51 protein-coding genes and 1 tRNA gene (2 of these 52 running past the window's edge) are annotated in these 57,671 nt (G+C 49.3%); 26 read left to right on the forward strand and 26 right to left on the reverse strand.

Annotation, left to right across the window (positions count from 1 at the left end; all coding sequences use genetic code 11):
• The 10 genes from U9S71_RS02765 to U9S71_RS02810 all read left to right on the forward strand — a co-directional run.
• A protein-coding gene (locus U9S71_RS02765; RefSeq protein ID WP_326325063.1) for a hypothetical protein crosses the window boundary here: on the forward strand, window positions 1–1,374 show its 3' portion. 75 nt of this gene lie to the left of the window's left edge; only the last 1,374 of its 1,449 coding nucleotides appear in the window; its start codon lies beyond the left edge, outside the window; its stop codon occupies window positions 1,372–1,374.
• 38 nt (window positions 1,375–1,412) lie between these two features.
• Entirely contained in the window at window positions 1,413–4,355 is a 2,943-nt protein-coding gene (locus U9S71_RS02770; protein ID WP_326325064.1) for a PVC-type heme-binding CxxCH protein, read from the forward strand.
• Window positions 4,345–5,181, forward strand: coding sequence for a 3-keto-disaccharide hydrolase (locus U9S71_RS02775; protein ID WP_326325065.1), 837 nt, complete (start codon window positions 4,345–4,347; stop codon window positions 5,179–5,181). The genes U9S71_RS02770 and U9S71_RS02775 overlap by 11 nt, the downstream gene beginning before the upstream one ends.
• An 86-nt stretch (window positions 5,182–5,267) precedes the next feature.
• Complete coding sequence (locus U9S71_RS02780) at window positions 5,268–6,350, forward strand: Gfo/Idh/MocA family protein (RefSeq protein WP_326325066.1); 1,083 nt, start codon at window positions 5,268–5,270, stop codon at window positions 6,348–6,350.
• A gap of 30 nt (window positions 6,351–6,380) precedes the next feature.
• Window positions 6,381–7,313, forward strand: coding sequence for a sugar phosphate isomerase family (locus U9S71_RS02785; RefSeq protein ID WP_326325067.1), 933 nt, complete (start codon window positions 6,381–6,383; stop codon window positions 7,311–7,313).
• A gap of 17 nt (window positions 7,314–7,330) precedes the next feature.
• A complete protein-coding gene (locus U9S71_RS02790) occupies window positions 7,331–8,104 on the forward strand; it encodes a PIG-L deacetylase family protein (RefSeq protein WP_326325069.1) in 774 nt (257 codons plus the stop codon).
• Window positions 8,101–8,940, forward strand: coding sequence for a class I fructose-bisphosphate aldolase (locus U9S71_RS02795; RefSeq protein ID WP_326325070.1), 840 nt, complete (start codon window positions 8,101–8,103; stop codon window positions 8,938–8,940). Before U9S71_RS02790 ends, U9S71_RS02795 begins: the two co-directional genes overlap by 4 nt.
• On the forward strand, window positions 8,937–10,058 hold the full coding sequence (locus tag U9S71_RS02800; RefSeq protein WP_326325072.1) for a Gfo/Idh/MocA family protein: 1,122 nt from the start codon (window positions 8,937–8,939) through the stop codon (window positions 10,056–10,058). Before U9S71_RS02795 ends, U9S71_RS02800 begins: the two co-directional genes overlap by 4 nt.
• 11 nt (window positions 10,059–10,069) lie before the next feature.
• A complete protein-coding gene (locus tag U9S71_RS02805; protein ID WP_326325074.1) occupies window positions 10,070–11,083 on the forward strand; it encodes a carbohydrate kinase family protein in 1,014 nt (337 codons plus the stop codon).
• 109 nt (window positions 11,084–11,192) lie between these two features.
• Window positions 11,193–14,171, forward strand: coding sequence for an FAD-binding and (Fe-S)-binding domain-containing protein (locus U9S71_RS02810; protein WP_326325076.1), 2,979 nt, complete (start codon window positions 11,193–11,195; stop codon window positions 14,169–14,171).
• Here U9S71_RS02810 and U9S71_RS02815 read toward each other — a convergent pair.
• From U9S71_RS02815 to U9S71_RS02845, 7 genes are all read right to left on the reverse strand, one after another.
• The gene (locus tag U9S71_RS02815; protein WP_326325077.1) at window positions 14,134–14,535 is read right to left on the reverse strand and encodes a response regulator; all 402 of its coding nucleotides are present in this window, start codon (window positions 14,533–14,535) and stop codon (window positions 14,134–14,136) included. The genes U9S71_RS02810 and U9S71_RS02815 overlap by 38 nt on opposite strands.
• 8 nt (window positions 14,536–14,543) lie before the next feature.
• Window positions 14,544–16,838 carry a PAS domain S-box protein gene (locus U9S71_RS02820; RefSeq protein ID WP_326325079.1) on the reverse strand — a complete coding sequence of 765 codons (2,295 nt, stop codon included), beginning with the start codon at window positions 16,836–16,838 and terminating at the stop codon, window positions 14,544–14,546.
• A 167-nt stretch (window positions 16,839–17,005) separates the two neighbouring features.
• Window positions 17,006–18,442, reverse strand: a complete 1,437-nt coding sequence (locus tag U9S71_RS02825) for a Glu/Leu/Phe/Val family dehydrogenase (RefSeq protein WP_326325080.1) — start codon at window positions 18,440–18,442, stop codon at window positions 17,006–17,008.
• 145 nt (window positions 18,443–18,587) lie between these two features.
• Window positions 18,588–18,806 carry a CcmD family protein gene (locus U9S71_RS02830; RefSeq protein ID WP_326325081.1) on the reverse strand — a complete coding sequence of 73 codons (219 nt, stop codon included), beginning with the start codon at window positions 18,804–18,806 and terminating at the stop codon, window positions 18,588–18,590.
• Window positions 18,807–18,874: 68 nt separating this feature from the next.
• Window positions 18,875–19,543 (reverse strand): cytochrome c biogenesis protein, encoded by a 669-nt coding sequence (locus tag U9S71_RS02835; protein WP_326325083.1) that lies wholly within the window; start codon window positions 19,541–19,543, stop codon window positions 18,875–18,877.
• An 11-nt stretch (window positions 19,544–19,554) separates the two neighbouring features.
• Complete coding sequence (locus tag U9S71_RS02840) at window positions 19,555–20,214, reverse strand: heme exporter protein CcmB (RefSeq protein ID WP_326325085.1); 660 nt, start codon at window positions 20,212–20,214, stop codon at window positions 19,555–19,557.
• A gap of 52 nt (window positions 20,215–20,266) precedes the next feature.
• Window positions 20,267–20,668: a YtxH domain-containing protein gene (locus U9S71_RS02845; protein WP_326325086.1), complete on the reverse strand. Its 402-nt coding sequence runs from the start codon at window positions 20,666–20,668 to the stop codon at window positions 20,267–20,269.
• A gap of 64 nt (window positions 20,669–20,732) precedes the next feature.
• Between U9S71_RS02845 and gnd the strand changes: the two genes are divergently transcribed.
• Window positions 20,733–22,187, forward strand: coding sequence for a decarboxylating NADP(+)-dependent phosphogluconate dehydrogenase (gene gnd, locus U9S71_RS02850; RefSeq protein WP_326325087.1), 1,455 nt, complete (start codon window positions 20,733–20,735; stop codon window positions 22,185–22,187).
• Window positions 22,188–22,240: 53 nt separating this feature from the next.
• Here gnd and U9S71_RS02855 read toward each other — a convergent pair whose 3' ends face one another.
• The 4 genes from U9S71_RS02855 to U9S71_RS02870 all read right to left on the reverse strand — a co-directional run bounded on the left by U9S71_RS02855 (window position 22,241) and on the right by U9S71_RS02870 (window position 27,467).
• Complete coding sequence (locus U9S71_RS02855) at window positions 22,241–22,891, reverse strand: lipoprotein signal peptidase (protein WP_326325088.1); 651 nt, start codon at window positions 22,889–22,891, stop codon at window positions 22,241–22,243.
• Between the two features lie 22 nt (window positions 22,892–22,913).
• Window positions 22,914–23,300 carry a TraR/DksA family transcriptional regulator gene (locus tag U9S71_RS02860; protein ID WP_326325089.1) on the reverse strand — a complete coding sequence of 129 codons (387 nt, stop codon included), beginning with the start codon at window positions 23,298–23,300 and terminating at the stop codon, window positions 22,914–22,916.
• A gap of 4 nt (window positions 23,301–23,304) precedes the next feature.
• Complete coding sequence (gene ileS / locus U9S71_RS02865; protein ID WP_326325090.1) at window positions 23,305–26,718, reverse strand: isoleucine--tRNA ligase; 3,414 nt, start codon at window positions 26,716–26,718, stop codon at window positions 23,305–23,307.
• 395 nt (window positions 26,719–27,113) lie between these two features.
• Window positions 27,114–27,467 (reverse strand): HesB/IscA family protein, encoded by a 354-nt coding sequence (locus tag U9S71_RS02870; RefSeq protein WP_326325091.1) that lies wholly within the window; start codon window positions 27,465–27,467, stop codon window positions 27,114–27,116.
• A gap of 102 nt (window positions 27,468–27,569) precedes the next feature.
• Between U9S71_RS02870 and U9S71_RS02875 the strand changes: the two genes are divergently transcribed.
• The 3 genes from U9S71_RS02875 (at window position 27,570) to U9S71_RS02885 (ending at window position 30,264) form a co-directional block, all read left to right on the forward strand.
• Complete coding sequence (locus U9S71_RS02875; RefSeq protein ID WP_326325093.1) at window positions 27,570–28,097, forward strand: DUF7935 family protein; 528 nt, start codon at window positions 27,570–27,572, stop codon at window positions 28,095–28,097.
• Between the two features lie 60 nt (window positions 28,098–28,157).
• Window positions 28,158–29,429, forward strand: coding sequence for a serine hydroxymethyltransferase (gene glyA / locus U9S71_RS02880; protein ID WP_326325095.1), 1,272 nt, complete (start codon window positions 28,158–28,160; stop codon window positions 29,427–29,429).
• Between the two features lie 247 nt (window positions 29,430–29,676).
• On the forward strand, window positions 29,677–30,264 hold the full coding sequence (locus tag U9S71_RS02885; protein WP_326325096.1) for an RNA polymerase sigma factor: 588 nt from the start codon (window positions 29,677–29,679) through the stop codon (window positions 30,262–30,264).
• 17 nt (window positions 30,265–30,281) lie between these two features.
• On the opposite strand, the gene U9S71_RS02890 is transcribed toward U9S71_RS02885, so the two are convergent.
• The 5 genes from U9S71_RS02890 to U9S71_RS02910 form a co-directional block, all read right to left on the reverse strand.
• Complete coding sequence (locus U9S71_RS02890) at window positions 30,282–30,893, reverse strand: 2'-5' RNA ligase family protein (protein ID WP_326325098.1); 612 nt, start codon at window positions 30,891–30,893, stop codon at window positions 30,282–30,284.
• A gap of 306 nt (window positions 30,894–31,199) precedes the next feature.
• A tRNA-Asp gene (locus U9S71_RS02895) sits at window positions 31,200–31,276 on the reverse strand.
• A 66-nt stretch (window positions 31,277–31,342) separates the two neighbouring features.
• Window positions 31,343–32,416, reverse strand: a complete 1,074-nt coding sequence (prfA, locus tag U9S71_RS02900) for a peptide chain release factor 1 (RefSeq protein ID WP_326325099.1) — start codon at window positions 32,414–32,416, stop codon at window positions 31,343–31,345.
• 159 nt (window positions 32,417–32,575) lie between these two features.
• Complete coding sequence (locus U9S71_RS02905) at window positions 32,576–32,905, reverse strand: DMT family transporter (protein ID WP_326325100.1); 330 nt, start codon at window positions 32,903–32,905, stop codon at window positions 32,576–32,578.
• A 14-nt stretch (window positions 32,906–32,919) separates the two neighbouring features.
• On the reverse strand, window positions 32,920–33,669 hold the full coding sequence (locus U9S71_RS02910) for a UDP-2,3-diacylglucosamine diphosphatase (protein ID WP_326325102.1): 750 nt from the start codon (window positions 33,667–33,669) through the stop codon (window positions 32,920–32,922).
• A gap of 75 nt (window positions 33,670–33,744) precedes the next feature.
• Between U9S71_RS02910 and U9S71_RS02915 the strand changes: the two genes are divergently transcribed.
• Together U9S71_RS02915 and U9S71_RS02920 are read left to right on the forward strand one after the other, a co-directional pair.
• Complete coding sequence (locus tag U9S71_RS02915; protein WP_326325103.1) at window positions 33,745–35,886, forward strand: prolyl oligopeptidase family serine peptidase; 2,142 nt, start codon at window positions 33,745–33,747, stop codon at window positions 35,884–35,886.
• Window positions 35,887–35,914: 28 nt separating this feature from the next.
• Window positions 35,915–36,196 carry a GNAT family N-acetyltransferase gene (locus tag U9S71_RS02920; protein ID WP_326325105.1) on the forward strand — a complete coding sequence of 94 codons (282 nt, stop codon included), beginning with the start codon at window positions 35,915–35,917 and terminating at the stop codon, window positions 36,194–36,196.
• 8 nt (window positions 36,197–36,204) lie between these two features.
• Here U9S71_RS02920 and U9S71_RS02925 read toward each other — a convergent pair whose 3' ends face one another.
• From U9S71_RS02925 to U9S71_RS02970, 10 genes are all read right to left on the reverse strand, one after another.
• Window positions 36,205–37,260: a TerC family protein gene (locus tag U9S71_RS02925; RefSeq protein ID WP_326325106.1), complete on the reverse strand. Its 1,056-nt coding sequence runs from the start codon at window positions 37,258–37,260 to the stop codon at window positions 36,205–36,207.
• A 1-nt stretch (window position 37,261) separates the two neighbouring features.
• On the reverse strand, window positions 37,262–38,233 hold the full coding sequence (locus U9S71_RS02930; protein ID WP_326325108.1) for a polyprenyl synthetase family protein: 972 nt from the start codon (window positions 38,231–38,233) through the stop codon (window positions 37,262–37,264).
• A gap of 75 nt (window positions 38,234–38,308) precedes the next feature.
• On the reverse strand, window positions 38,309–38,872 hold the full coding sequence (locus U9S71_RS02935) for a DUF3109 family protein (RefSeq protein ID WP_326325291.1): 564 nt from the start codon (window positions 38,870–38,872) through the stop codon (window positions 38,309–38,311).
• A 20-nt stretch (window positions 38,873–38,892) separates the two neighbouring features.
• Window positions 38,893–39,678, reverse strand: coding sequence for a DUF3108 domain-containing protein (locus U9S71_RS02940; protein WP_326325110.1), 786 nt, complete (start codon window positions 39,676–39,678; stop codon window positions 38,893–38,895).
• A 30-nt stretch (window positions 39,679–39,708) separates the two neighbouring features.
• Window positions 39,709–40,239, reverse strand: coding sequence for a DUF2480 family protein (locus U9S71_RS02945; protein WP_326325112.1), 531 nt, complete (start codon window positions 40,237–40,239; stop codon window positions 39,709–39,711).
• A gap of 82 nt (window positions 40,240–40,321) precedes the next feature.
• Window positions 40,322–42,433 carry a peptidylprolyl isomerase gene (locus U9S71_RS02950; RefSeq protein ID WP_326325114.1) on the reverse strand — a complete coding sequence of 704 codons (2,112 nt, stop codon included), beginning with the start codon at window positions 42,431–42,433 and terminating at the stop codon, window positions 40,322–40,324.
• 145 nt (window positions 42,434–42,578) lie between these two features.
• Entirely contained in the window at window positions 42,579–43,169 is a 591-nt protein-coding gene (gene lptC / locus U9S71_RS02955) for an LPS export ABC transporter periplasmic protein LptC (RefSeq protein ID WP_326325116.1), read from the reverse strand.
• Between the two features lie 14 nt (window positions 43,170–43,183).
• The gene (bamG, locus tag U9S71_RS02960) at window positions 43,184–44,515 is read right to left on the reverse strand and encodes a BamG family beta-barrel-assembly machinery protein (protein ID WP_326325118.1); all 1,332 of its coding nucleotides are present in this window, start codon (window positions 44,513–44,515) and stop codon (window positions 43,184–43,186) included.
• 158 nt (window positions 44,516–44,673) lie between these two features.
• Complete coding sequence (locus tag U9S71_RS02965; protein WP_326325120.1) at window positions 44,674–45,669, reverse strand: DUF6427 family protein; 996 nt, start codon at window positions 45,667–45,669, stop codon at window positions 44,674–44,676.
• Between the two features lie 110 nt (window positions 45,670–45,779).
• Entirely contained in the window at window positions 45,780–46,631 is an 852-nt protein-coding gene (locus tag U9S71_RS02970) for a UDP-2,3-diacylglucosamine diphosphatase (protein ID WP_326325122.1), read from the reverse strand.
• Between the two features lie 221 nt (window positions 46,632–46,852).
• Between U9S71_RS02970 and U9S71_RS02975 the strand changes: the two genes are divergently transcribed.
• The 10 genes from U9S71_RS02975 to U9S71_RS03020 form a co-directional block, all read left to right on the forward strand.
• The gene (locus U9S71_RS02975) at window positions 46,853–47,239 is read left to right on the forward strand and encodes a RidA family protein (RefSeq protein ID WP_326325124.1); all 387 of its coding nucleotides are present in this window, start codon (window positions 46,853–46,855) and stop codon (window positions 47,237–47,239) included.
• Window positions 47,240–47,245: 6 nt separating this feature from the next.
• On the forward strand, window positions 47,246–48,244 hold the full coding sequence (locus U9S71_RS02980) for a 3-hydroxyacyl-CoA dehydrogenase family protein (RefSeq protein WP_326325125.1): 999 nt from the start codon (window positions 47,246–47,248) through the stop codon (window positions 48,242–48,244).
• Window positions 48,241–49,551: an aspartate aminotransferase family protein gene (locus U9S71_RS02985; RefSeq protein WP_326325126.1), complete on the forward strand. Its 1,311-nt coding sequence runs from the start codon at window positions 48,241–48,243 to the stop codon at window positions 49,549–49,551. Before U9S71_RS02980 ends, U9S71_RS02985 begins: the two co-directional genes overlap by 4 nt.
• 22 nt (window positions 49,552–49,573) lie before the next feature.
• The gene (locus tag U9S71_RS02990; RefSeq protein WP_326325127.1) at window positions 49,574–50,452 is read left to right on the forward strand and encodes a 3-hydroxyacyl-CoA dehydrogenase NAD-binding domain-containing protein; all 879 of its coding nucleotides are present in this window, start codon (window positions 49,574–49,576) and stop codon (window positions 50,450–50,452) included.
• Complete coding sequence (locus tag U9S71_RS02995; RefSeq protein ID WP_326325128.1) at window positions 50,433–51,515, forward strand: dipeptidase; 1,083 nt, start codon at window positions 50,433–50,435, stop codon at window positions 51,513–51,515. Before U9S71_RS02990 ends, U9S71_RS02995 begins: the two co-directional genes overlap by 20 nt.
• Window positions 51,516–51,522: 7 nt before the next feature.
• Window positions 51,523–52,623, forward strand: a complete 1,101-nt coding sequence (locus U9S71_RS03000) for a D-TA family PLP-dependent enzyme (protein WP_326325129.1) — start codon at window positions 51,523–51,525, stop codon at window positions 52,621–52,623.
• Window positions 52,624–52,834: 211 nt separating this feature from the next.
• Complete coding sequence (locus U9S71_RS03005) at window positions 52,835–52,999, forward strand: hypothetical protein (RefSeq protein ID WP_326325130.1); 165 nt, start codon at window positions 52,835–52,837, stop codon at window positions 52,997–52,999.
• A gap of 5 nt (window positions 53,000–53,004) precedes the next feature.
• Window positions 53,005–53,427, forward strand: a complete 423-nt coding sequence (locus U9S71_RS03010; protein ID WP_326325132.1) for a type II toxin-antitoxin system VapC family toxin — start codon at window positions 53,005–53,007, stop codon at window positions 53,425–53,427.
• 96 nt (window positions 53,428–53,523) lie between these two features.
• The gene (locus U9S71_RS03015) at window positions 53,524–54,885 is read left to right on the forward strand and encodes a hypothetical protein (RefSeq protein WP_326325134.1); all 1,362 of its coding nucleotides are present in this window, start codon (window positions 53,524–53,526) and stop codon (window positions 54,883–54,885) included.
• Window positions 54,886–55,590: 705 nt separating this feature from the next.
• On the forward strand, window positions 55,591–57,671 hold the 5' portion of the coding sequence (locus U9S71_RS03020) for a SusC/RagA family TonB-linked outer membrane protein (protein ID WP_326325135.1). It continues 1,048 nt past the right edge of the window; the window shows 2,081 of its 3,129 coding nt (coding positions 1–2,081); it begins with the start codon at window positions 55,591–55,593; its stop codon lies beyond the right edge, outside the window.

Raw genomic sequence — 57,671 nt, forward strand, 5'->3', positions numbered from 1 at the left:
GCGCTTCAAGTAGCTGGCAACGTATTTAAGGCCGGAGCAGCTACGAGCACAATTACGCCCCCCATCGGCACATCCATCAACGGTAATATGAAGGATGTACTTATTAAGCATATCCACGATGATACCCACGCTCGTGCATTGGTATTGGATGATGGCCAGACGCTATTGGCATTCGTTGTGCTCGATCTTTGTATGGTGTCTCGGGAGGTGCTCGACAAGGCGAAGCAACGCGCACATGAATTTACGGGTATTCCGGTTGATCATATGATGATGTCTGCTACACATACGCACTCGGCGGGTACAGTCTGTGGTGTTTTTCAGAGTGAACCCGACTCGGCCTACTTGGAGTTCGTGGCAAGTAGAGCGGCAGATGCTATCGTACGGGCTTATCAGAACAGGGAGCCGGCCCGTATAGCTTGGGCAGTCGGTTCTGAGCCAACCGAAGTATATAACCGGCGCTGGCATATGAAACCCGGCACGCCATTGCCTGATCCATTTGGTGGAACCGACCAGGTGAAAATGAATCCCGGTGTCGGTAATCCCGCGCTGCTGAAACCTGCGGGTCCGGTTGATCCGGAAGTTCCGACGCTTTCCCTTCAGGCACTCGACGGCCGACCGATTGCTGTACTTGCAAATTATTCACTTCATTACGTTGGTGGTGTCGAGGCGGGTACCGTATCTGCCGATTATTATGGGATGTTTGCATCACGCATCGGGGAGCTGGTGGGCGCGGAGAGCAGCCCATTCCACCCACCCTTTGTTGGCATGATGACCAATGGTACCAGTGGTGATATCAATAATATCCATTGGTCGGGAGAGAAAAGGGAGGCGCTTTTGCCCTATCGGAAGATGCACTCGGTGGCCGACAAGGTCGCTGCGGCGTCTCACCTGGCGATACGCGATGCGCCGTATCATAGTTGGGTACCCCTAAGGGCTGCACAAACGGAAATATCCCTCGGCGTCCGTTTACCAGCTTCGAGCGATATCGTGCGAGCCGAAAAGGTGATGCGAAATGCGGATGGCCCGATCATGAATTCACTTGAAGAAATATATGCGCGCGAAACATTACTGCTAAAGGATTATCCCCCTCAGGTGGATATTATTTTGCAAGCATTCCGTATAGGCGACTTTGCTATTACGGCTATCCCCGCCGAAGTGTTTGTTGAGGTTGGGTTGGAACTCAAGGAGAGGAGCCCTTTTAAGCCAACGTTCAACATTGGGCTTGCCAATGGATACAATGGGTATTTACCAACACCTGCACAGCACCAATTGGGGGGGTATGAAACATGGCGGGCCCGTTCAAGTTACTTGGAGGTAGACGCTTCGGAGAAAATCTTGGATACACTGTTCCAACTATTGGATACCTTAAGATAGTATACTTGCACTATGAGTATATGGAGTGAACGTAATCGATGAAAAATCTAATTATACTTTTTGTTGCATCGTCATTTGTTTATGCGTGTGGGGGCCGAAATGAGAATAAGCAGATTCGTAAAGCACTCGATAGTTTTCAACTTGAGGACGGACTGCGTATTGAGCTCGTCGCATCTGAGCCATTGGTAATCGACCCTGTGGCGTTTGCGTTTGACGAAGACAAGCGGATGTATGTGGTGGAGGATCGTGGATACCCAGACCCAGCTGAAGGTGGTAACGCCTCAACGGAAGGGGTCATTGCCCTGCTGGAGGATACCGATGGCGATGGGGTTTATGATCAACGGCATGATTTTGTAACGGGCCTTACTTATCCGAATGGTGTGCTACCTTGGCAAGGAGGGGTATTTGTAACCTGTGCCCCTCACATTTACTATTTCAAAGATACCGACGGGGATGGGATTGCCGATGTGAAAAAGATTATCCTAACGGGTTTCAATGATACCAAGACGGCGCAAATCCGTATGAGCCACCCCACACTGGGGCCTGACGGATGGGTTTACGTAACCGGTGGCTTGAATGGGGGGACCGTCACGTCTCCGGAATATCCCGAACGGGAACCGGTGGTTTATACGGCGGCCGATGGTCGTTTTCATCCTGAAACGTTTGAATTTCAGGTGACGGGTGGGAAAAGCCAGTTCGGTCTGACCATCGACCCGTACGGGAGGCGTTTCGGTTCTTCGAACCGGCATCCGGTCATGCAGATCGTCATGGAGCCTGGGTATCTGGGTCGAAATCCTAGTTTAGCGTTTAGCGAGACCATCCAAAATGTATCTGCCGTGGAGGCCGATGCCGTGGTATATCCCATAAGCAGTGCGGTCACAACGGCCGATTACATCCCTAATCTTATTGGTCGGTCCCATGCGGGAACGTTTACAGCAGCCAGCGGATTGGTGGTTTTCCATGGAACCGGATTGACCCCCGACCACCAAGGCAATATTTTCATCTGTGAATCGGCCCAGAACCTGGTTCAGCGCCAAGTTGTTTCGGAAGATGGGGCGAGTTTCCGCTCAGAAATAGCCGAGCACGGAAAGGAGTTCCTTGCATCGACCGACGAATGGTTTAGGCCGGTATTTGCACAGCACGGGCCCGATGGTAGCCTGTATATCGCCGATATGCATCGCAAGGTGATTGATCACCCATCGTATGTTCCGAAGGAAATGCGTGACAAACTGGATTTTGAAAGTGGTAAAACCGACGGGCGCATATACCGGGTAGTCAGAGAAGATTTCAAACGAGGTAGTCAGGATACCATTGGCCGTGTAGCCAGCGGATCGACGGTATCGCAAGTGGTACGGGCGTTGTCCTCGCGCGAGGAGTGGCGGCAGGCTACGGCGTTCCGGCTGCTATTGGAGCGGAAGCCAGCGGCGGCCGTTCCGTTGCTCAAGGAGATTGCACTGAACGATGATTATCCCGCTAGCCGATCAAGGGCCTTTTGGCTGCTCCGGATCATGGACGCTCTGGATAGCGAGACGTGGGAGCACCTCTTCAAAGACAAAGACGCTGCTGTGTGCGAGCAAGCCGTGCAGTTGACACAGGCTGAAGCAGAAGCATTCCCGAACCTAGTGCCCGCCCTGATAGCGGCTGCCCAGGATGAATCGCCCCGGGTACGGTACCTGGCTGCGCTAGCGATGGGCGATATCGATTTGCCGGAAATGATTGTGCCGCTGGCAACCATCGCTGCGCAGGACGGTGCTGATAAATGGACAAGGGCCGCTGTGCTAAGCGGTATCTCCGGCCGCACGACCGAATTTCTGTCGGTCTTTGGGTCGCTTAAGGTCGAAAATAAGGTTGCTTTTGCGGCGGTAATGCAAGATTTGGGACAGTTGCTTGGCCATAGTGGCAGTTTGGCTGAAGCACGTTCGCTCTTCGATCGGCTCGTCTCGTCAGGAAAGGCCGACGAATGGCGGATTGCAGCACTGTACGGTTTGGCCGATGGTCTGAGCAATAGAAGCAAGGAAATCGAAAGCGCTGTGAACGGTGTGCTTGCTGCGATAGGTAACAACGTGCCCCATAGGATACTTGCGTCCTTTGTTGACCAAGTAAAAGGGCTGGCGGTCAAAGACGGGACGAGTGAGGCGTTGCGGGTGAGGGCCATCAGCCTGTTGGGTTTTACCACGTATAGCGAGTCGAAGGGTATACTGAATACACTTCTGGATGCCCAGTATCCACCAGCCGTTCAACTGGAGGCTATCCGGACGCTTTCCCGGCTCAACGATCCGCGGGGAGCCATGCTGCTTACCGACAAAAAGAAATGGACGGCGTTTTCACCCAAGGTAAAGCCGGCTGTCATCTCTGCCCTCACGGGTGGTACAACATTTATACCGGTGTTGTTTGCCGCAATTGAGAATGGTACCATTGCCCCTGCTGAGATTTCCTCCGTCGACCGTAAGCGATTGATGAAACACCAGGATACCTCCATTAGCGAACGGGCCAATGAATTGTTCAAGGAACTGGAGGGGGGTGATCGGATGAGTGTATACCAAAGTTACCGCGAAGTACTGGATTACGACGCGCATCCGAAAGCGGGCGCTGCCGTTTTCCAGTCGCATTGTGCAGTATGCCACACGTATGCAGGTAAGGGTGGGCAGGTAGGTCCCGACCTAACGGGCGTAAAAAACCAGCCGCCGGATGCGTTATTGTTGCATACGTTGGTGCCGAATTACGAGGTGTATCCGGCATATCAGTCGGTAGTTATACGGACGAAAAGCGGCACAACGGTATCGGGTAGGGTGGCTTCCGAAACGGAAAATAGTTTAACCCTGCGAACGGCGTTCGGGTCGGACGAAACCATATTGAGAAGCCAAATTGAATCGCTTACAAATTCGGGGATTTCGTTGATGCCTGAAGGCTTGGAACAAACCATGACAAGAGAAGAATTAGCTAATTTGATCGCTTACTTAAAACACGGTGATGGAGAATAACAGAATGATCGTTAATGTGATAGCAAAATTAGGGCTTACAGCCGGGCTATGCGGCCTGCTGGCATTGGTTTTCCCGGCGGCTGCAGGTATTGGTGCAGCATCAGATACCACAGGGCGGCAAGCCGTTGCATTATTTAACGGGAAAAACCTGGACGGATGGTATACGTTTCTCCAAGGGAGAGGCGTGAATAAGGACCCCAAGCGCGTATTTACGGTACGTAACAACCAAATCCACATATCCGGTAAGGAATGGGGCGCCATTACCACGAATGAGGAATACGAAAACTACCGTTTGGTCGTCGAATTCAGGTGGGGTAAAAAAACCTACGGTACGCGTAAACACCGGGCAAGGGATAGCGGTATTCTCTTTCATTGCGTGGGCGAAGATGGTGGATATAAGGGCATCTGGATGAATTCCATCGAGTGCAATATTATTGAAGGAGGAGTAGGCGACTTTATCGTCGTGGGTGATGGGAGTGACCACTTCGCAATCACGAGCCCAGTGGCCAAGGAACGACATGGTGCTACGCCGGTTTATCAAAAAGGAGGGGAATGGGTCGAAATAAATGGCGGTCGGATCAATTGGTTTGGCCGGGACCCGCAATGGAAAGATACGCTCGGTTTCCGGGGCGCACAAGACATCGACTATCCTGATGGTCAATGGAATGAAATCGAATGTATTGTAAAGGGAGACACCATTGATATCTACGTAAACAACGTGTTGGTGAACCAAGCAATCAACGTTCGGCCCAGCAAGGGGAAAATCCAAATCCAGTCGGAGGGCGCAGCGTTGTTTATCCGAAAGATCGAACTTTTACCGTTATAATAAAAGGAATGTGAGAATGGCGGTAGGGCACGAGGATAAATACGACAATAAATATAAGAGAACAGCGAATATAAAACGTAGCGATTATGAGTAAGACAACTGAAAAATTCCGGGTGTTGGTGGTAGGATGCGGTAATATGGGTGCGTCACATGCCCAAGCTTACCACGAGTCGCCAGGCTTCGAAATCTGTGGCTTGGTTTCCCGGGGAGACAGCAAGCGTGTATTGAATTCGAAGCTGGGTGGAAGCTATCCGTTATTTGATGACTACGAAACCGCCTTGGCGGAAACCCGACCCGATGCGGTTTGTATATCGACCTATCCGGATACCCACGAGGAATATGCGGTGAAAGCCATGCGGCAGGGCGCCCATGTGTTCGTAGAGAAGCCCATTGCCAGTACCGTCGCGGGTGCCGAGCGGGTGGCATCGGTTGCCAAGGAAACGGGAAAAAAGGTAGTCGTAGGCTACATACTCCGTCATCATCCTTCGTGGATACGATTCATCGACGAGGCACACAAGGTGGGTAAGCCACTGGTGATGCGGATGAACCTCAATCAACAAAGTGACGGCGCGATGTGGACGTTGCATCGGAATTTGATGGCCAGCCTAAGCCCCATCGTCGACTGCGGGGTACATTATATCGATGTAATGTGCCAAATGGCTAGGTCGAAGCCTGTTCAGGTGTATGCCATCGGCGCGAAATTGACCGATGAGATCCCCGCCGACAATTACAACTACGGTCAACTCCAGATCCGCTTTGAAGATGGGTCCGTCGGCTGGTATGAAGCTGGTTGGGGGCCAATGGTGAGTGAAACTGCTTTTTTCGTAAAAGACGTTTTCGGCCCCAAAGGGTCTGTTTCCATTGTTGCGAAAGATGCCGGGGCGTCGGGTAAATCGGATTCGATAGAAGCACATACGAAAACCGAGTCGCTACTGGTGCATCACGCCCAATTGGATAGCAATGAGCGGTTTGCCAAAGCTGATGAGTGGATTGATCTGACAGACGAACCCGACCACCAGGGGCTATGTGACCGCGAGCAAGCGTACTTTTTGCGGGCGATACAGGAAGATATTGACCTTGCTGACCATCTTGCAGATGCCGTAAATAGCCTGCGGATCGCCTTTGCATGCGATGAGTCGGTAAAAACAGGACGAGTGGTAAAATTATAAATATAACAGGTAAACAATTGAAATAAGATAATGGGAAGAGCAATCAGTAGACTGGCCGAAGGGTGGTGGGACTACACGACTTTGGATGAGCAGATACACCGCGACGCGGCAAAACTTACGGTCAAGGACATGGAGCAGCTATCGCGGCCGGGATTTAAAATTATACTCCACGATACACTGGAGTCATTTTATCTTGCCGAAGCACTTCAGTACATCCAAGCATGGAAAGCGTCTACGCCCTCCAATCCAGCGGGAATTTGCGGTCCTATTGGGCCCACTGAACAGCTACCGTTGGTGGCCCAATTGGTTAATGACCTGGGTGTTTCGTTGAAACATGCACATTTCTGGGGAATGGACGAATGGTACGAAAATGGAAAAAGTGTTGACCGTACACATCCGCTATCGTTCGCGCGGGCCAACGACGAACTGCTTTTCAGTAGGATCAAGCCTGAACTGCGGATGCCCGAAGAGCAGATTCATTATCCGGGAGTAGACAACTTGGAAGCGTACAGCGCCAGTTTTGACCAGGTCCGCTGCCTGGTGATGCAGGGTGGGCAGGGCGACGCTAAACACTGGGCGTTCAACGACCCTTTCAAGCGCGAGGGGGAATATCAAGATACGCCGCCTACACCTGAGACATATCGAGCACTCGGCACACGGGTTGTCGAACTGCACCCCATCACGTTGATGCAAAACGCACGCACCTCCGGTGGGGGCTACGTAGTCGGTGTGCCTACGACGGCGCTGACCGTGGGTCCGAAAGAGACCTGGAAATCGGAAAAGGTATCGATATGGCAGGCCGGAAATCACGACAATCCGTTCGGTATGCGCCTCACGGCATTCATGATTTCCAAAGGAATACAGGATACGTCGGTGCCGATGTCGTTACTGGCCGGGCATGGGGATGTAACGTTCCATTATTACCGGCACGCGCTTAAGGAAGTTGTAACTGAAATGCACTGAGCCGCATCAACGAAAATATGGAAAACACAGTGAACAACACCGTACTTGCCATCGTTTCGCATCCTGATGATGCGGAGTTGCTTTGTGCGGGTACGCTTGCCCTACTGAAAGACAAAGGCTGGGAAATTGTGATGGCCACGATGACGCCCGGTGACGGCGGAACGGCCACGCACAGCCGTGAGGAGATCAGTGCCATCCGCAAAGCGGAGGCAGCGAAGGCGGCAGCACTACTCGAAGCACCCTACCACTGTTTGGAATGTGAGGATATCTTTGTGCTGTACGATAAGCCGACACTCCTGAAGGTAATCGAACTGGTTCGGAAGGTACGCCCGCGGTTGGTGATGACCATGAGCCCAACGTGCTACATGGTAGACCATGAGATGACCAGCAAACTGGTGCAGACCGCGTGCTTCAGTGCGGGCGTAAAAAACATAGAGACGGACTCCGATCCATATTACCATGTGCCGCACCTGTACTACGCCGATGCGATGGAAGGCAAGGATCGGTTTGGTCAGCCTGTAAATCCATCGATGGTGGTTGATATCAGTAGCAAAATAGCGTTGAAGGAAGCGATGTTAATTTGTCACGCTTCGCAGCGCGAATGGCTTCGCGCGCATCACGGCATGGACGAGTACGTGCACGCCATGCGGGCTTCAAGCCAACAACGCGGCCGCTCCGTAGGTATCGCTTACGGAGAAGGCTTCCGTCAGCACCTGGGACATGCCTTCCCACAGGACAACCTGCTGGCGGCGGAATTGGAAGGATTTATTAGCATGGAAATCAACGAATGAAAACATACAGATTAAACAGACTTTTTAATAGCAAATCGGGCAACTGTTTCGACGTTGCCATAGACCACGGGTTTTTTAATGAATTCCCGTTTTTGCAAGGAATCGAAAGCGTGAGACAAGCCGTCACTGTACTGGTAGATGCTGCTCCTGACGCCATTCAGCTCACGATAGGACAGGCCCATTACCTGCAATCCATTCCGGGGAGAGAGAAGCCGTCCCTGGTGTTGCGTACGGACGTGGCGAATGTTTACGGCAAGCAATTGCCGCGTACGCTGTTCAGCCGGATGATTGAAAATCCGGTAGAACAGGCCCTTCGGCTGGACGCCGCCTGCGTGGTGGTAAACCTCTTCAGCATACCCGGTGAGCCGGAGGTGACCGATCAGTGCATTCAGAATATCTTAAAGATCAAACCGGCAACGGAACGTTATGGTATGCCCTTGATGGTAGAACCCTTAGTGTTCCGCCCGAATAGCGAAGCGGGAGGGTACATGGTCAACGGCGATCCCGAAAAGATTATTCCATTGGTACGGCAGGGCGTTGAACTGGGTGCGGACATTATCAAAGCGGACCCCACCGATGATGTCAATGAATACCACCGTATCGTGGAAATAGCCGGCGACATTCCCGTTCTTGTCCGCGGCGGTGGCAAGGCAACCGACGAAGAGATTTTGAAACGTACCTATGAGCTGATGCAACAGGGGGTAAAGGGTATTGTTTACGGTCGTAACGTCATCCAACACGCCAATCCAAGCGGGATGACGCGTGCGCTTATGGCTATTGTGCATGAGGGAGCCGCGCCTGAACAAGTAAAGGAACTATTAAATAGCAGCAAGTGAAGACAGTAAATATAGGTATCATTGGTGGAGGACTGATGGGGCGTGAAGCCGCTAGTGCATTTGGGCGATGGTTCGCACTCAAGGATTTCCCGGTGCGGGCACGGCTTACGGCGGTGTGCGATCTTAACGAAACGGTACTGTCGTGGTACAAACAGGTAGAGAGCGTATCACTGCTGACAACGGACTACCATGAATTGATCAATAGTGAACAGGTGGATGTGGTATATATTGCCGTTCCGCATAACCTGCATAAGTCGCTGTATATTGACATTCTACGGGCCGGCAAGGATTTGTTTGGCGAGAAGCCTTTTGGAATTGACTTGGAAGCCGCAGAAGCGATTGCCAATGAGGCAACCAGATTGGGGCGATTTGTGCGGTGTAGTTCGGAGATCCCTTTCTTGCCCGGTCCCCAGCGGGTATTGGCGGAGGTTCAGTCGGGACGGCTAGGTCGGATTTTTGAGATCCGATCGGGCTTTCTTCACTCCAGCGACATGAACGCCAAAAAGCCGATCAATTGGAAACGGCAATCGGAATTCTGTGGGGAGATCGGTGTTATGGGCGACTTGGGCATGCATGCCATGCATGTGCCGCTCCGGTTGGGGTGGAAGCCCACCAAAGTATTTGCACAATTGCAGAAAATCATCACCGAGCGACCTGATGGGAACGGCGGCACGGCTGTTTGTGATACCTGGAATAATGCCTCATTGAGCACGGTTGTGGATATCAATGGTGAGCAGGTGCCGATGCAGTTGGAGATGAAAAGATTGGCACCCGGCGAGACCAACACCTGGTACATTGAGATACGTGGCACCGAAGGCGGGGCACGGTATAGTACCAAAGATACCAAAGCGTTCTGGCGGTTTACAAACGATGGGGAGCAATGGTGGGAAAGAACCGATCTCGGCTTCCAAACGCCGTTTGAGACCATAACAGGAGGTATTTTCGAGGCCGGTTTCCCCGACTGCTTTATGCAAATGTTTGCTGCATACGTTGCCGAAAGAGAAGGCCTGTTGAATGGGCGGTTTGGTTGTGCAACGCCACAGGAAGCGGTGGATAGCCATCGGGTCTTTGAAGCGGCATTACGTTCGCAGGAAACCGGAGGGTTCATAGCGATTTAATAGGGTTGGGTATGGATCGGTCAGGCATATTAGTCGCGGGAAATTGGATACTGGACCAAGTGAAATTGATTGATAAATTTCCCGAAGAACAGTCCTTGGTTAATATTTTAGATGAGTATACCAGTAATGGGGGCTCGGCGTATAACATATTGGTAGACTTGTTCAAGTTGAAGGCACGATTTCCACTTGAAGCGGCGGGTTTGGTAGGGGACGACGCGAATGGCAACCGAATAATTGATCATTGTAGAAAGATGGGGATTGACGTGCAATCGCTAAGAACGACTGCCGATAGCCCGACATCATATACGATTGTCACGTCGGTTAGAAGTACGGGTAAACGCACGTTTTTCCATCATCGCGGTGCAAACTCGTTATTGGACGTTGATGATGTTGACCTGAGTAAGTCTAACGCAAAGTTGTTTCACCTCGGTTACCTGCTCCTGCTGGATCGCTTGGATGAAATACAACAGGATGGCCGGACGAAGGCATCGTATTTATTAGAAGATGCTAAGAAGCGCGGATTTATCACGTCCATCGATCTGGTCAGTGAAGACTCTGACCGGTTTAATACCATTGTGCCCTGTGCCTTGCCCTATGTGGATTATCTGTTTTTGAACGAATTTGAAGCGAGTCGGGTTTCTGGCGTCGATTTGTTGACCGGCTCGACGATCATGGAAATGGAAGATAAGTTCAAAGAGGTTGCCAAGCACATTTTTGGGCTCGGGGTCAATGAGTGGGTTATTATCCATCAACCCGACGGCGCATGGGCATCGCACCGTAGCGGCATACACATCCACCAACCGAGCTTAGCTATCCCGGGAGATCATGTAGTTGGTGCGAATGGAGCGGGCGATGCGCTCGCCGCAGGTACACTTCTGGGCATTCATGAGGGACAGCCTATGGCGGATTGCTTAAAACTCGGCGTGTGCGCAGCAGCTGCAAGCCTGTCGCATATTACCTGTTCAGACGGTGTATTGCCCTATAAGGATTCTTTGGCACTTGCTAATGCCTATGGGTTTCGGTAGCCGCTACCCAATCTTATCAAAACCACCGCTTATCTTACCATCACATCTCCACGCCCGTACGAAATCCCCGCACGATACGTATCTTTAACACGTGAATAACGGAAATAGCATGACACAGGGCTTGGAGCAGTTGGCAAATCGCTTGGAGGGCCGGTTTTATTACAACGACACGGCCGAGCACCGCGCATTGCTTCGCGCATATGCTACGGACGCATCGGTATATCAGGAACTCCCGCTCGCGGTAGCCATTCCACGTCATGAGGCCGACCTGAAGGTGCTTATCGGATTTGCGGCGACTTACGGCATAACACTGATTCCACGTACGGCGGGCACCTCATTGGCGGGGCAGGTGGTTGGTCACGGCATTGTCGTGGACGTGTCGAAGCACTTTAACGAGATACTGGAAGTTAACACCGAAGAACAGTGGGTGCGTGTGCAGCCGGGTGTCATCCGCGACGACCTCAATGCCTATCTGCGGCCTTACGGCCTGATGTTTGGCCCGGAAACCTCCACGGCGAGCCGGGCGATGATAGGAGGGATGGTGGGAAACAACTCCTGTGGCCTACACTCCGTCGTGTGGGGCGATACGCGCAGCCACCTGCTGGAAGCTACGGTACTTCTCGATGATGGATCGGAAGTGGTGTTCGGAGCATTAGACGAGGCAGCGCTGTTTAATAAGCTGACCTTGCCCACCCGCGAGGGCGACATCTACCGCCGGATGAACGATTTGCTGGCAGACCCACAAAATCGCGAGGCCATAAAAAAAGGATATCCTAAACCTACCCTTACCCGCCGCAATACCGGCTATGCGTTGGATATGATGCTTGATACCGACCAACCGTTTAATTTCTGCAGGCTACTTGCAGGATCGGAAGGAACGTTGGGTATCCTTACGGAGGCAAAATTAAATCTCCTTCCATTACCGCCCGCCGAAGTGGGCCTGCTCTGCATCCATTGCGACACGCTCATTGAGTCGATGCACGCGAACGTGGTGGCCTTGCGCCACCACCCCGAAGCGTCCGAATTGGTGGATCGATACATCATGAACTTTACCAAGGGGCACCCCACCTACCAGTATAACCGTTTTTTCATTGAGGGCGATCCGGCGGCACTGCTGATGGTTGAGTTCAGGAGCGATACGGTGGATGAGGTGCAACGCAAAGCCAATGCATTGAAGGCCGAATTGGTGGCCGAAAGACTGGGTTACGCACATCCATTGATTACCGGTCCGGAAACCAATCTTGTCTGGGATGTCCGCAAAGCGGGCCTTGGTTTGATACGTAACTTGCCCGGCGATACCCAACCGGTAAACCTCATTGAAGATTGTGCTGTGCCGCCGGAGGACCTGCCGGCATATATCGAAGATTTGCAAGGCATACTTAGTCGCCATGAGTTGGATGCCTCGTATTATGCCCATGCCGGCGCCGGCGAAATACATGTGGAACCGCTGATCAATTTGAAAACTGACGAGGGGAAGCGGGCTTTTCGGTCGGTACTGGCGGATACGGCCCAACTGGTGAAGAAGTATAAGGGTTCCTTGAGCGGCGAGCACGGTGATGGCCGGCTTCGTGGCGAATTTATTGGCGCGGTACTTGGCGAAAAAGTATACACCTTGCTGAGGGAGGTCAAAGCAATTTTCGACCCCCAACGGGTTTTCAATGCCAACAAGATCGTTGATACACCGCCGATGGATAAATTCCTGCGCTATGAACAGGATACCAGCAAGGTAAAGATTGATACCGTATTTGATTTCCGCAAGCAAGAGAGCATTTTAAGACTTTCGGAAAAATGCTCGGGCTCGGGCGACTGCCGGAAGACGCACGTTACCGGTGGTACCATGTGCCCTTCGTACATGGCCACGCGGGAGGAAAAGGATACCACCCGTGCGCGGGCAAACCTGCTACGGCAGTACCTCACCGCATCGTCCAAAACGAACCGTTTCGACCATCCGGAAATAAAAGAAGTGATGGACTTGTGCCTAAGCTGCAAAGCGTGCAAAACGGAATGCCCTTCGGGGGTCGATGTGACGAAGATGAAAGCGGAGTTCCTGCAGCATTACTACGATGCAAACGGCACACCGTTCCGGGCTTGGGTAATCGCCAACTTTACCAAATCACAGCGGCTAGCTGCCTATGTGCCGGGGCTGTATAATTGGATCATTAAGAACAGCGTAGTATCGCCATGGATAAAACGTATACTCGGGTTTGCCACAGATAGGTCGCTGCCTGCAGTGGGGAGAACAACGTTACGGAAGTGGATTCGACACCAACAGCGTGGCCAAGGCCAGCCCGCTAACGGACGAATGGTTTACTTGTTTTGTGATGAATTTACCGAATACAACGATGTGGGTATTGGTCAGACGGCCTACCGGTTGCTTACGGCACTGGGGTACCAGATAAGGCTGACCAAACACTTGGAAAGTGGGCGAACCTACCTGTCGAAAGGATTGGTACGGAAAGCGAAAGCCATAGCCAATGCCAATGTTAGGTGTCTAAAAGACGTGATAACGGCAGATACTCCTCTTATTGGTATTGAGCCTTCTGCCATTCTGACTTTCCGGGATGAGTATCCGGACCTGGTAGACGAACAGTTACTCGGCGATGCCGGTAAACTGGCTAAAAACACCTTATTGATCGATGAATTTTTGGCACAGGAAATGGAAGCGGGGCATATCAATCCCACGTGGTTTTCAGACACACCACGAAAAATAAAGCTCCATGGACACTGCTACCAGAAAGCGTTTCATCTGGTGGATTATACATCGAAAATATTAGCGTTCCCGAAAGGGCATGAGGTAACCGTGATTCCTTCAGGGTGCTGTGGCATGGCGGGGTCTTTCGGGTATGAGAAAGAGCACTATGCGGTATCGATGAACGTGGGCGAACTGGTGTTATTGCCTACGGTACGTGATACGCCGGAAGACGTCTGGATTGCAGCGCCGGGCACGAGTTGCCGCCATCAGATAAAAGATGGGGCAGACCGCAGGGCCTACCATCCGATAGAAATCCTTTGGCAAGCCCTGGAAACACCCGCAATTACCCGACCCACCGTTAAGAAAAGAAGGGTGCGATTTTTTTATGTTGTTTAAGCATATCGAGCTGCTCTCTTTTCAACGGTTTAATCATGTAGTCAATCACAAGTTCGAATCCCGATGCGGTTTTCTGGTCGGCACGATCGATCGATGAAGTGACGATGACAACATGAATGTGATGATGATTGGGTAGCTTATCCAATTGGTCAAGTACTTCCCATCCACTCATGGCAGGCATATTGATATCGAGGAAAAGAAGATAGCAATCATCGGGACCGTTATGCCGGTTGATATGCGCAATTGCATCCTGCCCGTTAGTAAAACACCGGGGGTGCGTTGCGATGCCGAGATCACGCAGTATAACATCGGCCATTAGGTTGAATATTTCGTCGTCGTCGATGACCAAGACATGTAGTTCCATACCTTTTGCTAAGTGAGATTGACCTGTTCGGCTTTTTCGGTGATATTGCCTAGTACCTGATCCAATTCAGTCGCAGAATTGCGGATGGCACGAAGTAGCTGATGCTGGTCGATAGCCGGTGATGGACCCATTTGAATGAGATCGACCAAACCCATGATCCGTGCCAGCGGAGCCCGGACCATATGCGACTGCATCCAGGCGATTTCCTGCAATTTTTTGTTTTGCGTTTCGATGGCTTCGATGTAATATAATTTCAGGGTAATATCTTGTAGTAGGACCAACTCAGCCCTTCGCCCGTGAAATTGGATAATGTTGCTTTGCCGTTCCACCTTGATAATTTCGCCGTTTTTCTTGCGGTGTGTAAATATACCTTTACTGAATGGCTGGTCATTTTCCCTGGCGAGCTCCGCAGCAGCCTGAAGTTTGGCTATGCCTTCAGGCGGGGGGATGTCCATGAGCGTCATGGATAGGAACTCTTCGCGCGTATACCCGTAGTGTGCAATCGCCGCTGCATTGACGTCAAGAAAACGATATGTTTTTAGATCATATACCCACATGGGCTGCGGACTGAGGTGGAATAGGTCACTATACCGCTTTTCAGACCTTTCAACTTCTTTGAGGTGTTTTTCGAGTTGACTATGTAATTGTTTCAACTGTAGCTCGGCCTGTTTAGTTTCGGTAATATCCAAACAGGCGCCAATCATTTTGTTGGAAATCCCTTTGTCATCGACCACGAGTCTGGACCACGACCGTAAATGGCGTGTTTCGCCGTCTGATCGTACAATCCGTTCCTCAAATACCGCATCCTCACCTGTTTGTTGTACCTCGGTTAAGGTCGATATAATCCGCTCACGGTCGTCTTTATGGACCTGCGCCAGATAACTTTCAAAACTAAGGGGATACTGGGGGTCCACCCCATAGATGTCATATAAAACGTTAGACCATGATACCTTATTCAATTCGATGTCCCATTGCCAATTACCAAAGCGCGCAAGCTCCTGCCCTTGTGCCATCAAGCTGGCGGCATCGCGTGCCCGATCGGCATTTTGACGGTTTTCGATAATGATATGGAGCAGTGCGCTCATACGATCGATGATGAGAAGCTCTCCTGAATCGGGAGTTTTGGCTTGCTTATAATAGATGCCGAGCACCGCTATGACATCGCCCTTGGCGTCGATAATAGGATTCGACCAACATGCTTTGAGATGGTGTTTAAGCGCCAAATCTTTTACATCTGCCCATTTTGGATCCGTGGCAATTTCACTGACGATTATACGCTCTTTGCGGTACGCAGCGGTGCCGCATGACCCTACATTGTCCGCAACGGGAAGGTCGTGAACAGAAGCGATGTACGATTCGGGTAACGAGGGCGCGACCCAACTGACCAGTCGGTCGTTGTGAACACCCAATATGGAACAATACATGCCCCGGTATAACGCTTCGATACCTAAGATGTATTCAGAAAGGATCGTCGGTAGTGGCGTGTCCCGTTGGGTACTCATCTCTAAAATCCGCTTTTCCAGATCGTCCAGATCGGTAAGGCGTTTGCTTTCGGTGATGTCTTGGGTAACTCCATAAATACGAACACACGTACCGTTTACCAAGTCGGCCTTGCCGACAAGACACACCCACCTATCGTTACCTTTCGCGGTGACCATGGGCAAAGTGAAACGGAACACGGTACCATCTTTGGAGGCTTTCGCAAATGCATGTTCGAAGGTATGGCGGGCGGCAGGATCGGGGAAAAAATCCCCGAGGTGGTCAAATTTCGGGTCATAATCCGAGGTGACCTCATAAATCTCCCTTAGCCCTTCTGACCATATGACCACCTGATGGGTCAAATTAACTTCCCAACTGCCTATCCGTGCGGTACGTTGCGACTCGTCAAAGAACTTTTCGTCGTGAACACTATCGGTCACATCCGTCATCGAACGGATGATAAATTTGATTTCCCCCCGGTCATCAAAAACAGGTTTATTGACGACTTCGAGGTACATTATATCCAGTCTCGAGGGATTGTCTGCTGCTGGAAAGACGTATTTTTGTGGGGGGGCTTTGGTGGTTTTTTTCGTTTGGATGACTTCGTCAAAGATGTTATTCCATCTTGACTCATTTTGGTACGGGTTCGTGGGGAAAACGTCGAAAAACCCCCTCCCAAGCATGTCTTCGCGATTGGTATTCGTTATCTTCAGATAAGTGTCGCTAACATTGACAACTGTAAAGAGAGGAGCATTAGGCAGCAATACGACGCACGGCGTAGGCAGCGCTTGGAATATTTCCGAATAATGCTGTTCGCCAATCATGGCCCTTGTGTTTAATTAGTTGTTTCCCTTAGTATTGTTACGAGTATATAAAAATAGATGCTTTCTTCTAAAAAACCTAAAATTATTTTGTTCAAGATGGTGTAGGGAGATGAAAACATGCTACCCGCCGTTTCATGGGCGAAACGGCGGGTAGCACGTGAAATGCCTTAAGGCCAGATGCCTAAATTCTGGTAGGAAACGGCTATTTTGTTAATAGCACCTACCAATGCAGCGGTGCGCAGGGTGTCGATAGCATTGTCCGAATTCCGAATTTCGCGGATTTCGTGATAAGCCCTAATCATCGTGTCTTCCAATCCAGAGTTGACCAGCTCGAGTTCATCGGCACCTTTTACGATGGTCATCCGCTCTGCAGCAGTAAGCGATTTGCCCGTCATGGTTTCTACGGTATTGATCAGGTTCTGGTTGGCCATTTCCTCGTATCGCTTGTCCATGCGACCGAAAGAAACGTGCGACAAGTTTTTCAACCACTCGAAATAAGATACCGTTACACCCCCGGCATTGCAATACATGTCAGGAATGATAATGCCGTTTCGCTCAACGAATGCGGCGGCGGCTCCCGGTGTGGTGGGGCCATTTGCTCCTTCGGCAATAATCTTCGCTTGGATGCGGCCGATATTTTCTTCCGTAAGCTGGTTTTCCAGCGCTGCGGGAACAAGAATATCGCACGCTTGCTCCAGTCCTTCTGCCGGTGTTTTAAACGATTTCGTCGCTTTTTTATAGCCGAGAATGGAGCCGGTGTTTTTACGGTGCTCAAGGATGGCATCGGGGTCCAATCCGTCGGCGTTATATAACGAACCATCGTACTCGCATACGCCCACGATGATGGCGCCAAACTCAATAAGTACCTTGGCGGCATTATAGCCCACATTGCCGAGTCCTTGCACGATGACCCGTTTTCCGGCAATGCCCGGCGTGAGGCCGATGGTCTTCATGTCTTCAGCAACATCCACACATTCGCGGATGGCAATGGCGACCCCGCGTCCGGTTGCAGCCTTCCGGCCACTGATACCGTGTAGCGAAAGTGGTTTGCCGGTTACGCAGCCGAAGGAATCCAGTTGGCCGGGGTTCATGGTGGTATAGGTGTCGGCAATCCAGCTCATCTCCCGTTCGCCCGTACCGTAGTCTGGCGCAGGCACGTCGATAGCCGGCCCGATAAAATTCTTCTTGATCAGTTCGACCGTATATCGCCTGGTAATATTTTCAAGTTCTCCAACGGAATAGTTTTTCGGGTTGATGGCTATGCCGCCTTTTGCTCCACCGAATGGAACGTTGACAATGGCGCATTTGTAGGTCATCAATGCGGCAAGTGCCATCACTTCATCTTCATTGACCATATCGCTGTACCGGATACCGCCCTTGGTGGGCGACATGTGTTGGGAATGCTCCACCCGCCAGGCATTGATCACCTCGAGGTTATCGCCCCGTCGGAAGGGAAAGCTGAATCGGTAAATGCTGTTGCATACCTTGATTTGATTCAATAATCCCTGCGGGTGCTTGGTGAATTGCGCTGCATGGTCAAAGAACGCGGATACATCATCGAAAAAATGGGGCTCTTGCACTTTTTCTGCTATTGACTTAGCCATAACAATGTTTTATTTATTAATGTTTTTGGTGACTTTATTCATTGTCCCTGTGCATATCGGGGGAGCTTACAATTGCCATTGTTCACTCGGACGGGCGGCACTATCGGGGTAAAATCACGCTGCGAGCACGGAAGCGGAAGGGTGATTACCCCTTGCGCTGCTTTTCCAGTCGCGACAGCTTCCTGTCAATGGTAAAGAGGTAAATGGCCAGTCCTGTGAAAAGCACGACCAAAACAGCTACTACCACATAAATTTTGCCCGAACTGCGCAAACCCGTGGCCATTTCGACCCCGGTATTTGATTGGGCAAAACTACACATTAACCCATTGATAACTAATAGCAAAGAAAGAATTGTCTTTTTCATATCGTTTTGTAATAAACGTTGTTAACTTTTACCGTTTAATCGATTTACGATTGATACGATACCAATATTTACGCGGTTGCCGTATCGTTTTGATATTCCATTTTACGTATGCGATACCGCAAGGTCGTTAGCCATACACCGATAAGTATCCAGCCAATGGCACCGGGGTATAATACAGCTTTCATCGAACCATCGAGGTCGAATTCACCAAATCCGGAATTCCCACCAGCACCGGGGTGGAGAGAGTCGGTGGTTTTGGGCAAGATATACATGAGCACAATCATAATAGGAAAGGCAAAAATGTTGTATATAGACGATATGCGTGCTCTTTTTTGCTCCTCTTCAAGCGCGTTGCGTAGCACCAGGTAAGCGAGGTACATTAACGTACCAATAGCAGAACCGTTCAGTTTAGGGTCATTAGGCCAAGGCGCCCCCCAAGTGAAATTGGCCCATAGCATGCCAGTAAGCAGACCGAATATACAGAAAATAATACCTACATTGACGCTCTCTACGGCTACCAAATCGTGCTGCGGATTGCCGGACGACAAGTATTTGATGCTGTAAACCACGGAAATCGTATAGAGTGTAAACATAGCGAACCACATGGGCACGTGGAAATACACGTTACGGATGGTTTCATTCACAATGGGTAATGCCGGAACCGGTCCCAATAGCCCCATGATGACGCTGTATAACAATAGTATAACGGCAAGGACTTTCCACCAATATTTTTTCATTTTTGCTCCTATCAATCCCTCCAAAGGTAAGGAAATAACAGCAAAGAAATGGCAACCGTAATGATGTTGATGGCCCCGAGTACGATTAACTCATCGTAGCTGGCACTGCGTTCCAACCCATCCATGGCATTTTTAGAAACTTTGATGAGCACCAAGAGCATGGGGATAATGATCGGAAAACTGAGGATGGCCATGAGGGTGCTGTTATTGCCCGCCTTGGCACTGATGGCGGCTACCATGGTAAAAATGGCAGCAAAACCAATGGCGCCGAGGGCAACCACCGCCATGTATAGGATAGGGTCACCAAGTGGATTGTGGAAGATAACGGAATAAACCAAGTACGCTATTGACGAAAGCAATAGCATGATGAGCATATTGTAGATGATTTTGGAAAGAATAACCGCTTTTGCACTCGCAATGGTATAATAATACAATTGCCGCCCATGGCTCTCCTGTACAAAGCTTTTGTTAATGGCGTTGATCGAAGCAAACAATAAGATAATCCAGAACAACGCATTCCACGTGGTGGGATCTACGGATTTAAATGCCTGGTAGCAGACAAAAACGGTAGACACCACATAGAGGACAATGCCGTTAATGGCGTACTTAGACCGCCATTCCAATACGATGTCTTTCCGGATGAGAGACCTTACCCGCTTTAGTGTCTGCATTGCCGCAAAGATACGACCTCGTACGTAATTGCGGCTACGGTACGTCTATATTTTATATTTCTTCCTCGGCCCTGCGCTTCGCGGCTTTTACCGTGTTACGCGCTTTGTCCACACCGCTTTTTGCCATCCGATCGGCTTTTTTAACCGCGGCTTCACCTTTGTTTTTCGCTTGGGAGCGAAGGGCGTCTATTTCTTCTGTTGCCCGGTTGGCTATTTCCGACGCCTTGCGGATACCCTCTTTAGTCGTTTTCCGGACCGACTTGCTGAGTTCACGTATGCCGTCGCTCGCGCGATCCATTTGCTTGCGGCCCTCTTTGGTGCCCAATAATAACCAAGCTACCGTGCCGGCGGCTAGTCCTACCAATGCGTACGTTACAATGCTGTTTTTCGTGTTCATCTCCATTTCCTTTCTGTTGCGCTTTTGCTTGCTGTTATTATAAGGTATGAACAACATTTTTGCCTTTTTGTTTTTTTCCTGCAGGTGAAAGTATAACTTTGGGAGCAAAAAGGAATAAGATATGCAAGAAAAATCGGATATAGGCGTTATCGGCATTGCCGTGATGGGCGAAAACCTTATCCTCAACATGGAGAGCAAGGGGTTTCACGTATCGGCATACAACCGTACAGTAGATAAAGTAGAACGTTTTGTCAATGGTAGAGCTAAAGGAAAAAACATCTACGGTGCAACTTCTGTCGAAGATCTGGTAGGGTCGCTGAAAACCCCGCGTAAAGTCATGTTGATGGTAAAAGCAGGCAAGCCCGTAGACGATTTCATTGAGCTGTTGATTCCACACTTGGAACCGGGCGACATCATTATCGATGGGGGTAACTCCCATTTCCCGGATACTGAGCGGCGGGTACAATATGTAGAGAGCAGAGGGCTGTTGTATGTGGGGACCGGTGTATCTGGAGGAGAAGAAGGTGCGTTATTGGGACCATCGATTATGCCGGGTGGTTCGAAAGCTGCTTGGCCCGCGATACAGCCGATTTTCCAATCGATTGCTGCAAAAGTTGCGGACGGATCGCCGTGCTGCGATTGGGTGGGCGATGGGGGGGCTGGCCACTTCGTGAAGATGGTGCACAATGGCATCGAGTATGGCGATATGCAGCTGATCAATGAAACGTACCACATCATGAAAGATGTGCTCGGCATGACCCCCGATGAGATGCATGAAGTGTTTAAGGAATGGAACGAAGGCGAATTGGATAGCTACCTGATCGAGATTACACGCGATATCCTTGCATTCAAAGATGAAGACGGGCTTCCGTTGGTGGATAAAATCCTTGATACGGCCGGGCAGAAAGGGACGGGCAAGTGGACGGGCACAGTAGCCCTGGACCTTGGTGTGCCCCTTACCCTGATTGCCGAATCGGTATTTGCTCGTTGCCTTTCGGCATTGAAGGAGGAGCGCGTAGCTGCATCGAAAGTATTGCAGGGGCCAACACCTTCATTTGATGGCGATCGACAGGCATTTATCAATGACTTGCGCGATGCGTTATATGCGGCGAAGGTTATCTCTTACGCACAGGGTTACCAAATGATGGCTGTGGCTGCTAAAGAATATGGTTGGAAATTGAATTACGGCAGCATTGCCTTGATGTGGCGTGAGGGCTGCATCATCCGGTCGGCGTTTTTAGGTAAGATCAAAGAGGCGTTCGACAAGAACGCCGATTTGCAGAACCTGATTCTGGATGACTTCTTCAAAGACAAGATACAAGCCGCACAAGGTGGCTGGCGGAAAGTGGTGTCTACGGCCATTACAAATGGTATACCGGTACCGTGCTTGAGTGCTGGTTTGATTTATTACGACGGGTACCGTTGCGAACGTCTGCCTGCAAACCTTCTGCAGGCACAACGCGATTATTTCGGTGCCCATACCTACGAACGGCTCGATAAGCCTCGGGGTGAGTTTTTCCACACGAACTGGACGGGCAGGGGGGGCGAAACATCCTCTACGACATACGATGTTTAGTAAAAGTAAAAAAGCGGCTTTTAGCCGCTTTTTTATGTCGTTTTTGTTGTAAGCTAATCCTCAACAATTTCACTGTTGTAGCTTTCGGGCTCTAGCACCTCTTCCTTGAAATAGCGTTTTTGATAAATCAGGATAAGTGCTACACCAACGGTAATGGCCGAGTCGGCGATATTGAATACCGGCCTGAAGAACATAAAGTCTTCGCCACCCCAAATGGGGAACCACGTGGGGAAATCGCCTTTAATGAGGGGGAAATACAGCATGTCTACCACTTTGCCATGGAGCAAGCTGGAATAGCCGCCTGCCGCCGGGAAAAGGCTCGCCTTTTCCAACCAAGTGCTCTCGCTGAAGATGAGGCCGTAAAACGTAGAATCAACGATGTTACCCATTGCGCCGGCAAAAATCAATGCCACATTAAGGATAAAGCCACGATGGTATTTTTTCTTAACCATGTAATGCAAACCGTACGCAATACCGATTACGGCGGCGATTCGGAAAAGCGAAAGCGCCAGTTTGCCAGCCTCACCACCAAACTCAAGTCCGAATGCCATGCCGTTGTTCTCGGTAAAATGGATGATGAACCAATCGCCGAGAATCTTGTATTCCTGCCCGAGCGTCATGTTCAGCTTGATCCAGAATTTGGAAAGCTGGTCTACCAACAGCACCGAGGCAATCAGTATGAACGGTTTGGTATAGCCTTTCATTATGGTGAATTGATAGCTAATTTTAGTATTGTTTCAATTTCGCTTCCATGCTCAGTGTGGTATGTGGTACGGCACGGAGACGTTCTTTTTGAATCAGCTTGCCGGTCTCCCGGCAGATACCATACGTTTTGTTTTCGATGCGCACCAAAGCAGCCTCCAGGTTGTCGATGAATTTCTTTTGGCGTGCTGCCAGTTGGTTTGTCTGTTCCTTTTCCAACGTCGCAGATCCGTCCTCCAATGTTTTAAAGGTACCTGCCGTATCGTCAGTGCCATTGCCATTACTGCTATTCAGGGTCTTGGTCAAGGCTGAAAGCTCTTCTTTGGCAACACGAAGTTTTTCGAGGATGATTTCCTTGAATTCCTGTAATTCCGTATCGCTATAACGCGTTTTTTCGTTGCTATTTGCCATAATTTTAAACTTTTTCGATTAATACATTCAATTCCTTTTCCGCGATTTCTATCGTATCGCCGGTAATAAGGTTACCCTCGAATATCAAAGAGTCTGCCAATATCTCGGTACGAATATAAGATAAATTACCTGTTGCAGCTTCGGTAATCTCGGGGATATCGTTGAGGCGTACCTTGATCCGGTCCGTTACCTCCAGTCCATGTTCTTTGCGTAGGTTTTGGATGCGGTTTACAAGCTCGCGCGAAATCCCCTCTTTTTTCAGGCTCGGCGTAATGCTGACATCCAACGCTACAGTAAGCCGGCCGAGATTGGCTACCTGCCAACCGGAAACATCTTCGGCAATAATGTCTACATCGGCCAACTGGACGGTGTAGGGCGTGTTGGCGATGGCGATGGTACCTTTGTCTTCGAGCTCCGCGATTTCATCCGTCGTAAATGCCTGGATGGCTGCGGCAACCGTTTTCATGTCTTTGCCAACTTTGGGCCCCAAGGCTTTGAAATTGGGCTTTATCTTTTTCTTGACCAAGCCCGATGTGTCGGTGATGAATTCGATGTCCTTGATGTTTGTTTCAGAAAGGATAAGTGCCGCCACTTGTTCCACCTGTTTTCGGAACTTGTCGTTCAATACCGGGAGCAGGATTTTCTGCAGGGGCTGGCGTACGTTGATACCCGTCTTCTTACGTAATGATAGCGTAAGCGACGAGATGTCTTGCGCCAGCGCCATCCGCTCTTCCAATCCGCTATCGACCAGCTCGGCCTGATACGAGGGGAAGTCGGCCAAGTGGACCGATTCGGCCTGCTCTTTCTGCGTTATGCTATTCAAGTCAAGATAGAGCCTATCGCTGAAAAACGGCGCGATAGGCGACATGAGCTTGGCGATGGTGTTGAGGCAAGTATACAGCGTTTGATATGCTGATATCTTGTCTTCGGTATAATCGCCTTTCCAAAAGCGCCTGCGGCACAGCCGTACATACCAGTTGCTGAGATGCTCATCTACAAACGTCTGAATAGCACGTGCCGCTTTCGTTGGTTCGAAATCAGCGTAATTGCTGTCCACCTCACGTGTTAACGTATGGAGGAGCGAAATAATCCAGCGGTCTATTTCAGGGCGCTGGTCGATCGCCAAATCAGCTTCTTGGTAGTCGAACTTGTCGATGTTGGCATATAGGGCGAAAAATGCATAGGTATTGTATAGAGTACCGAAAAACTTCCGGCGTACCTCATCCAGTCCCTCCTCGTTGAACTTCAGGTTATCCCAGGGGGCGGCGTTGCTGATCATGTACCAGCGGGTAGCATCGGCGCCGTAGGTTTCGATGGTAGCGAACGGGTCAACGGCATTGCCGTGCCGTTTCGACATTTTGTTACCGTTTTTATCCAGCACCAGTCCGTTAGAAACTACATTTTTGAAGGCCACCGAATGCCGGAGCATGGTGGATATGGCGTGGAGCGTAAAAAACCACCCACGGGTTTGGTCCACCCCTTCGGCAATGAAGTCGGCGGGATAAGCCCCTTCGAAACCGGTCTTGAATGGTGTTTGATCGCCAGCGGCTAATTTTTCCTGGTCCAGGCCCCATTGGGCGAAGGGCATAGCGCCACTATCGAACCATACGTCGATAAGATCCGGCTCGCGGTACAGCTTTTGGCCGGCTGCAGAAACCAGTACAACATCGTCTACGTATGGGCGGTGCAGATCCAGCTGTTCGGTCCCGAACTTGCCCAGGTATTTCCTGAGGGTATCCTCCTCACGGTCATCAAGTATGCCTGAAGCCAAGCTCTGTTCGATCCCCTCTTTCAACTCGGCAATGGAACCAATGCATATCGCCTCGTTTTCATCCTCACTGCGCCAGATGGGCAGGGGGGTACCCCAGTAGCGCGAGCGCGATAGGTTCCAGTCGACCAAGTTCTCTAGCCAGTTGCCGAAGCGGCCCGTTCCGGTCGACTCGGGTTTCCAGTTGATGGTCTTGTTGAGCGCCACCAACTCGTCTTTCACGGCTGTGGTGCGGATGAACCAGCTGTCTAACGGATAATAAAGCACGGGTTTATCCGTGCGCCAGCAATGCGGGTAGCTGTGTTCGTATTTCTTTACCTCAAAGGCTTTGTTCTCTTCTTTCAATTTGATGGCAATAAGCACATCGGTAGGCTTGAACCCTTCTGCGGCCCGTTCCTCATCGCTGTAGAACTCCTCTTTCACAAAACGGCCGCCAAACTCGCCGAGCTCAGCAACAAACCGGCCCTGTTTGTCTACGATAGGAACGTCCTTCCCGTTTTCGTCTTTTACGAAGACGCCCGGTACATCGTTTTCCTTGCTGACGCGAAAGTCGTCTGCACCGAATGTCGCCGATGAGTGGACGATACCGGTACCATCCTCGGTGGTAACGAAATCGCCGGCGATGACGCGGAAGGCGTTTTGTTCCAACTCCTCGTTGGTAACGTAGGGTAGTAGCTGGTGGTATTTCAGGTTAACGAGTTCTGCCCCAGAAAGCTCTGCCCGGATTTCCCAAGGGACGGTCTTGTCGTTGCGGTGGTAATCTTTCAACGGTATCTGCTGACCTTCGGGCTTAAAAAAGCGACCCACCAGGTCTTTGGCTAATACCACGCTGACCGGTTCGAAGGTATATGGATTGAACGTCCGGATTTTTACGTAGCGTATGTTTTTGCCCACCACCAAGGCGCTATTGGCCGGCAATGTCCATGGGGTGGTTGTCCACGCGATGAAAGCCGTGTCTTCATTTTCCTCTTCAAAGAGCATCGCCATGGCTGGATGCACCTGATCCTTCTTAATCCGGAATTCGGCAACGATCGTCGTGTCTTTAAGGGACTTGTATGTGCCCGGTTGGTTGAGTTCATGCGAACTTAAGCCCGTACCGGCCGCCGGCGAGTAGGGTTGGATGGTGTATCCTTTATATAATAGCCCCTTATTATATAGTTCTTTCAATATCCACCACAGGGTCTCTATATATTCATTCTCATAGGTAATATACGGGTTTTCGAGGTCGACCCAGTACCCCATTTTTTCGGTAAGGTCGTTCCACACATCGGTGTATTTCATAACCTCCTGGCGGCACGCGGCGTTGTAGTCGGCCACCGAAATGGTCTTCCCGATGTTTTCTTTGGTAATACCAAGCGTCTTTTCCACAGCGAGCTCAATGGGCAGGCCATGCGTATCCCAACCACCCTTGCGTTTTACTTGATAGCCTTTCAGGGTTTTATAACGGCAGAATATGTCTTTAATGGCTCTTGCCATCACATGGTGGATGCCCGGCATGCCATTGGCGGAAGGAGGCCCCTCATAGAACGTATAAGGCTTGCTTACCGGACGGGAGGATACACTTTTTTCGAAGATGTTTGCCTGTTGCCAGTAAGTCAGTATTTCGGTGCCGATTTCCGGTAAATTAAGCTGCTTATATTCCTTGTACATCAATTGTTTGTGTTCAAAAATGAGGATGCAAAGATAAGGAATTAGTGCGAAAGGAAGAAGGAAAGATACGTTCGGCATAGGCTATGCCTATAATTTCTTTACCCCTCCGGTACCGCTTTTTTACCTATTCTCTACCCTTTTGGTAAGGAATAGGTAAGGAATAGGTAAGGAATAGGTAAAGAATAGGTAAAGAATAGGTAAAGAACTGGTAAGGAAAGGGTAAGCGAGAAGTAAGGAAAGGGTAAGGGATTGGTAAGGGAAAGGTAAGGAATTGGTAAGCGATAAGTAAGGCAGCGCTATCCAAGGGATAGACGCTTGGTAACAAAAAAGCAAGGTTTCCGCGGTTTATGGGCGCGGAATGCTATGGGAAATTCGTAAAATGAAGTTAGAGCATGTTAGGCGGAAAAAGACGACCCACAGCCGCACGTGCTTTCAGCATTTGGGTTGTTGAATACAAATCCACGTGCATCCAATCCGCTTTTGAAATCGATTTCCATGCCAGCGAGATACAATCCGTGCCCTTTATTCATGAATACCCGTATCCCTTCGATTTCATACTCGGAGTCCCCGTCTTTTTTTTGGTCAAATCCCAGGATATAATTCATGCCAGCACATCCACCGCCCTCAACGCCGACGCGCAGTCCGAAGTTTTCCGATATTTCCTGTTGTTCCTTTAGCTTTTTGAGTTCCTGGACGGCGCCGGGGGTCAATGTCAATGGTGCAACAGGTGATTGTGTCATTGTACTCATCTTCTGGTGATTTAATTCTTCCAAACCATGCAAAAATACATAAATAATCCCCACTTTTGCATGGTTACAGGGATTTTTACGTTCCATAAACAAACGAAATAGATGGATGTTGTTTCATTTTCTCTTGAGCTTTTCAAGTATATATTGGCAGGATGCGTGGTAGCAGGCGTAGCCAATTGGATGTTTTGGACAAAATATAACAGTCACACCTTCCGGCTCAAAATATTGGAAGCAAGGCAATCGGCGGCAAAGGAGGTGCGCCCCTTGCAGTTGCAAGCATATGAACGGTTAGTGCTCTTGATCGAGCGTATAAATCCTGCCAATGCTGCACTGCGCTTGTATAGCCGAGATTTGGATGCGAAGGCATTTGAGAGTCTACTCATCGATGAGATTCGGGCCGAATACCAACACAATATTACCCAACAGCTGTATGTGAGTGACTCGGCTTGGTCCGTTACTGAGCAGGTAAAAGACAATACAATAGCGCTTATCCGCAATGCGGGGGCGGGGCTACCGGTAGGCGCCACCGCCAAGGAACTCAGCACCGTGCTTTTGGCCCATATCGCCGCGTTGGATGATAATCCGTATGATACGGCATTAAAAAGCATCAAAAATCAGTTGATGGGTTGAATATTGCGTTCAAGTTTATATCTTTGCGCAACTTTTTAACATTCAATTATTTGTACCACAATGAGAAGGGACGAAACCATATTTAAGTTAATCAACCAAGAGCTCAAGCGCCAGGAAGAAGGCATCGAACTCATTGCATCAGAAAACTTCGTGAGCCGGCAAGTGATGGAAGCCGCGGGTTCTGTATTGACCAATAAATATGCCGAAGGCTTACCGGGTAAGCGCTATTATGGCGGTTGTGAGGTCGTTGACGAAGTGGAAACGATTGCCATTGAGAGGGCTAAACAGCTCTTCGATGCCGAATGGGTTAACGTGCAACCCCACTCCGGTGCACAAGCTAACGCCGCTGTGTTCCTGGCATTGTTGCAACCCGGAGATAAAATCCTGGGTTTCGACCTCTCGCATGGTGGACACCTTACCCACGGCTCGCCGGTTAACTTTTCTGGAAAACTGTACCAGCCCTTGTTTTATGGCGTGGATAGGGAAACCGGCTTGATCGACTACAAGCAGTTGGAAGAAGTGGCGCTGCGGGAAAAGCCAAAAGTAATCATTTGCGGTGCCTCCGCATATTCGCGTGATTGGGACTATGCCTTTATCCGCAGGGTAGCCGATGAGATCGGCGCATTGGTCGTGGCCGATATATCGCACCCGGCTGGCCTCATCGCCCGGGGGCTGCTTAGCGATCCACTGCCGCATTGCCACGTAGTGACCACCACCACCCATAAAACGCTGCGGGGCCCTCGGGGTGGCCTCATTATGGTGGGCAAGGATTTCGAGAACCCATGGGGTATTAAAACACCGAAAGGTGAAATCCGGAGCATTACGTCGCTATTGGACTTGGCTGTTTTCCCGGGCACACAAGGTGGGCCTTTGGAACATATCATTGCAGCCAAAGCCATCGCGTTCGGCGAAGCGTTGAGCGAAGATTACATGGAGTATACCATCCAGGTAAAGAAAAATGCGGCTACGTTGGCACAGGCATTTGTAAATAAAGACTATAACATCATATCCGGTGGAACCGAAAACCATTTGATGCTTATCGATCTCCGCAACAAAGGAATCAGCGGTAAAGCCGCTGAAGCAGCTTTGGGCAAGGCCGGTATCACCATCAATAAGAACATGGTGCCGTTTGATGACCGGTCGCCGTTCGTGACGTCGGGTATCCGGTTGGGTACAGCGGCAATCACGACCCGCGGACTTAAAGAAGACAAGATGCTGGAAATTGCGGAGATGATCGATGTAGCACTGCTGAAACACGATGATGATACCGCATTGGATAAGATCCACAATAAAGTAAAGACATTGATGGCGGAATATCCGTTGTACAAATAGCCGTCGGGCTTTATGCCGTGAAAAGTCTTGTTCCGCGAGAGGCGGGGCAAGACTTTTTTAGTTACAAGAAAGGGCGGTAATGGTTAGAAAAAAGCAAAATTCGAACAAAAGCTTTGAAATGCTGAAAATTTTCCTTTTTTTTGACCTAGTTACAGAATCATTGAAAGGAGAGCTACTATAGGAAATACGACTACAAGAAAGAGATTACTTATTTGTTGAAAATAGTAAAAAGTGGGAGTAGCGTATTATGAAGCTTGAACAACGAACTGACCAAGAACTCATCCGTCTGTATGTGGCTGGAGAGGAATCAGGGCTAGAGATTTTGATTGACCGGTACAAGGCCAAACTATATACATCCATTTATTTATTGGTGAAAGATGAAAGTCTTGCAGAGGATATCTTCCAAGATACTTTTATCAAGGTGATCAATACCCTGAGAAGCGGTCGCTATAATGAGGAAGGTAAGTTTTTGCCTTGGGTAATGCGGATTGCACATAACCTGGTTATTGATTATTACCGGAAAGAACGGCGCACGCCCGTGGTGGTGAATAGCGAAGGGTTTGATATTTTCGATGTGTTGCAATTTTCGGATGAGAGTGTGGAAGCACGGATGATCCGCGAACAGACCCATCGCGACCTGCGGCGTATGATACAACGCCTTCCAGACGACCAAAAAGAGGTGCTTATTATGCGTCACTATGGCGACATGAGTTTCAAGGAAATTGCTGCGGTTACCGAAGTCAGTATCAATACCGCGCTCGGCCGGATGCGTTATGCCCTCAATAATCTTCGCAAGATGATGTATGGCGACGAGGCAGCACTACGGGCCGGGTAACGATGTTGTGAAAGGCTTTAAGCAAACAATTTTCCCTGTGTAAAGGCAGGCGACAGACCTAAGAACTCAAATTTATGGACGGTGGAATAGGTGTGCGTACCTACGCGGCGCCTCAGCAACGTCATGTTCCGCGCCCTGAACTCGCCGTGGTAAGCGGTGCGGTTCCAAATAGGCCAAACCATGGCATTTTGTGGTGGTGTCAATTTTCTGGCAATGGTAATGTGGGGTTTCGTTACGAACCGGGCCGCATGGCCTTTTACGCCACTGACCAACGGACGGAGCGTGCGGCGATGCGTAGCAATCAGCTGGAGAATGGGGACTTCCGACTTCACATCCACAAATAAGGTATGGCCGAAGCTGCCAAACCCATGTAATTCCACGTCAAAAGGCATTGCCATATCGGCTATCCGTTGAAATTCCCTGACCATATGGTTTTCATAACTGTCGTATTGGATAAATCGCATCAATGTCATGTGGCTTTTGGAGACGATCGCGTTTGGATACCGGTAGCTTTTGATGAAATACTGCTTGAAGGCCCGTAATTGTTTCTGTACGAGATTGCTAGGTTCGATGATTAGCAGGTATTCGAACAAGTGAAGGCCGTAGTGGTGGGGATATACTGCGTTCATAATTTCTAATAATTTTAGTAAATGTACAAATAATTTTAGTTATTTCAAGTTTTCGTTGATCTTTTTACTAAAATATTTAACATTTCATGACGACACCAAATTTTGGTCCTTTCCGGCGGTATACCAATCGAATTGCATGGGGGAGTTACGGTACCTGAATATCGTATCCTTCAACGCATGTTACAGGCAGGGATTAGGTTGCTTAAGTAAAAATGCTTCATAAAAGGCATCAGGTTGTTTGGGGTGAACTGGTATTTGGCCAAAAACAAAAACGCAATCACCTGATAAGATGATTGCGTTTTAAACTGGCGGTCCGGACGGGACTCGAACCCGCGACCCCATGCGTGACAGGCATGTATTCTAACCAGCTGAACTACCGAACCTGTTCCCCTTTCGGGATTGCAAATATAGCGTGTTTTATCTATTTGCAAACAAAAATTTTAAAATAATTAAGCGGTTGCCCCCTCTTTCATTTTTTCTGCGTTTTCGGCAAATTGGAGGGCGTCGATAATCTCCTGAATATCACCGTCCATCACCGCTGGCAGGTTGTACATAGTAAGCCCGATGCGATGTTCAGTAACCCGACCCTGCGGATAATTATACGTTCGAATCTTGGCCGACCGATCGCCCGTAGATACCATCGTCTTCCTTTTCGCGGCGATATCGCCGTGTTTTTTCTGTACTTCCAGTTCGTAAAGCTTCGATCGTAGCATCTCCATCGCCAACTCCCGGTTGGCGAGCTGGGATCGCTCAATCTGGCACACCACCACAATGCCCGTAGGTTTGTGCGTGAGTTGTACTTTGGTTTCCACTTTATTTACGTTCTGCCCCCCGGCTCCTCCTGAGCGGGAGGTTTGCAACTCGATATCGGCGGGGTTGAGTTCCACGTCCACCTCTTCCGCTTCGGGTAGCACCGCTACCGATGCTGCCGAGGTATGTACCCTCCCTTGGGTCTCGGTATCCGGAACCCGTTGCACCCGGTGTACGCCTGACTCATACTTCAATTGGCCATAAACATCTTCTCCCGTTACTTTAAGGATCACTTCCTTGTAACCTCCTGCCGTACCTTCGGTCACGTCCATCACCTCGTTACGCCACCCCTTTTCTTCAAAATACCGCATGTACATCCGATACAGGTCGCCGGCAAAGAGCGCTGCCTCATCACCCCCAGCACCACCCCGTATTTCGAGGATGGCGTTTTTTGAATCTTCGGGGTCCTTTGGAATGAGCATCAAGCGTATCTCTTCTTCCTTGGCCTCTTTCTGCTCCAACAAGATATCCAGCTCTTCTTTCGCCATCTCGCGCAGCTCCTGGTCCTTCTCGTTGGCGAGGATGTCCTTGTTGGTGTCGATATTGCTTACCATATTCTTATAGATATGGTACTGATCCACGATTTTGCCTAAATCTTTGTACTCTTTATTGAACTGGGCGAAACGCTTCATATCACTGACGGCATCGGGGCTGCTTAGTTCTCGCTCCACCTCTTCCCAGCGGTCCTTTATAGCTTTTAATTTTTCTAACATAATAATCTATTTGTGGTTTTGCCGGTTTATTTTCGCAGGCATGTTTAATGAGTACAAAGCCAATAAAAGTACGAAATTGCAGAAATACAACGCAGCAACCTGTGTGCAAAAATACGTTTTTTTATGGTTTTCAGGGCGGTGAATTGAACTACGCGCCAATCAATGCGATGCAACAACCTTGAGGCCGATAATGGAACCGATAAGCGTGGTAATGAATACCAATCGCCATAGCGTGGCCGGTTCGTTGAAGAAAATGATGCCCATCAACACGGTTCCCACCGCCCCGATGCCGGTCCAGACCGCATAAGCCGTGCCCAACGGGAGCGTTTGCGTAGCCTTGATGAGCAAGATCATGCTCACCGTTAAGCATACCGCAAAACTGCCGTACCAAAGGTAAGATGTGACGCCTGTGGTTTCTTTCGCTTTGCCTAAGCTCGTTGTAAAACCAACTTCAAAAAGGCCAGCGATAATGAGGATGATCCAGTTCATATTCGGAATATTAATTATTCATGCCATGTTTTCAACACCAGGTTATCGCCGTCAAAAACGGCGTAGGTGTTGTAGTTTATCCATTCGCCAAGATTGATGTATTTGCTGCCTTTTACCAACGCGAGGTCAATCGGGAGGTGGCGATGGCCAAAGACGAAATAATCGTAGTAGTGGTGCTCAAGGAGCTCAGTGGCATATACGGCCAGCCATTCGTTGGCTTCGCCTTGAAATGATTCTTGTCCGCCGGAGGAAATGCGGCTGCGGGCCGACCACCGCTGGGCGATTCCAATCCCTAGGTTGGGATGCAATCGGGCAAACAGCCACTGGCAAAGCCGGCTGCGGAATATTTTTTTAAGTAATTTATAGGTGCGATCACCGGGACCCAGACCGTCGCCGTGATGCAGGTAGAACGTCTTGCCATTGTGCTCAATAACCAACTCGTTGTCTACGATTGTTGCGCCAAGCTCATTCTTCAGGTATCCAAACATCCACATGTCGTGGTTACCTTTGAAGAAGGTAAGTCGTACCCCCATGTCGGCCAATTCGGCCAATTTGCCTAGAAACCGGATATAACCCTTGGGAACCACCGTGGCATACTCGAACCAAAAATCAAAGATATCGCCCATCAGGAAAAGTTCGGCAGCATCGGCTTTGATATGGTCTAGCCAGCCAACGATGCGCGTCTCGCGCGCTCTTGTTGTAGAGCGGGGGTGTGCGCCCAAGTGGAAATCGGATGCGAAATAAATTTTATCGCGTGTCGGCATGCGGCCAAAATTAAGAAATTCTTGTTAGCTTTGCTTTTAATCTTAATCGGACACGTTCCCGAAGACTATTGCACCATGAACAAAAACTTAAAACTTATCTTATTGGCTTCGATCATCACCGCCTGTCAACACCAGAAGGCTATTCAGCCCGCAGAAGAAATTACGCTGTTGCCCTATCCTGAAACAACGAAAGGAGATATCGCCGACAACTATTTTGGAACAGAAGTGGCTGACCCGTACCGTTGGCTCGAAAACGATACCGCAGCTGAAACGAAAGCGTGGGTAACTGAACAGAACAAGGTAACCCATGCCTATCTAGAACAAATTCCATTTCGCGAGGCGATTTATAAACGGCTGGAAAGACTGTGGAATTACGAAAAATTCTCGGCACCCTTTACAGAAGGGAACTATACCTATTTTTACAAGAATGACGGGCTGCAGAATCAAAGCGTGCTGTATCGTCAGCGGGGAAATGATGGCGATGTGGAAGTTTTTCTCGATCCTAATAAATTTTCGGAAGATGGCACCACTTCCCTAGCCGGTCTCGCGTTTTCACGCGATGGTAGCTTGGTGGCTTACCAATTGTCTGAAGGTGGTTCCGATTGGCGTAAAGTCGTGATCATCCGTGCGGAAGATAAAACCATGGTTGGCGACACGTTGGTCGATGTGAAGTTCAGCGGTTTGGCCTGGCGCGGTAATGAAGGCTTTTATTACAGCAGCTACGAAAAACCCGACGAAGGCAGCGCGCTCTCGGGCATAACCGATCAGCATCAGCTTTTCTTCCATGAGCTCGAGTCGCCGCAAAGCGAGGATAAGCTTATTTTTGGTGGGGCAACTACCCCACGTAGGTATATCGGTGGTTATCTCACGGAAGATGAGCAGTTCCTTGTTATCACCGCGGCCAATACCACGAGTGGAGGTGAACTGTATATCCAGGATCTATCCAAGCCAGGGAGCCCGATTGTCAATGTGGTCGATAATTTTGAGAAAGACCATAGCATCATCGACAACGATGGCGATAAGCTATTTATCTATACCAACTTGGATGCACCAAATGGGAAAATTGTCACGGTTGGCGCGGATAACCCCAAGCCCGAAAACTGGGTAGACCTGATCCCCGAAACCGAGAACGTGCTTAATCCCGGTACGGGTGGCGGTAAGATTTTTGCCAATTATCTCAAAGATGCGACATCGATGGTTCAACAATATGACCGCAGCGGAACGTTGGAGCGTACCATTGAGTTGCCCGATGTAGGGTCGGCGGGAGGTTTTGGCGCAAAGATGGAAGATAAGGAATTGTATTATTCGTTTACTTCCTATGTGTACCCGTCTACCATTTTTAAATATGATATAGCCTCTGGTAAGTCGGAATTATATAGGGCATCTGGCGTTGATTTCGATCCGACGAAATATGAGTCGAAGCAGGTGTTCTATACTTCCAAAGATGGCACCAAAGTGCCGATGATCATTACCCATAAAAAGGGGATTGTGCTTGATGGAAGCAACCCTACACTCCTGTATGGTTATGGCGGGTTTAATATCAGTCTTCGCCCTTCATTCAGTACGTCCAATATCATCCTGCTCGAGCAAGGCGGGGTATATGCAGTGGCCAACTTACGGGGTGGCGGCGAATACGGCGAGAAGTGGCACCTGGCGGGTACCAAACTCCAAAAGCAAAATGTCTTTGATGATTTCATTGCCGCTGCCGAGTACCTTATCGATGAGGGGTATACCTCGTCCGAAAAATTAGGCGTCGCAGGCGGCTCTAATGGCGGATTATTGGTCGGTGCAGTCATGACGCAGCGACCTGAGCTATTTAAGGTGGCATTGCCTGCAGTAGGCGTATTAGACATGTTACGGTACCATAAGTTTACCGCGGGCGCGGGTTGGGCCTTCGATTATGGTACTGCAGATGATAATGAGGAGATGTTCAACTACCTCCACACATATTCGCCCTACCATGCGTTGAAAGCCGGCACCGCTTATCCGGCGACGATGGTAACCACCGCCGACCACGATGACCGCGTGGTACCTGCGCATTCGTTTAAGTTTGCGGCGCGCTTGCAAGAATACCATACGGGGCCAAACCCTGTGCTTATCCGTATTGAAACCAAGGCCGGCCATGGTGCGGGTAAACCCACAGCCATGATTATTGCCGAGCAAGCCGATAAGTGGGCGTTCCTGTTCCAGAATACGGGTACCGCCTATAGCGAATGACGGTATCATTTAATTTGATGGGAGTACAATGGATATAAAGCAAGAAGACAACGGGAAAAAGGGGCTATTCCGTGCGCTGGTAAACGGCGAAGAAGCGGGATTGATGACCTATACCTGGGCGGGCGACCATAAATTTATCATCGACCATACCGAAGTAAACGCCGAATTTTCGGGACAAGGTATAGGCAAAAACCTAGTCATGGCCGCTGTGGGCTTTGCCCGTGAAAACGGGTTCAAGGTTTTGCCGTTATGCCCCTATGCCAAAAGTGTTTTCGAGAAAACGAAGGCCATACAAGACGTCTTGTTCTAGCCGCTGCGTTAGGGTTTCGCTACTTCTTCTTTCTTAGGGAAAATAAGCGACGCGACCACGCTGATGAATAATATCGATACAATGATAATCAGCGAATGCGACGTGGTAAAACCTATACTTGACAACCAATCGTGCAACAGCATTTTTCCCCCGATAAATACCAACAGGAACGAAAGGCCCGTTTTGAGGTAATGGAATTTATGGATGATGTTAACCAATAGGAAAAACATGGAGCGCAGGCCCAGAATCGCAAAGATATTGGAGAAGAACACGATATAAGGGTCTTTGGTTACCGCAAAGATAGCCGGAATGGAGTCGACCGCGAAAATGAGGTCGGTAAACTCAATGACCAATAATACCAGAAATAGGGGCGTAACATACCTTTTTGCGTTCTCCCTATGGAAGAACTTTCCGTTTACGAAGGTTGGGTATACCGAGAAGTATTTCGAGGCAAATTTAACCACGGTGTGGTTTTGCGGATCAATTTCTTCCTCTTGGTTGCGATGGATGAACATCATAATGCCGGTGTACACCAGGAAGAGACCAAATATATAAAGTATCCATCCGAATTGGCTAATTAGCGCTGCGCCCAGAAAGATAAAGAGGAACCGGAGTACAATGGCGCCGATAATGCCCCAAACCAATACTTTGTGGTAGTACTGTGTAGGTACGCCAAATGAGCTGAAGACCAGTACCATAACGAATATGTTATCGACCGATAGCGCATATTCGACCACATAGCCTGTAATATATTCGAGTGCCAGGTTACGGCGGTAAATCTCTAGGCTGGCAAGGAAGTCGTCCGGTATCAGTTTGATGTTGTGCAAGTGCTTTTGGGTAACCTCTGCCAGTCGTGCAAAATCCCCGATGTTGTGCAGCTCGTGACCCCATATCCGTAAAACCACATAGAAACCCAGCGCAAAGCTCACCCATACCGCGCTCATAATCGCTGCCTGCTTAAAGCTTATCGCCGAATTGCTTTTGCTAAATAGACCAAGGTCGATGGCGAGCATGAGAATGATGAAAAGTAAAAAGCCACCAAAAAACAGAAGTTCGTTGCTCATATTATTTATTTCTTTCAGTTGTGTACCTTACTAGTTGTTCCAAGCCGTGGCGGTAAGCATTCTGAGGCAGGTGGTCCAGGATGTCAAACGCCTCCTGTTGGTAAGCCAGCATTTGTGCCGTGGCGTATTCCATGCCACCGTTTGCCTTTACAAAGGCAATGACCTCGGCTACTTTCTGCGCATCTTCGTTATGGTTCTTTACCAAGTTGATGATCCGTCGTTTTTCGGCCTTGCCTACTTGCTTCAGTGCGTGGATGAGAGGCAAGGTGAGTTTCTTCTCCTTGATATCGTTGCCCAATGGCTTACCGACATCATCGATGCCGAAGTCGAACAAATCATCCTTGATTTGAAAGGCGATGCCTACTTTTTCACCAAACCGATGCATTTGCTCCACCGTTGTATCATCTGCACCTGCCGAAGCCGCCCCGCATGCACAACAAGAGGCGATAAGCGACGCGGTTTTCTGCCGGATGACTTCAAAATATACATCCTCTTCAATATCCATGCGCCGAGCTTTCTCGATTTGCAACAGCTCGCCCTCGCTCATCTGCTCTACAGCATGGGTCACGATTTCGAGCAAGCGGAAATCTGCATTTCGGATGGAGAGCGAGAGGCCCTTAGCCAACAGGAAATCGCCTACCAACACCGCGACCTTATTTTTCCAAAGCGCATTTACCGAAAAAAAGCCACGCCTCACATTCGCGTTGTCTACCACATCGTCGTGCACCAAGGTGGCCGTATGCAAAAGCTCAACCAACGCGGCACCACGGTGTGTGGCATCATTGATTTTGCCACAAGACCCCGCCGAAAAAAAGACAAACATCGGCCGCATTTGTTTGCCCTTGCGTTTTACGATGTAGTGGGTTATACGGTCGAGTAGCGGAACGGAGCTCCGCATCGATTCCTTGAATTTATCTTCAAAAATGGTCAGTTCCCCTTCAATGGGCCTTTGTATTTCGCTTAGTTTGAGCATGTAAAACGGTCGGCAGCCATGAATTTAACTTGTCTGTTTCAAAACGGCGCAAGATACTAAGAAATCCACAATAACCTATAGCAGCGCAACGGATTCTTCCAATTCATCGTACCATTGCTGGCCGTATTTGCGGATAAGCGGCTCCTTTAAGAATGCATATACCGGTACTTGGAGTTCTTGGCCAAAAGCGCAGGCCGAATGGCAGATATGCCAACGGTCGTAATGCAATACGTCAAATTCGGGGTAGGCGGTGGTGCGGATAGGGTAGAGGTGGCAAGAAAGGGGTTTCCTCCAGTCAATTTCACCGTTTTCATAGGCCTTTTCAATAGCGCACTTGGTAATACCGTTTTCCCAGGTCACATAAGCACATTCTTTATGGCCGTCCACGCAAGGTGTGGTTAGGTCTCCATCGGCATCAACCACGTGTGTGCCCTGTTCTTCTACCGTGGCAATTCCCTTCTCGGTCATATAGGGCTGCACTTTCGGATAGATAGTTGCCAATACATCGAGTTCGTCCTGCTGTAAGGGTGCGCCAGCATCGCCTTCAACACAACAGGCGCCTTTGCACTTGCCGAGGTTACATACAAACTCTTCTTTTATCAATTCTTCGCTCACCAGTACGGGGCCAACTTCAATCATCATGGTCGGTTGTGTATTGTCTATTCGTTTGCGGGCTCACCCAGTGGATATTTCAAGCCCTTCGCATCGGTCAGCTCTAGCGTTACCGAGCCCACGAGAATCTCCACTTCGGCCTTTACCGGTATACGGTTACCATCGTTGGTAACCCAGAGATATAGGCGGCTATCTTTACGGAAAATGCGGCCGGGTTTAATTTCGGGACTAAATTTCAAACATTCTAAGGTGCCCAGCGATGTTTTGATTGTTTCAATACCGATGTATTCGATGCCCAGCGTGGCTATTTCGTCATTGAGGAAATAGGTAAGCTTAAACGACTGTCCTTTCTTCACGTTAGATAAGTCGAGATTACGGGCAAAATAATAGGCCGATAGCAAATCGAACGTTTGTGCAGACTCACTTTTGAACGTGCCTTTGTTGCCTTTAACCGTGTGGGTACGGTGGTTGAAACTTACAATGTCCGTGCGGCGGTAGCTGCCTTCCCGAATGTTTTCAGTATAATAATGCGGGAGGAAGGTGCGCGAATCGATATAGGAGTTATATCGGTTGTCCACGGTGAAAAAGATACTAAAAGCGCTGGAGGTCTGTCCACGGGCCGATAGGTGGTAGCTGTGTGGGCTGCTGAATTTGATTTTCGAGTCTTCCACCTTAAGGGTCCCCGTTGCAGCGGATATCATGCCATACCGTAAGCGGTAACTGAGCTCTTCTCCAGCTTGGAAGGCGGGCTCCTTCAGGTAGGGGAGCGGTTGCCCGTGTGCTAGAAAAACTGCTGCCAGCACCGTAGATATAAGGGTGAGCATCTTCTTCATATGCTACAATATACAAATAAAATGCCGTTTTTACCCATTTGCCACGGCCGCTTTGCGTTTAAAAACCGGTACGGTAGAGCAGGGTTCGCCATACATCAGGCTTTTGGCTACTTTACCAGCCATGGCAGTGAATTTGACAAAAGCCGATTCGGGTATTTCAATGTCACCGCATCCCTTCACCACCACCCGTTGGTCACGATAGCGTTCGATGTCTAGTTTTTCTAGTGCTCGTTCATAAAGAATGGTCTCCAAGGTAGCCAAGTCGCCGAAAACCACATCCGCCGCATAAGGTTCCAAGCGGTTGGCAAGCAGCATGTATGCCCAGGTAGGCACGATGGCGTCTACGGTGCACGTAATTGCCACATATTTGCCTCGGTATTGTTCCCAGTCATGCGTCTTCACAAATTCCCTAAAATCCTTCTCGCGCAATATGAGGCCCTGAAACAGGTTGTCTTTGATGTCGTAGACCACCCGTTCGCCCTGTGGAGCGAAATGAGCAAGGTCTACCGTCATCAGTCCGCTTTGCGCTACTTTATTAACGATGGTTTCCTGTATTTCCATAATCAAATCACACAAAAAATCCGGATAACGGTTGCCGTTATCCGGATACAAAGGTACGAAATAAAGTTTAGTGCCTGTGCCGCTAAAAGAACCGTGCGCGGTTGTCTACCACATCGGCCTTGTCTTGCAGTGCCTGGAATGCCACCGACCAGATGCGCTGCGATAGCGACTGGGAAAGTTGTTGCTTTTGGGCCGCCAGGTCGGTCGGGGCCACCGGATTTACGAAACCAGTTACTTCAACCACGTATACACCTTGTGATCCTCGTATGGGTTTAGACGGTTGCTTGGGCTGCAGCCCGAAAACCGTGCCGACCACGGTATTTTCTTGGGCTACGCCCGGTATAACCGGGTTGGCAAATACAATGTTTTCTGCCAGAGCAGGGGTTTTGCCTAGTTTTTGGCCAATCTGTGCAAGGGAGGTCGCACCTGTGGTGGCCTCTTCGGCCTTTGCAATCAGCTGTCTTGCCTTCGCCCGTTTGCGCACTACGTCTTCAATATCACTTTTTACCGCATCCAGCGGCAATTGGCCTTCTTCGCGTACGCCAGTAAGCTTGGCAACGATATAATAGTTTTCAGATTCGTGTATCTTGTCGGTAACGTCGCCTTTATCGGCTTCAAAAGCCCACCGCACCAGTTCACGCGGTACCTCGGTGCCCATTAGGTTCGTCTCCATGGCCGTTACCTCGTCGGCTTTAAGCACGGTCAGCCCTTGTTGGGTAGCCGCTTCTTCAAAATCAGAATCACCTACTTCGCCAAAGAATTGGGTGGCTTGCTGATACGCCGCTTCCAAAGTCTCGCGGCCGCTGTTGATCTGTTTGTCTATAATGGCCGCCTTGACAAATCGCGACGAACCGATCTGGTCTTCCACCTTGATGATGTGGATGCCAAATTGCGAGGTAACGATGACCACTTCATTTTCTTTTGCTCCAAATGCTGCATTCTCAAACGCAGGAACCATCATGCCACGCCCAAATGTGCCCAGCTCGCCACCGTTTATCTTGCTGCCTTCGTCCGCGCTGAACTGGATAGCCAATGCGGCGAAGCTTTCCCCTTTTTCAATCAATGTTTTGATGGAGTCGGCTTTGGCCTTTGCTTTGTCGGTACCGCCTTCTAAAGCCGGGTTGAGCAGAATGTGGCTGGCTTTCACCGAGTCGGGGCCCACCAACGAAGCCACTACTTTTGCAATCTCAAACCGACCATTGCTGAGCAACGGACCCACCGTAGTACCTACAGGTGCATCAAATAGCAGGGTATCTAATGCCGGACTGAGTTCTCCCTGTTTGCGGAAGATATACGGATACTTTGTGTCGGAATTGACGGCAGCAAACAGCGAGTCAGTTTTCGTGTCGGCGAGCTGTGCCTTGAGCTCTTCAATGGTGCTTTGCACTCGCGCGGTATCTAGTGCCGTAGGGCTGGCATCAAATACTACATATTCCAAACTGCGGGTTTCCTCGGGGTTGTTGAACACCCCCTTATTCTCATTGTAATATTCTTGGTAATCCTGGTCGGTTAACGTTACCGAACTATTCGGTACCGATTGGTAATCGAGCAGTACATACTCGAAGTTCGCCAGCTTATTCCGTTGGCTATAGGCTTCATTGGCTTCCAGTGACGTTACGTAGATGCTGTTGCTAACCAGGTTGGTGTATTTGGCACTCAACCGCTCGTCAATCACATTCTGCAAGAGAGCTTCCCATTGACCGTGGGCCTCGTGGCCTTGCGGCAACATGCTTACCTGCGAGATGAAGGTGTTGAGCTGGTTGCGGTCAAACTGGCCTGTTTGCGGATTGCGGAACGCTTGTTGAATCTGCATGGATGGGTTGTCTCCTTGCACAAGGTCGTTCAGTTCTGTTTTTCCAACGGTAAGACCAATGTGCTCTGCTTCGCCTTTCAGCAACTCACGGTTGAGGTATTGGCCCCACACCTGTTGTACGGCCCACGATTTCATCTGCGGGCTGAGGGTGCCGCCACCCATCTGTTGCCTGAACATTTCCGAGGTTTGGTCTACCTGTGCATTAAATGCGTTAATATCTATTGCCTCACCGTTGATACTGCCTACTTGATTCTGGTGGCGTGCCCAAAACGGTGTACCGTAGTTGATAATATCCCCTAATAAAAACGCAACTATCGCAAAACCAATAAAGACGACAATCACCGTCCCTGCGCGGTTGCGTAAATAATTCATCAATCCCATAGCCTGTGTAAAACTGTTTTTTTTAAGCCGTTATTTATTGTGTCAAATTCTTGTTTTCAGGTGGTTGCATCCACATTTTTTAAACGAGGCGCAAGATACGACTTTTATCAAAAAAAGCGCAAAAAGTTAAATAAATTGCGGGATACTACCGGAAAGTTGGGGCTTGGCCATCTTCAAGCACGTACAACCCGGTCATATGCTCTACATAAACGTCTTCAAACGCCGCGTCCGAAGTAAATGACGTTCCCATGAAATTGCCGCGTTCATCTTTAAAGTAAGCCTCTATCGGTACGTGGTTGTAAAATGTGTTCGCTTTTTGGTCGTGTATAAGCTCTTCCGTTTTTATAATAGAGCCGTCGGCGAGGGTAATCACCACATTCCTCCTAAACTCGATCAACTCTTCTGCCTCTTTCTGTATCGCATAATCAGAGGTGATACGCTGGGTTTCCACCCGGTTTTCGTCATAGAAAACAATGGTAATCCCTTTTTGAAATTCATAATAAGGCTCCTCAACATTGTAGCGGCGCATTTCCGGTGCCGTCATCCGTGCTTTCACGAGCGCCGAATCACTATACACCACCGTTACGCCCAGCGAAATATCCACAGGTTCTTCCGCTTGTATAGTGGCAATACGGTCTACCTCTTTCAGGTCGGTCTCGCAGGCACTCAGCAATAGGACACCAAATAAGGTACATACACCCCAGAATCCCGTATTTTTACCCAGCTTACCCATCATCTCGATGATGTTCGCTAATCGTAGTACCTACGTCTAAACCACCTGTCGTTTAGCGTAAATCCTAAGTTGAAGTTAATATATCGTTCGCGCACCAAATTGTTCGACAGTGTGCCCAGCTGGCCAAATTCGGTGGCGAAGTTGATTTTATAGAATGATGTTCCAAACAGTGACGGAAGTGGAAAGCCGAAGCCCACCGTCAATGCCATCCGATTAATGTCCTGATTGTCGATGTTGATGTGCGACTTATTGTATTTGAAGCCTAACCGATAGTCTACCACGCCCAGATAATTCACCGAAGTCACATCCGGCGTTATTTGGCCACCAATAGCGAAGCCGTAGCTGTCGGTCAACTGCGGGTTGGCGTTGCCCACCCGGTAGTCGCTCCACTTCGCGTAGTTGAAATCACCACCAACCAGCCAGTTACTCCCCTTGGCAATGCTGAAGCCAACGCTGTGTTTCATCGGCATGGTAATCTGTTGTTTCAGGCCTTCATCTGTGGAAACCGAATCGACCGGTAGGTTTTCTTGGTCATCCTCCACACTTGTAGGTGTACGCGTAATCACGCGCGATGTGCTGCTGTTAAGCGGGGAGCCTGCCGTACCAGTATAACCGATGGTTAAGTTAACATTGTTGCCCAGTGGTTGGAAATACTGCGCGCCATAGTCAAAGCTGAACCCCTTCACATATTGGCTACTATCGGTCCGCACGTTGAGTGCGCCGATATCATCAGGGAACTCAACAGAATTTATCCGTTCAAGCGTGCCGAAAATATAAGAAGCATTGACGCCAACGCTGAATTTCTTTGTTATTTGCACGCCATAGCCAAGGTAAGCTTTGGTGGTGCCGCCGGCGCCGGCATATACGGTGCGGATATCGGTGGTATCCACGGTGCCGGGAATGGCATAACTGAAACCCACGTCAGAAAACGGCATAATACCGAAACTGATGCCGCCCGGGCGACCCAAGGGAATGCCGAAGTTGATGTGGCTGAGGGAAAAATTGTAAGAATTTTCGGTGAGGTTGTTTTTGCTCAATTCGGTAATGTTACCAAACACGCCCACGTCAATGGTGGTGAGGCCCAATGCCGAGTATGAGGCGGGGTTGCCCACATTGATATTGCCATAGCCGTTTAAGTAGCGTATGCCGGTGCTGATACCCCCCATCGCTCGTGCCTGTGGCAGTGCATCGCCCCGCATCTCACCCAGTCCATAGCGCGAATACGGCGAGCTGGTGGTGGCGCGCTGTGCGTGTGCCGTTGTTGCAAATAGCAGGAAGATAGAAAGTGCGTAGACGCCAGGGGTAAAGTGCGTGATGGTATAAAGGAACTTCGATATGCGGTGCTGCATGTGTTGATTTAAAAACGGGACGATGATGTCGATGAATACCTATTACTTGACAATCAGTAAATTTAATAATCAAAAAATGTATGCAAAGCTATTTAAATTTTAATTGTTACCGGCCATCCTTTTTGTTAAAAAAGGTTAAAACACTGCCTCTAAATCAATTAGAAAAACTGGAAATAAATGATGGTAAGCAGCAGCAGTGCAAATATGCCTTCATAAAACCATCGTTTCGCCGCGTAACTGAAATAATATGTCATGTAGACGGCAATGGGTGGCGCTGCCAGCAAAAAATGGTTAATGGACCAGTCGGCATTGAGGTAGAACGAGATGACCGCCAGTGCAAACATGCAAAAGAGCAATTGGAATGATTTGCGGATGTGTACTACGCTTTTGAAGAGGTTCTTGCGGAGGGTAATAACGAAAAGGACGATAATAGCCACCAACGGCAACAACACCAGGTAATCATAAATATCGATGTGGATGGATGTGGGGAACGCATACGTTAGGGGTAGCCATATCTCATAAAATGCATCCATCCGGTCGAACCATAGGTAGACAACACCGAGCAAGAAATAGACTGTGGCAAAGCCAATGGGTATGGCTACCCACTCGCGCCAGTCGAATGGACGGAAAATCATGAGGCTGAACCACAGCAGCGGTAACATCGCAATGAACGGGAAATAGACCAAACTGCCCAGGGCCACGATCATGCCCAAATCAAACATCAATGGTTTAATTTCGGTACGCCGGTAAATGCTTAGCAGTTTGTCAAGCATCCATATACTCAAGAAGTTGCAGATCAATATCGGCGACAGCACCAAGAAGGGCAGCATTAGGCTTGCCAGCGTCATGTACATCAGCGCTGGGAGAAAACTTGATCGGCCCACGAGGTTGAACCGATTGACAATGGTGTTGAGTAGCAAGGCCTGGATGATGGTGAGCACCAGTGTAATAAGTACGTTTGCCTGGGGTGTAATGTTTTCGGGAGATAGCTTGCCCGTGAAATTACTGATGGCCGGCTCGAAAAATACCGGTACGAGGTTTTCGGGCAGGTGCAGAAACACGCCCAAGCAGAGCACGAGCCCCACCATAGACAAAAACAGGATGTTTAACGGTGTGTATCTACGGAACTGATCAATCATGTTGTGTACGCTCAATGGCGTTACAATTATAGGAGTTATTTTTTATTGTCCGTGGTTAATTGTCAATTCTTCATTTCAAACTTACCGTCTAACCATTGTAGGTTGACCATTAACCGTTAACCATTTCAAATCACCGGTTCCGATTTCAGCATATGGAGTAATAGCTCCATATTAAGCTTATTGCCTAGGTCGTCGTTTTCAGCAGCGTCTGATTCCGGAAGCGTAAACACGTAGTCAGTGGGTTGGTAACGGTATATCCGCCATTTCCCACGGTGGTATTCCAGCGCCGTGAGGTTTTCTACCCAATCGCCCGAGTTGAGATAAGTTATGCAGCCCTTTTCCGTTTCAATCACCCGGATTTCAGGTTGGTGGATATGGCCGCAGATGACATAATCGTAACCTTTTTCGATGGCCAGCGAAGCGGCTGTAGCCTCAAAGTCGTTGATAAACTTCACGGCATTCTTGATGCTGTTTTTAATGCGTTTAGAAAGGCTCATCTTTTCCCGGCCCAATTTTATAAGCGCCCAATTGACCATGCTGTTCAATAGGATAAGGCTATCGTATCCGATAGCACCCAACCGGGCCAGCCATTTCGCATGTTGCATGGATACATCAAATACATCACCATGGAATACCCATGCGCGCTTTTTGCCGATGCGTAGCGAGAGCTTGTTGGTCAGTGTTAGCGATCCGAGTTTAAAATCGGCAAACTTACGGAGCATTTCATCGTGGTTGCCGGTGAGGTAGGTTACCGGCACGCCCTCAGCCACGAATTTGAGTATTTTCCGCACCACTTTCATATGTGATTCGGGCCAATACCGTTTGCTGAATTGCCATATGTCTATGATGTCGCCGTTGAGCAGGATGTGTTTTGGTTTGATGCTTTTGAGGTAATGCAAAAGTTCTTTGGCGTGGCAACCATAGGTGCCCAAATGTACATCTGATATCACGACGAGGTCTACATTCCGTTTATTCATCAGTTCGTGGTCATGGTTATTTCCATATGTAGGCAATCATTGTATGCGAAAGTGAGAAATGGAGGTTACCTTTGTATTAAGTGGGGGTTAAGTTTGTGCGACCGTGCGTATGTTTTAAAAAATAGTACTACAAATGCAAAGGAATGTAATAGACCATCAAAGGCCATCAGCCTACCTTTGTTTACTGATTATTTTAGCTGTTACCATTAAGAAAAGGGTATATGAGTAAACAAAAAATCGTGCATCCTCATCGGGATGCCGGCTTCGTAACCGGGGCGTATTCAGACGGGGTTATTGCAGGGGGCTTCTTATTCATTAGCGGGCAGGCTGCTGTTGATTTCAAGACCTCTCAGTTTGTACTGGGTACCGTTGAAGAAGAGACTAGCCGGACATTGGATAATATCAAAGCCATCGTTGAAGCCGCCGGTGCCACAATGGATGATGTAGTGAAGACCACCGTCCACCTGGCCGATATTGCCGAGTTCGATCGGTTTAATACCGTTTACGGCACGTATTTCAACGACGTAAGACCAGCACGAACCACGGTGCAGTCCGTGCTAGCTGAGAGCATCCGTGTAGAGATCGATTGCATTGTTAAGCTCTCTTAGTTTACTATGGATGTACAGGCGATGAATCCAACGCCGGTTGGTGTGGTTGGATTGGGATTGATGGGGAGCAGCATCGTTGTTGCGCTGTTGGCAGCGGGCCATCGGGTCGTTGCACTGGCCCCAATAGCAGACGAGAAGGAAAAGGCATCGCGCCATTTGGCCGATCTGCTCCGCCATGCGGATGAGGCGGGTATGTTGCCTCAAGGCATCGCCGCCTGCATTGAGCGCCTTCAACTGGTCGAAGATTACCAGCTACTGGCTGACTGCCGCGTGGTGATGGAATGCGTTATCGAAGACAAGCAGATTAAGAAGGCTGTATATCAGCGGATTGCTGAATCCGTGCGTCCTGATGTTGTTATCGCTTCCAATACCTCGGCGATTCCCATCAGTGAGTTGCAGGAACTGGTGCAGCACCCTAAGCGTTTCTTAGGTGTCCATTGGGCCGAGCCGGCGTATATGACGCGTTTTCTCGAGGTTACCTGCGGCAAAGATACCGATCCGGCGGTGGGGCAATATATGTTGTCGCTTGGTGAAACTTGGGGCAAAGAACCCACGCTGATTTTGAAAGATATCCGTGGTTTCATCACCAACCGGTTGATGTATGCGATATACCGTGAGGCGCTCACCTTGGTTGAGCAGGGCCATACCACGCTGGCCGATGCCGATAAGGCCTTTCGATACGATGCCGGGTCGTGGGTTACCGTCATGGGTATTTTTGAACGCATGGCCATTCACGGCGGGGTGGATTATCTTAATGTACTGAAACGGATATTTCCCCAACTAAGCAACCGCGAGGATGTACCGGATGTGATGCAGCGGCTGGTGGAACAAGGGGCAAAAGGCATCCATAACCTTCGCGGGTTGTATCCGTATACCGAAAGTTTGGCAAGACACTGGGAAGCCACGTTCGCCCAATTCAATAAAGACATCTACGGGCTCGCCGCCAAGTATAACGTTAAAGACGCAGTAGAAGCGGAAGGAGCAAACATATCTCAAGAGACATGAACGAAAACCGTTATCACGAATCGGCCCGCTTATTGGCGCGGGCCCAAAATGTATTAGCCAGTGGCGTTTCGTCCGAATTCCGGAAGTATAACCACCCCCATGCTATTTTTTATACCCATGGGAAAGGTAGCCATATTTATGATGTGGACGGCAATGCGTACCTCGATTTCACCCTCAGCCAAGGGCCATTGATTGTGGGACATTCGCACCCCAAGGTGGTGGCGGCCATAGCCGATTATTCGGTGACCGGGCAGCTGTACGCCGGGCAGCACCTAAAGGAGGTGGAGCTTGCGGAGAAACTCAATGAGCTTATCCCCTCTGCCGAACTGATGCGTTTTTGCCTGGATGGCTCGGAAGCGGTGCAAACCGCCTTGCGGGTAGCCCGTGCAAAAACGGGCAAACAAAAGTTCCTCCGGTTCGAGGGGCATTACCACGGTTGGCTGGATAATGTAGCGTGGGGCATCAGCACACCGTCGGCCGAAGCATTGGGTAGCCGCGAAGAGCCATCGGTATATCCATGGTCCGGCGGTTTGGCAGATCATAGCCGCGATGAGTTTATCGTACTCCCCTGGAATGATTTGGAGTTGGTCCGGAATGCTGTGGCCGAGCACCATGCGGACCTAGCCGCCATCATTACCGAACCCGTGATGTGCAACAATGGGTGTATCCCTCCTGCCGATGGGTTCCTGCAAGGGCTCCGCGATATTTGTGATGAATACCGCGTGGCGCTCATTTTTGACGAGGTCATCACCGGCTTCCGGTTGGGCCTGTCGGGCGCACAGGGATATTTTGGCATAACGCCAGACCTCGCCATTTTTGCCAAGGCCATCGCTAGCGGATACCCCATCAGCGCAATTGTCGGCAAACGCCAGTGGATGGACGAGATTGCCTCGGCACGCGTTATCCATGCCGGCACGATGAATAGCGGCAACGCCACGGTCGCCGCCGCCTTGGCTACGATAGCCGTATTGGAAAGCGATCCGGGCACGTATCAGCGGATATACCGGTTGGGTCAGCGACTTATGGGTGGTTTGCGGGCAGCGGCCAAGGAAACCGGTGAGCCGCTGTTGGTGCAGGGTATGGGGCCTATGTTCAATACCACGTTCACTTCGCTCAGCGCCATGCACGATTACCGGGATACGCTGCAGGGCGACAAGGCCAAGCTGGGCCGATTCATTGCAGGGCTACATGACCGTGGTATCCGTGTGATCGGCAGGGGGCTGTGGTACATCAGTGCCGTGCATACCGAAGAAGAGATCGATGAGGCTATTGCTGTAGCTAACGACGTATTGCAATCGCTTTCGTAGGGACAATAGGTTGAAAGAAAAAATGAATAAACCAAAAGAAACAACAAACCGCGTATTTATTGTTGGCGACGGCGAGGAGGCATACCGTGTGGCTGCCAATACGCTGGGCGCCGGTCAGGAGACCGTATTGCTTACGGCTGATCGGACCGAGGCCTTGGCTACCATTGAACGGGTTAGCAGCGCACACACCACTTTGCTTACCTTGTTGGCTGATTGGCCGGATGTCCTCCCCTGTGACGTAGCCATTGCCATCACGGCCGATGAGGTCGCTGCTAAGCGGCGTGTCATCCAGCAGTTGGCATGCCGTTTACCTGAAGATGCTATTATTGCCATCAATACCGAAAGTATTCCGTTGGATGAGTTGCAGGCAGGTATGCCGCAGCCCGGCCATATTCTCGGTCTGAACTGGTGTTATCCGGCCGACCTCACGCTTTTTATGGAGATAGTTGCCAATCCACAGTCAGACCCACGAGCGGTTAATCGGCTCACCGCCTTGGGCCGGGAGGCGTGGGGCAAAGACCCGTATACGGCGCATGGGGGCTTTAGCACGCGTGCCCGTATGATGGCGGCGTGGGCCCGCGAGGCGCTCTATTTGGTCGAAAACGGCTATGCCTCCATGGACAGCATCGACCGGGCGTGTCGAAATGATGCCGGGTACTACCTTCCTTTTGTCGGCAATTTCCGTTACATGGACCTGATGGGCACCTATGCTTACGGAATGGTGATGAAAGACCTCAACCCGGAGCTTGCAAAAAACAACAGCATCCCTGACGGCATGGAGACCGAGCTCGCAGCGTATACCTCGTCAAACCGGGAGTTGCGTGAAAAGGCTTTCGAGCGTTTCAGTAAAGAAATTCGTACACTTATTCTAAAATACCCCCATGAACCGCTTGATTGTTGATGCTCACCTAGATTTGGCCATGAACGCCATCGAATGGAATCGGGACCTGTCGTTACCGTTGGCAGAAATCCGCCAGCGGGAATCCAACATGACCGATCGACCTGATCGGGGCAAGGGCACTGTGTGTTTGCCTGCATTGCGCGAAGGCAGCGTAGGGTTGGTGGTGGCAACTCAGCTGGCGCGTTACCGCCCATCCAGCTATGTACCCACGGCATGGAACTCGCCGCAGCAGGCGTGGGCCATGACGCAGGCACAACTGGCTTGGTACCGGGAAATGGAAACATTGGGCGAAATGGTGCAGATTACCGATCTGGCCTGCTTGGAGCACCACCTCTCGATTTGGGCAGACGAGCAGATAACAAACAGCAAAAAGCGAATCGGCTATATCCTGAGTTTGGAAGGTGCCGATTCGTTGGTGAATATTGATTACCTTTATCGGGCGCATGATTATGGCCTACGGGCAATGGGACTGTCGCACTTCGGGCCGGGACAATATGCGGACGGGACGAAGACCGCGGGGCGGATCCATCCGGAAGGGCTGGAATTGTTGAAGGTGATGGGTGAGCTGAACATGATCTTGGACGTTACCCATCTAACGGACGAAGGTTTCGATCAGGTGTTGGATATCTACGAGGGCCCTATTTGGGCGAGCCATCATAATGTACGGGCCATCGTGCCCAACCAGCGGCAGCTCACCGATGAGCAGATCAAGAAATTGATCGGAAGAAGCGCCGTGATTGGCGGTATGCTGGATTGCTGGGCCATGGATATCCGTTTTATCGATACGGTGTCTGATCCCTGGCAACTGGATATCCGGTTGGAACACTTGGTAGACCATTGGGATCATATCTGTCAGCTGGCTGGCAATACCCATCACATCGGCATCGGCAGTGATCTGGATGGCATATTCGGCACCGAGCAAAGCCCGTGGGATATGGATTCGATCGCCGATTTGCAGAAATTTGAAGATATCCTGCAACGTAGGGGGTATTCGGAAGAAGATATCGACAACATCTTCCACGGCAACTGGCTGCGGTTTTTGCGGCGGGCGTGGAAGAAATAACAAGTAAATGGAACATTGGTATACGATAGCGAATGAAGATGAGGTCGATTCACCGGCCTTACTGGTTTATCCCGAGCGGATAAAACATAATATTGCAATGGCCATCTCGATGATTGGCGACGTAAACCGGTTGCGGCCGCACGTCAAAACCCATAAAACCAACGAAATCCTGCAGCTCCAGCTGGATGCTGGCATTACCAAATTCAAATGTGCTACCATTGCCGAAGCCGAAATGCTGGGCGAGGGAGGTGCACCGGATGTATTGTTAGCGTATCCCGTGTATGGACCGAAGCTGATGCGGTTCCTAGACTTGCTAACGCGTTTCCGGCAAACGAAATTTTCTGTGGTCGTGGATAATGAGGGAGCTGCAACGGCATTGTCGGAAGCAGCTTTGGCTGCTGGCGAAACCATCGATACGTATATCGACCTCAACGTCGGCATGGGGCGAACGGGTATAGCGCCCGGCGCTGGGGCGTTGGCGTTATACCGGTTATGCGCAGAATTGGAAGGGATATCCATCAAAGGGTTCCACGCCTACGACGGCCACGTGCGTGAAATTGATCTCGAGAAACGGAAAACGATTTGCGATCGGAACTTTGAACCCATTGCAGCGATGGTTCGCGTGTTGGAATCGGAAGGATTCGATTCACTACGTCTTATTATCGGCGGCTCGCCATCATTTCCTATTTACGCCAAGTACTCCGAAGTGGAATGTAGTCCCGGTACATTTGCCCTGTGGGACAAAGGGTACGGCGATACGCTACCCGAGCAAAAGTTTTTGCCCGCTGCCGTGTTGTTGTGCCGCGTGATTTCACTGCCCGAACCGGGCCGTATTTGCGTGGATCTTGGCTATAAGGCTGTCGCGTCTGAGAATCTACTTGAGCGGCGTGTCTATTTTCTGGACGCACCAAACCTTACATCCATCAGCCACAGCGAAGAGCATCTGGTGCTGGAAGCACCCGCTGGCCACGGATTCCGCACCGGCGATGTCCTTTACGCACTCCCCATCCATATCTGCCCCACCGTAGCGTTGTATGATCGGCTTACCGTGGTTCAAGATGGCAGTGCGGTTGGTAATTGGCCGGTAGCCGCCCGCCAGAGGTCGTGATTATTGTTAAAATAACCACAGATAATCGAGTTTTTTCCGATTATTGTGCGAATATTTGTCACTTTCATAACCACAGTTTTATATTAACTATCTTTTTGTGAGTGACAAGTATGGTGCGTGTTTTTCATTGTGCGCTGCTCCGTACAAGCAGTTAGTTAATTAGTTAGTTGTTTTGATTTTATGTATCTTTGTGGGAGATAAGGGAGATACCATGAGAGCGGCAAAAAAAAAACTAGATAAGAAAAATATAGCTAAGGCCATCGAAGAGGCAGAAAAGCAAGTTAAAGCAAAAAAGGTTTCTAGAACTTGGTTAGCTTTTCTTAAAGCTGTAGAGAATCCGGGAGAGATAAGTGATATGAAGGCAGTGCTGAAATAGTCTCTATGGGTCGATATTTGTTAGATACAAATATTTTAGTGTTTGTTATTTTGGGTGATTATGATAACGTTTCTCAAGAGGTAGCCATGGTATTGGATGATTATACCAATAAGCTATATGTGAGTTCCGTTTCCGTCGTGGAGCTTTTACAATTACATCGTATAAAGAAGATAAAACCTAAACAATATAAAACACCCCTCGAATTACAAGCAGCTATCGAAAAGGATTTCTACATAGAGATCCTGCCCTTTACAAAACAACATACCAAAACACTGTCGACTCTGCATATTTCCAATCGGCACAACGACCCCTTCGACCATTCCATTATATCCCAAGCCATCGCCGAAAAACTTATACTCGTCTCTTCCGACCGCAAATTTGAAGATTACACTGCACAGAAGCTAAATTTCGTTTTCAATAAGCGATAAGGAGCGAGGTACCGAAATATTGTACCAACTATTTATACATAAATAGTAGCCAACATAATAAAACCCGACTACCTTTAGCCTCATAAATTTTGGGCTATGTCACATTATACATTCAAGGCCGGCGCAGCACAGGTGGATATCACCCCGCCATTAGGCACGGTGATCAATGGTGAGTTTACAAGCCGATACGCCAACAAGATTGCTGATCCGTTGTTTGCTAAGGCGCTTGTGTTACAAGATGGTACCACCACGTTGCTAATCATCATGGTAGATATATGCGCTATGCAGCGGGATTTTCTGGACGATATTAAAGCGACGATTGCCCGGTCGCTTGGGGTTCCACCTGAATGCCAACTTATCGCTGCTACACACACCCATTCCGGCGGTTCGGTAACCGACCTCTTAATGGGACATGTAGATTGGGCGTACCGTCAATGGCTACCCCAGCGGATTGTCGAAACAGCTACAGATGCCTATGCGAACCTCCGGCCCGCCAAAATCGGTTGGGGGAGTGTGGACCAACCGCAACATTTGCTATGCAGGCGCTATCAAATGGGGGCCGGTTATGAAGCGATTAACCCCGTAACCGATGGTTTGGATAAAGTAAAGACCAATCCTTTTGGCGACGAAGAGCAGATAGTTGGCTCAACCACCACGCCAGATCCGGGATTGCGATATTTAGCCGTACAGGGCATCGATGGCCATTGGATTAGCCTGTTGGCCAACTATTCGTTACACTATGTAGGTGATTGCGAGCGCGGTACGCTCAGTGCAGATTATTTTGGTTATTTCGCCCGTTCGGTGGCATCGGGCTTGGGCGCAGATTATCGTTTTGTCGGGATGATGAGTAATGGCACCAGTGGTGAAATAAATATTTGGGATTTTCAAGATCCAGATCGGTATCCAAAAGGCAATCATGAAAAGAGCAAGATGATTGGTGACGATCTAGCATCAGGGGTCGTGGAGTCATTGCCCGAAATCCACTGGGAGGAAGCCCCTGTTTTGGAGGCTAACTATATTGATCTGCTGGTCGGCACACGTAAACCCACAGCCGCAGAATTAGCCACGGCAGAACGAATTGTTTCCGAAACCGATTATGAAAGCATAACCTTCGGCGAACCCAATTTTTTTAAACAAGTTTATGCACGTGAGCAGGTGTTGTTGAGTGGGGTTCCTGATGAGAAGCTATTTCCCATTCAAAGTTTCCGTATCGGATCGGGGGCAATCGGTGGACTTGGCGGCGAGTTTTTTTCGGAAACCGGATTGCAGTTAAAGTCAGTGGGGCCAACGGATAAATATTTTACCGTTTGCCTTGCCAACGACTACGTTGGATATGTGCCTCCGGGGCAAGAGCTTGAGAAAGGTGGATACGAATGTTGGCGTTGCCGTACTAGCTATTTAGCTGCGGACGCCGAAGAGAAAATCCGGAGTGTGCTTGAACAACAACTGGTGGTTTAAAGGAAGTTTTCTAAGCGAGGTCTCGCCAGCTATTTGCCTATATGCCTTCGTTTGGTGCAATTGGGGGCTTGCCCCGGTAAATCGGCTAGCCGCTACAGTGGCTGCCACATCTGTGCAGCTGCAAGAAATTGCCGCATTCATGGGACTGCACGGGGCCGCAGAAGTTACTGCGGACCAATGGGGGCGAAGTTATTTGACGGTTATCCGGCGTAATCGGATAAATTCGACATCACCGGTAATATAAATGCCTAGCCCACTATATATACTATTTTTACAATCAACGGTACTATTTTTCACTGACGATTTCACCTCGAAATATTGTACTATTAATGCATCGAAAAGTAGTAGGCCACGGCGCGCTGCTCCGCTATATTTGAGATGTATTAACTAGTTATAGCTGCATCAGTTCGTAAGGCTTTTATTTAACCAACGATGTTATGATTAATGACTTTCATTCAAAAGAGGATACAGACTATCTGATATAGATTTGCCGTTCCCCAACGAGTGGTAAAGGACAGGTTTTTGTGTAACCTGTTGATTACAAGTAATATGAAAAATAAGGTAAGCAGAGCATGATAGAAATATAGTATCACTTATTTAGACAAAAGTAGTAGCCTGAAAATTTACCGTGAGTTACCTTTGCTATGTAATTTAAACTTCAGTTTAAGTCTATAAATAACGCTAACCTCATATTAATTAATGATTATGGAAAGAATAAGATTACGTTTTTTGTTTCGAGGCCTGTATCTGTTGCTATTAGGGGTATTGATTATACCTAAAGTGACATTGGGCCAAGGAACCGACGTCAGTGGAACGGTCACGGATACGCTCGGGAATGCATTGCCCGGCGTTACCGTTACCTTGTCGGGAAGTACCAAAGGGGTGGTTACAGACGAAAATGGAGCATATGTCATTGACGTGCCAGGTTCGGCGTCGCTAGTATTTACTTTTACGGGTATGGAGTCGCAAACTGTTGCTGTCAACAATAGAACGGTCATCGACGTCATCTTAGCCGAAGCCCAGGATATTTTGGACGAAGTAACGATAGTCGCCTTCGGACAGCAAAAGAAAGAAAGCGTTGTCGGAGCGATTACAACAGTCAAGCCGGGAGACTTAAAGGTGCCTTCGAGTAATTTGACAACGGCCTTGGCTGGACGTGTCGCCGGTCTGATCGCTTTCCAGCAAAGCGGGGAGCCGGGCGCGGACAATGCAGACTTCTTTATAAGGGGCGTAACAAGTTTTGGATATTCGAACAGACCTTTGATTTTGGTGGATGGGGTAGAAGTACCAACCAGTGAGTTGGCGCGTCTGCAAGTGGATGATTTGGCAAGTTTTTCCATTATGAAAGATGCATCAGCGACAGCGCTATATGGAGCTCGGGGAGCGAATGGTGTGATCTTGATTACGACTAAAGAGGGGCGTGAAGGAAAAGCGCGCATCTCATTGCGCTATGAAACATCTGCTTCCCAACCCACACGAAATATAGAGCTGGCTGATCCAATTACCTATATGAATCTGGCGAATGAGTCGAGTTTAACACGGGGAAGAGTAAGACAATACCCATGGGAAAAAATAGAACGGACTGCCGCTGGGGAAGATCCGTTGATGTATCCGGCTAACGATTGGCAGTCTTTTTTGTTGAAAGATCGGACATTTAATCATCGGCTTAATTTAAATGTAAGCGGTGGAGGAAAAGTCGCGCGTTATTATGTGGCGGCGACTTATAACAAGGACAATGGCCTGCTCAAGGTCGATAACCGCAACAACTTTAATAACGGGATTGATCTGAAAACGTATGGACTGCGTTCCAATGTGAATATCAATCTGACCAAAACGACAGAAGCAATTGTACGTCTCAATTCAACCTGGACAGACTATACGGGGCCATTGGGTAATGCAGCAAATTTTTATAATCAGATTATGCATACGGATCCGGTATTATTTCCGGCATATTACGAGCCTGATGAAAAGAATCGTACCACCGAACATATCTTGTTTGGCAATTATGGCGCAGGGGATTATTTGAATCCTTATGCGAATCTCATGAAGGGTTACCGGGATTATACCAATGCCATGTTTTTAGCCCAATTTGAAGTCAAGCAGGATCTGGGTTTTATCCTGAAGGGGCTGAAAGCCAGCGGTATGTATAACACCACACGGTACAACTATTATGAGGCTCCGCGTGAATATGTTCCTTTCTTCTATACCATAGGAAACTATGACAAGCGGACAGGTGAATATTCGCTGGTCAACTTGAATCCTACTGATGGACGTGAGTACCTGACCTATGATCCTGCTAGAAATACAAAACAGATCACTTCTGAGGACTATTTTCAGGGTATTTTAAGCTATAATACAGATATTGGGACAGACCATTCGGTTAGCGGTATGTTGGTCTATACGATGCAGAATAAAATTTCTGCCAATGCTGACGATTTGCAAAATTCTTTGGCCAGAAGAAATCTGGGTTTAGCTGGTCGTTTTACCTATGCTTTGCAAGATCGATATTTTTTGGAAGGGAACTTCGGTTACAATGGATCAGAACGTTTTGCTAAAGAGCATCGTTTTGGCTTCTTTCCATCCGTCGGGGCCGCCTGGTATGTGTCGAGAGAACCTTTTTGGAAAGGTGATATACAGCGGGTCGTATCTAACCTGAAGTTGCGTGGAACCTATGGCTTGGTGGGGAATGATGCTATTGGTAGTCTCGATGATCGGTTTTTCTATTTATCGAAAGTCGATCCCGATGTATCGGCTGCAGGGTACACCTTCGGGTCCGAATTTGGAAA

The organism is Parapedobacter flavus, assembly GCF_035818675.1.
Classification (GTDB): Bacteria; Bacteroidota; Bacteroidia; order Sphingobacteriales; family Sphingobacteriaceae; genus Parapedobacter; species Parapedobacter flavus.

Bases quoted from the DNA above. Each gene is read 5' to 3' on its own strand.
- U9S71_RS02770 (WP_326325064.1), top strand. From the start codon at position 1,413: ATGAAAAATCTAATTATACTTTTTGTTGCATCGTCATTTGTTTATGCG.
- U9S71_RS02775 (WP_326325065.1), top strand. From the start codon at position 4,345: ATGGAGAATAACAGAATGATCGTTAATGTGATAGCAAAATTAGGGCTT.
- U9S71_RS02780 (WP_326325066.1), top strand. From the start codon at position 5,268: ATGAGTAAGACAACTGAAAAATTCCGGGTGTTGGTGGTAGGATGCGGT.
- U9S71_RS02785 (WP_326325067.1), top strand. From the start codon at position 6,381: ATGGGAAGAGCAATCAGTAGACTGGCCGAAGGGTGGTGGGACTACACG.
- U9S71_RS02790 (WP_326325069.1), top strand. From the start codon at position 7,331: ATGGAAAACACAGTGAACAACACCGTACTTGCCATCGTTTCGCATCCT.
- U9S71_RS02795 (WP_326325070.1), top strand. From the start codon at position 8,101: ATGAAAACATACAGATTAAACAGACTTTTTAATAGCAAATCGGGCAAC.
- U9S71_RS02805 (WP_326325074.1), top strand. From the start codon at position 10,070: ATGGATCGGTCAGGCATATTAGTCGCGGGAAATTGGATACTGGACCAA.
- U9S71_RS02810 (WP_326325076.1), top strand. From the start codon at position 11,193: ATGACACAGGGCTTGGAGCAGTTGGCAAATCGCTTGGAGGGCCGGTTT.
- U9S71_RS02815 (WP_326325077.1), bottom strand. From the start codon at position 14,535: ATGGAACTACATGTCTTGGTCATCGACGACGACGAAATATTCAACCTA.
- U9S71_RS02820 (WP_326325079.1), bottom strand. From the start codon at position 16,838: ATGATTGGCGAACAGCATTATTCGGAAATATTCCAAGCGCTGCCTACG.
- U9S71_RS02825 (WP_326325080.1), bottom strand. From the start codon at position 18,442: ATGGCTAAGTCAATAGCAGAAAAAGTGCAAGAGCCCCATTTTTTCGAT.
- U9S71_RS02830 (WP_326325081.1), bottom strand. From the start codon at position 18,806: ATGAAAAAGACAATTCTTTCTTTGCTATTAGTTATCAATGGGTTAATG.
- U9S71_RS02835 (WP_326325083.1), bottom strand. From the start codon at position 19,543: ATGAAAAAATATTGGTGGAAAGTCCTTGCCGTTATACTATTGTTATAC.
- U9S71_RS02840 (WP_326325085.1), bottom strand. From the start codon at position 20,214: ATGCAGACACTAAAGCGGGTAAGGTCTCTCATCCGGAAAGACATCGTA.
- U9S71_RS02845 (WP_326325086.1), bottom strand. From the start codon at position 20,668: ATGTTGTTCATACCTTATAATAACAGCAAGCAAAAGCGCAACAGAAAG.
- gnd (WP_326325087.1), top strand. From the start codon at position 20,733: ATGCAAGAAAAATCGGATATAGGCGTTATCGGCATTGCCGTGATGGGC.
- U9S71_RS02855 (WP_326325088.1), bottom strand. From the start codon at position 22,891: ATGAAAGGCTATACCAAACCGTTCATACTGATTGCCTCGGTGCTGTTG.
- U9S71_RS02860 (WP_326325089.1), bottom strand. From the start codon at position 23,300: ATGGCAAATAGCAACGAAAAAACGCGTTATAGCGATACGGAATTACAG.
- ileS (WP_326325090.1), bottom strand. From the start codon at position 26,718: ATGTACAAGGAATATAAGCAGCTTAATTTACCGGAAATCGGCACCGAA.
- U9S71_RS02870 (WP_326325091.1), bottom strand. From the start codon at position 27,467: ATGAGTACAATGACACAATCACCTGTTGCACCATTGACATTGACCCCC.
- U9S71_RS02875 (WP_326325093.1), top strand. From the start codon at position 27,570: ATGGATGTTGTTTCATTTTCTCTTGAGCTTTTCAAGTATATATTGGCA.
- glyA (WP_326325095.1), top strand. From the start codon at position 28,158: ATGAGAAGGGACGAAACCATATTTAAGTTAATCAACCAAGAGCTCAAG.
- U9S71_RS02885 (WP_326325096.1), top strand. From the start codon at position 29,677: ATGAAGCTTGAACAACGAACTGACCAAGAACTCATCCGTCTGTATGTG.
- U9S71_RS02890 (WP_326325098.1), bottom strand. From the start codon at position 30,893: ATGAACGCAGTATATCCCCACCACTACGGCCTTCACTTGTTCGAATAC.
- prfA (WP_326325099.1), bottom strand. From the start codon at position 32,416: ATGTTAGAAAAATTAAAAGCTATAAAGGACCGCTGGGAAGAGGTGGAG.
- U9S71_RS02905 (WP_326325100.1), bottom strand. From the start codon at position 32,905: ATGAACTGGATCATCCTCATTATCGCTGGCCTTTTTGAAGTTGGTTTT.
- U9S71_RS02910 (WP_326325102.1), bottom strand. From the start codon at position 33,669: ATGCCGACACGCGATAAAATTTATTTCGCATCCGATTTCCACTTGGGC.
- U9S71_RS02915 (WP_326325103.1), top strand. From the start codon at position 33,745: ATGAACAAAAACTTAAAACTTATCTTATTGGCTTCGATCATCACCGCC.
- U9S71_RS02920 (WP_326325105.1), top strand. From the start codon at position 35,915: ATGGATATAAAGCAAGAAGACAACGGGAAAAAGGGGCTATTCCGTGCG.
- U9S71_RS02925 (WP_326325106.1), bottom strand. From the start codon at position 37,260: ATGAGCAACGAACTTCTGTTTTTTGGTGGCTTTTTACTTTTCATCATT.
- U9S71_RS02930 (WP_326325108.1), bottom strand. From the start codon at position 38,233: ATGCTCAAACTAAGCGAAATACAAAGGCCCATTGAAGGGGAACTGACC.
- U9S71_RS02935 (WP_326325291.1), bottom strand. From the start codon at position 38,872: ATGATTGAAGTTGGCCCCGTACTGGTGAGCGAAGAATTGATAAAAGAA.
- U9S71_RS02940 (WP_326325110.1), bottom strand. From the start codon at position 39,678: ATGAAGAAGATGCTCACCCTTATATCTACGGTGCTGGCAGCAGTTTTT.
- U9S71_RS02945 (WP_326325112.1), bottom strand. From the start codon at position 40,239: ATGGAAATACAGGAAACCATCGTTAATAAAGTAGCGCAAAGCGGACTG.
- U9S71_RS02950 (WP_326325114.1), bottom strand. From the start codon at position 42,433: ATGGGATTGATGAATTATTTACGCAACCGCGCAGGGACGGTGATTGTC.
- lptC (WP_326325116.1), bottom strand. From the start codon at position 43,169: ATGATGGGTAAGCTGGGTAAAAATACGGGATTCTGGGGTGTATGTACC.
- bamG (WP_326325118.1), bottom strand. From the start codon at position 44,515: ATGCAGCACCGCATATCGAAGTTCCTTTATACCATCACGCACTTTACC.
- U9S71_RS02970 (WP_326325122.1), bottom strand. From the start codon at position 46,631: ATGAATAAACGGAATGTAGACCTCGTCGTGATATCAGATGTACATTTG.
- U9S71_RS02975 (WP_326325124.1), top strand. From the start codon at position 46,853: ATGAGTAAACAAAAAATCGTGCATCCTCATCGGGATGCCGGCTTCGTA.
- U9S71_RS02980 (WP_326325125.1), top strand. From the start codon at position 47,246: ATGGATGTACAGGCGATGAATCCAACGCCGGTTGGTGTGGTTGGATTG.
- U9S71_RS02985 (WP_326325126.1), top strand. From the start codon at position 48,241: ATGAACGAAAACCGTTATCACGAATCGGCCCGCTTATTGGCGCGGGCC.
- U9S71_RS02990 (WP_326325127.1), top strand. From the start codon at position 49,574: ATGAATAAACCAAAAGAAACAACAAACCGCGTATTTATTGTTGGCGAC.
- U9S71_RS02995 (WP_326325128.1), top strand. From the start codon at position 50,433: ATGAACCGCTTGATTGTTGATGCTCACCTAGATTTGGCCATGAACGCC.
- U9S71_RS03000 (WP_326325129.1), top strand. From the start codon at position 51,523: ATGGAACATTGGTATACGATAGCGAATGAAGATGAGGTCGATTCACCG.
- U9S71_RS03005 (WP_326325130.1), top strand. From the start codon at position 52,835: ATGAGAGCGGCAAAAAAAAAACTAGATAAGAAAAATATAGCTAAGGCC.
- U9S71_RS03010 (WP_326325132.1), top strand. From the start codon at position 53,005: ATGGGTCGATATTTGTTAGATACAAATATTTTAGTGTTTGTTATTTTG.
- U9S71_RS03015 (WP_326325134.1), top strand. From the start codon at position 53,524: ATGTCACATTATACATTCAAGGCCGGCGCAGCACAGGTGGATATCACC.